The sequence below is a fragment of the Streptomyces spororaveus genome, from assembly GCF_016755875.1.
Classification (GTDB): Bacteria; Actinomycetota; Actinomycetes; order Streptomycetales; family Streptomycetaceae; genus Streptomyces; species Streptomyces spororaveus.
Map to the genome: position 1 here is coordinate 4,372,411 of NZ_BNED01000005.1, position 57,188 is coordinate 4,429,598.

At 71.5% G+C, this 57,188-nt stretch carries 48 protein-coding genes and 2 tRNA genes (1 of these 50 running past the window's edge); 16 read left to right on the forward strand and 34 right to left on the reverse strand.

Translation table 11 applies throughout. The annotated features are described in order from the left end of the window. Positions 1-2,993, reverse strand: the 5' portion of a protein-coding gene (locus Sspor_RS22035; RefSeq protein WP_266817282.1) for an AfsR/SARP family transcriptional regulator. Its footprint begins 172 nt before the window's first position; 2,993 of the gene's 3,165 nt are visible here — the first part of the coding sequence; it begins with the start codon at positions 2,991-2,993; the stop codon falls past the left edge of the window. 212 nt (positions 2,994-3,205) lie between these two features. Here Sspor_RS22035 and Sspor_RS22040 point away from each other — a divergent pair, with 212 nt between their 5' ends. Further along, entirely contained in the window at positions 3,206-4,702 is a 1,497-nt protein-coding gene (locus Sspor_RS22040) for an NB-ARC domain-containing protein (RefSeq protein ID WP_202200678.1), read from the forward strand. 4 nt (positions 4,703-4,706) lie between these two features. Here Sspor_RS22040 and Sspor_RS22045 read toward each other — a convergent pair whose 3' ends face one another. Genes Sspor_RS22045 through Sspor_RS22100 form a run of 12 tightly spaced genes read right to left on the reverse strand, consistent with a single transcriptional unit; the run spans position 4,707 to position 17,514 of the window. Then, positions 4,707-5,684, reverse strand: coding sequence for an MmcQ/YjbR family DNA-binding protein (locus Sspor_RS22045; RefSeq protein WP_202200679.1), 978 nt, complete (start codon positions 5,682-5,684; stop codon positions 4,707-4,709). A gap of 29 nt (positions 5,685-5,713) precedes the next feature. Then, on the reverse strand, positions 5,714-6,859 hold the full coding sequence (locus Sspor_RS22050; RefSeq protein WP_202200680.1) for an NAD(P)/FAD-dependent oxidoreductase: 1,146 nt from the start codon (positions 6,857-6,859) through the stop codon (positions 5,714-5,716). A 37-nt stretch (positions 6,860-6,896) separates the two neighbouring features. Beyond that, positions 6,897-8,159 (reverse strand): ATP-grasp domain-containing protein, encoded by a 1,263-nt coding sequence (locus Sspor_RS22055; protein ID WP_202200681.1) that lies wholly within the window; start codon positions 8,157-8,159, stop codon positions 6,897-6,899. 5 nt (positions 8,160-8,164) lie between these two features. Next, entirely contained in the window at positions 8,165-8,668 is a 504-nt protein-coding gene (locus tag Sspor_RS22060; RefSeq protein WP_202200682.1) for a YbaK/EbsC family protein, read from the reverse strand. Beyond that, complete coding sequence (locus Sspor_RS22065; protein WP_202200683.1) at positions 8,668-10,446, reverse strand: ABC transporter substrate-binding protein; 1,779 nt, start codon at positions 10,444-10,446, stop codon at positions 8,668-8,670. Before Sspor_RS22065 ends, Sspor_RS22060 begins: the two co-directional genes overlap by 1 nt. Then, on the reverse strand, positions 10,443-10,778 hold the full coding sequence (locus tag Sspor_RS22070) for an avidin-fold protein (RefSeq protein WP_202200684.1): 336 nt from the start codon (positions 10,776-10,778) through the stop codon (positions 10,443-10,445). The genes Sspor_RS22065 and Sspor_RS22070 overlap by 4 nt, the downstream gene beginning before the upstream one ends. Further along, complete coding sequence (gene ddaH, locus Sspor_RS22075; RefSeq protein ID WP_202200685.1) at positions 10,775-11,599, reverse strand: dimethylargininase; 825 nt, start codon at positions 11,597-11,599, stop codon at positions 10,775-10,777. The genes Sspor_RS22070 and ddaH (Sspor_RS22075) overlap by 4 nt, the downstream gene beginning before the upstream one ends. Continuing rightward, a complete protein-coding gene (locus Sspor_RS22080; protein WP_202200686.1) occupies positions 11,592-12,845 on the reverse strand; it encodes an ATP-grasp domain-containing protein in 1,254 nt (417 codons plus the stop codon). The genes ddaH (Sspor_RS22075) and Sspor_RS22080 overlap by 8 nt, the downstream gene beginning before the upstream one ends. Before the next feature lie 14 nt (positions 12,846-12,859). Continuing rightward, entirely contained in the window at positions 12,860-14,149 is a 1,290-nt protein-coding gene (locus tag Sspor_RS22085) for an MFS transporter (RefSeq protein ID WP_202200687.1), read from the reverse strand. 15 nt (positions 14,150-14,164) lie between these two features. Continuing rightward, positions 14,165-15,784, reverse strand: coding sequence for a class I tRNA ligase family protein (locus Sspor_RS22090; protein WP_202200688.1), 1,620 nt, complete (start codon positions 15,782-15,784; stop codon positions 14,165-14,167). Beyond that, positions 15,781-16,149: a cupin domain-containing protein gene (locus Sspor_RS22095; protein WP_202200689.1), complete on the reverse strand. Its 369-nt coding sequence runs from the start codon at positions 16,147-16,149 to the stop codon at positions 15,781-15,783. Before Sspor_RS22095 ends, Sspor_RS22090 begins: the two co-directional genes overlap by 4 nt. A 54-nt stretch (positions 16,150-16,203) precedes the next feature. Next, positions 16,204-17,514 carry a lysine N(6)-hydroxylase/L-ornithine N(5)-oxygenase family protein gene (locus Sspor_RS22100; RefSeq protein WP_202200690.1) on the reverse strand — a complete coding sequence of 437 codons (1,311 nt, stop codon included), beginning with the start codon at positions 17,512-17,514 and terminating at the stop codon, positions 16,204-16,206. 318 nt (positions 17,515-17,832) lie between these two features. Between Sspor_RS22100 and ddaH (Sspor_RS22105) the strand changes: the two genes are divergently transcribed. After that, entirely contained in the window at positions 17,833-18,699 is an 867-nt protein-coding gene (ddaH, locus tag Sspor_RS22105) for a dimethylargininase (protein WP_030008802.1), read from the forward strand. Between the two features lie 82 nt (positions 18,700-18,781). Here ddaH (Sspor_RS22105) and Sspor_RS22110 read toward each other — a convergent pair whose 3' ends face one another. Beyond that, entirely contained in the window at positions 18,782-19,093 is a 312-nt protein-coding gene (locus tag Sspor_RS22110) for an ArsR/SmtB family transcription factor (protein WP_202200691.1), read from the reverse strand. A 117-nt stretch (positions 19,094-19,210) separates the two neighbouring features. Between Sspor_RS22110 and Sspor_RS22115 the strand changes: the two genes are divergently transcribed. Then, complete coding sequence (locus tag Sspor_RS22115) at positions 19,211-20,779, forward strand: MFS transporter (RefSeq protein ID WP_202200692.1); 1,569 nt, start codon at positions 19,211-19,213, stop codon at positions 20,777-20,779. A gap of 41 nt (positions 20,780-20,820) precedes the next feature. Here the strand turns inward: Sspor_RS22115 and aroC are convergent, their stop codons facing one another. The 6 genes from aroC to Sspor_RS22145 all read right to left on the reverse strand — a co-directional run bounded on the left by aroC (position 20,821) and on the right by Sspor_RS22145 (position 28,368). Next, complete coding sequence (gene aroC / locus Sspor_RS22120; protein WP_202200693.1) at positions 20,821-22,023, reverse strand: chorismate synthase; 1,203 nt, start codon at positions 22,021-22,023, stop codon at positions 20,821-20,823. Continuing rightward, a complete protein-coding gene (locus Sspor_RS22125; RefSeq protein ID WP_202200694.1) occupies positions 22,020-23,261 on the reverse strand; it encodes an FAD-dependent monooxygenase in 1,242 nt (413 codons plus the stop codon). Before Sspor_RS22125 ends, aroC begins: the two co-directional genes overlap by 4 nt. After that, positions 23,258-24,541, reverse strand: a complete 1,284-nt coding sequence (aroA, locus tag Sspor_RS22130) for a 3-phosphoshikimate 1-carboxyvinyltransferase (RefSeq protein WP_202200695.1) — start codon at positions 24,539-24,541, stop codon at positions 23,258-23,260. The genes Sspor_RS22125 and aroA overlap by 4 nt, the downstream gene beginning before the upstream one ends. Before the next feature lie 10 nt (positions 24,542-24,551). Then, positions 24,552-26,447, reverse strand: coding sequence for an anthranilate synthase family protein (locus tag Sspor_RS22135; RefSeq protein WP_202200696.1), 1,896 nt, complete (start codon positions 26,445-26,447; stop codon positions 24,552-24,554). Next, on the reverse strand, positions 26,444-27,112 hold the full coding sequence (locus Sspor_RS22140; RefSeq protein ID WP_202200697.1) for an isochorismatase family protein: 669 nt from the start codon (positions 27,110-27,112) through the stop codon (positions 26,444-26,446). The genes Sspor_RS22135 and Sspor_RS22140 overlap by 4 nt, the downstream gene beginning before the upstream one ends. Before the next feature lie 83 nt (positions 27,113-27,195). After that, entirely contained in the window at positions 27,196-28,368 is a 1,173-nt protein-coding gene (locus Sspor_RS22145; protein ID WP_202200698.1) for a 3-deoxy-7-phosphoheptulonate synthase, read from the reverse strand. A gap of 230 nt (positions 28,369-28,598) precedes the next feature. Here Sspor_RS22145 and Sspor_RS22150 point away from each other — a divergent pair, with 230 nt between their 5' ends. The 7 genes from Sspor_RS22150 to Sspor_RS22180 all read left to right on the forward strand — a co-directional run bounded on the left by Sspor_RS22150 (position 28,599) and on the right by Sspor_RS22180 (position 33,960). Beyond that, complete coding sequence (locus Sspor_RS22150) at positions 28,599-29,102, forward strand: PhzA/PhzB family protein (RefSeq protein ID WP_272934842.1); 504 nt, start codon at positions 28,599-28,601, stop codon at positions 29,100-29,102. Position 29,103: 1 nt separating this feature from the next. Further along, positions 29,104-29,439 carry a hypothetical protein gene (locus tag Sspor_RS22155; RefSeq protein WP_202200699.1) on the forward strand — a complete coding sequence of 112 codons (336 nt, stop codon included), beginning with the start codon at positions 29,104-29,106 and terminating at the stop codon, positions 29,437-29,439. A 44-nt stretch (positions 29,440-29,483) separates the two neighbouring features. After that, on the forward strand, positions 29,484-30,317 hold the full coding sequence (locus tag Sspor_RS22160; protein WP_202200700.1) for a PhzF family phenazine biosynthesis protein: 834 nt from the start codon (positions 29,484-29,486) through the stop codon (positions 30,315-30,317). A gap of 10 nt (positions 30,318-30,327) precedes the next feature. Next, positions 30,328-30,999 (forward strand): phenazine biosynthesis FMN-dependent oxidase PhzG, encoded by a 672-nt coding sequence (phzG, locus tag Sspor_RS22165; protein ID WP_237403968.1) that lies wholly within the window; start codon positions 30,328-30,330, stop codon positions 30,997-30,999. Between the two features lie 14 nt (positions 31,000-31,013). After that, positions 31,014-32,288, forward strand: a complete 1,275-nt coding sequence (locus Sspor_RS22170; protein ID WP_202200702.1) for a flavin-dependent oxidoreductase — start codon at positions 31,014-31,016, stop codon at positions 32,286-32,288. Further along, on the forward strand, positions 32,285-32,635 hold the full coding sequence (locus Sspor_RS22175; protein ID WP_202200703.1) for a nuclear transport factor 2 family protein: 351 nt from the start codon (positions 32,285-32,287) through the stop codon (positions 32,633-32,635). The genes Sspor_RS22170 and Sspor_RS22175 overlap by 4 nt, the downstream gene beginning before the upstream one ends. 179 nt (positions 32,636-32,814) lie before the next feature. After that, complete coding sequence (locus Sspor_RS22180; RefSeq protein ID WP_202200704.1) at positions 32,815-33,960, forward strand: IS701 family transposase; 1,146 nt, start codon at positions 32,815-32,817, stop codon at positions 33,958-33,960. On the opposite strand, the gene Sspor_RS40675 is transcribed toward Sspor_RS22180, so the two are convergent. Both Sspor_RS40675 and Sspor_RS40680 read right to left on the reverse strand, forming a co-directional pair. Continuing rightward, entirely contained in the window at positions 33,936-34,745 is an 810-nt protein-coding gene (locus Sspor_RS40675; RefSeq protein WP_237403969.1) for a PucR family transcriptional regulator, read from the reverse strand. The genes Sspor_RS22180 and Sspor_RS40675 overlap by 25 nt on opposite strands. After that, positions 34,705-35,907: a GAF domain-containing protein gene (locus Sspor_RS40680; RefSeq protein WP_237403970.1), complete on the reverse strand. Its 1,203-nt coding sequence runs from the start codon at positions 35,905-35,907 to the stop codon at positions 34,705-34,707. The genes Sspor_RS40675 and Sspor_RS40680 overlap by 41 nt, the downstream gene beginning before the upstream one ends. 234 nt (positions 35,908-36,141) lie before the next feature. Between Sspor_RS40680 and Sspor_RS22190 the strand changes: the two genes are divergently transcribed. Further along, positions 36,142-36,870, forward strand: a complete 729-nt coding sequence (locus tag Sspor_RS22190) for a methyltransferase domain-containing protein (RefSeq protein WP_202200705.1) — start codon at positions 36,142-36,144, stop codon at positions 36,868-36,870. A 32-nt stretch (positions 36,871-36,902) separates the two neighbouring features. After that, positions 36,903-39,059 (forward strand): aminodeoxychorismate synthase component I, encoded by a 2,157-nt coding sequence (gene pabB / locus Sspor_RS22195; protein WP_202203791.1) that lies wholly within the window; start codon positions 36,903-36,905, stop codon positions 39,057-39,059. Positions 39,060-39,114: 55 nt separating this feature from the next. On the opposite strand, the gene Sspor_RS22200 is transcribed toward pabB, so the two are convergent. Further along, on the reverse strand, positions 39,115-40,173 hold the full coding sequence (locus tag Sspor_RS22200; protein ID WP_237403971.1) for a helix-turn-helix transcriptional regulator: 1,059 nt from the start codon (positions 40,171-40,173) through the stop codon (positions 39,115-39,117). Here Sspor_RS22200 and Sspor_RS22205 point away from each other — a divergent pair. Together Sspor_RS22205 and aroB are read left to right on the forward strand one after the other, a co-directional pair. Then, entirely contained in the window at positions 40,172-41,641 is a 1,470-nt protein-coding gene (locus Sspor_RS22205; RefSeq protein ID WP_202200706.1) for an MFS transporter, read from the forward strand. The genes Sspor_RS22200 and Sspor_RS22205 overlap by 2 nt on opposite strands. A gap of 61 nt (positions 41,642-41,702) precedes the next feature. Continuing rightward, on the forward strand, positions 41,703-42,803 hold the full coding sequence (gene aroB / locus Sspor_RS22210; RefSeq protein WP_202200707.1) for a 3-dehydroquinate synthase: 1,101 nt from the start codon (positions 41,703-41,705) through the stop codon (positions 42,801-42,803). Between the two features lie 116 nt (positions 42,804-42,919). Here aroB and Sspor_RS22215 read toward each other — a convergent pair. Continuing rightward, positions 42,920-42,992, reverse strand: a tRNA-Ala gene (locus Sspor_RS22215). 162 nt (positions 42,993-43,154) lie between these two features. Between Sspor_RS22215 and Sspor_RS22220 the strand changes: the two genes are divergently transcribed. Then, positions 43,155-43,703: a helix-turn-helix domain-containing protein gene (locus Sspor_RS22220; RefSeq protein WP_202200708.1), complete on the forward strand. Its 549-nt coding sequence runs from the start codon at positions 43,155-43,157 to the stop codon at positions 43,701-43,703. 44 nt (positions 43,704-43,747) lie between these two features. Beyond that, the gene (locus Sspor_RS22225) at positions 43,748-45,130 is read left to right on the forward strand and encodes a serine/threonine-protein kinase (RefSeq protein ID WP_202200709.1); all 1,383 of its coding nucleotides are present in this window, start codon (positions 43,748-43,750) and stop codon (positions 45,128-45,130) included. Here the strand turns inward: Sspor_RS22225 and Sspor_RS22230 are convergent. The 10 genes from Sspor_RS22230 to dnaN all read right to left on the reverse strand — a co-directional run bounded on the left by Sspor_RS22230 (position 45,117) and on the right by dnaN (position 56,765). After that, positions 45,117-46,427: a hypothetical protein gene (locus Sspor_RS22230; protein WP_237403972.1), complete on the reverse strand. Its 1,311-nt coding sequence runs from the start codon at positions 46,425-46,427 to the stop codon at positions 45,117-45,119. The genes Sspor_RS22225 and Sspor_RS22230 overlap by 14 nt on opposite strands. A gap of 122 nt (positions 46,428-46,549) precedes the next feature. Next, entirely contained in the window at positions 46,550-46,684 is a 135-nt protein-coding gene (locus Sspor_RS40685; protein WP_208809277.1) for a DLW-39 family protein, read from the reverse strand. A gap of 144 nt (positions 46,685-46,828) precedes the next feature. Next, a tRNA-Ile gene (locus Sspor_RS22240) sits at positions 46,829-46,902 on the reverse strand. A 117-nt stretch (positions 46,903-47,019) separates the two neighbouring features. Then, entirely contained in the window at positions 47,020-47,568 is a 549-nt protein-coding gene (locus tag Sspor_RS22245; protein WP_372499695.1) for a DUF3566 domain-containing protein, read from the reverse strand. 87 nt (positions 47,569-47,655) lie between these two features. Continuing rightward, positions 47,656-50,280 (reverse strand): DNA gyrase subunit A, encoded by a 2,625-nt coding sequence (gene gyrA / locus Sspor_RS22250; RefSeq protein WP_202200712.1) that lies wholly within the window; start codon positions 50,278-50,280, stop codon positions 47,656-47,658. Between the two features lie 43 nt (positions 50,281-50,323). Further along, positions 50,324-52,345 carry a DNA topoisomerase (ATP-hydrolyzing) subunit B gene (gene gyrB, locus Sspor_RS22255; protein ID WP_030383918.1) on the reverse strand — a complete coding sequence of 674 codons (2,022 nt, stop codon included), beginning with the start codon at positions 52,343-52,345 and terminating at the stop codon, positions 50,324-50,326. 409 nt (positions 52,346-52,754) lie between these two features. Next, positions 52,755-53,288: a DciA family protein gene (locus Sspor_RS22260; RefSeq protein ID WP_202200713.1), complete on the reverse strand. Its 534-nt coding sequence runs from the start codon at positions 53,286-53,288 to the stop codon at positions 52,755-52,757. Further along, positions 53,285-54,421: a DNA replication/repair protein RecF gene (recF, locus tag Sspor_RS22265; RefSeq protein ID WP_202200714.1), complete on the reverse strand. Its 1,137-nt coding sequence runs from the start codon at positions 54,419-54,421 to the stop codon at positions 53,285-53,287. The genes Sspor_RS22260 and recF overlap by 4 nt, the downstream gene beginning before the upstream one ends. A 73-nt stretch (positions 54,422-54,494) precedes the next feature. Then, entirely contained in the window at positions 54,495-55,370 is an 876-nt protein-coding gene (gene gnd, locus Sspor_RS22270; RefSeq protein WP_033214929.1) for a phosphogluconate dehydrogenase (NAD(+)-dependent, decarboxylating), read from the reverse strand. A gap of 264 nt (positions 55,371-55,634) precedes the next feature. Further along, a complete protein-coding gene (gene dnaN / locus Sspor_RS22275; protein WP_030956769.1) occupies positions 55,635-56,765 on the reverse strand; it encodes a DNA polymerase III subunit beta in 1,131 nt (376 codons plus the stop codon). Positions 56,766-57,188: the final 423 nt, after the last annotated feature.

Sequence of the window (57,188 nt, forward strand, 5' to 3'; positions counted from 1 at the left end):
GCGTGGGCGTGCAGGGCCAGCGCCACCTCGTGCTCCCCCCACAGCAGGTGGAGCCGGCCGAGGACGTTCTCGACCTTGGCGAGCCGGATCGGCGCACCACTGGTGCGGCCGAGGGCCAGGGAGCGCTCGGCGAAGGCGCGCGCCTGCGGGCCGTCGCCCCGCTCGTGCGCGACCCGGGCGGACAGCGCGAGCACCAGGGCGACGTCGCCGGGCGACCGGGCCTCGTCGCACAGGTCGCGGGCGCGCTTGAGGGCGGCGTCCGCGTCCGGGTACGCACCGAGGCCCACCAGCGCGAAGGCCAGGTCGGTCAGAGCCACGATCTCGTTGCCGCGGTATCCGAGGTCGCGGTCGATCTCGATCGCCCGGCGGGCGGCCGCGGCCGCCTCCGGATAGCGGCCCCACCGCTCGAACAGCGTGCTGAGGGTGGTCAGGCTCTCCGACTCCGCACGCAGATTGCCCAGTTCCCGGGCCACGGCCACGGAACGCTCCAGGAGGGGAAGGGCCTCCTCGTACCGCCCGAGCATCGACAGCAGCAGCCCCAGCGTCGATTCGCTGTGCGCCTCGGTGTGCCGGTCCCCGGCCCGGACGGCCGTGTCGCGTGCCTCCGTGGCCACCTCCAGCCCTTCCTCGAAGCGGCCCAGCTTCCAGCAGGCCGCACCCAGATTGGCCAGGCTGATGCCGAGGAGCGCCGGATCGTCGAGCCGGCGGGCGGCCGCGACCGCGATGTGCCCGACGCTCCAGAACTCGTCGAGCTTTCCGTGGGTGTGCAGGTGGAAGCCCACATTGCGGCTCAGGCAGGCCGTGTACCGGTCGTGGCCGCACCGCTCGGCGAGCGACACGGCCGCCAGCAGTCCCGCCTGCTCGCGGTCGAACCACCGTACGGCCTGCTCGGCGTCCCTGAGGGACGGCAGCTCGCCCCGGTAGGGCGCGATGCCGTTGGGTCTGCGCTCCCGTCCGGGGAACAGCACCTCGCAGGCCGTGTCCGACGCCGTCAGGTAGTAGCCGAGCAGCCGCTCGACGGCCGCGGCGTCGTCGTCCGCCGTGGCCGGTCCCCGCAGGCTCTGGGCGAAACTGCGCACCAGGTCGTGGAAGGTGTAGAGGCCGATGTCGGGCTGCTGGACCAGATGGACGTCGAGCAGGAACTCCAGGGCGTCCTCGGCGTCCTGGACGGTCGTACCGAGGAGCGCGGCCGCCGAATGCACGTCGGTACCGGCGCACGGGTACAGACTGAGGATGCGGAACGCGGTGCGGTACTCCTCGTCCATCGCCAGGTAGGACAGGCGAAGGGTCGCCGCGACGCTGCGCTCGCCCGAACTCAGCTCGTCCATCCGGCGCTTCTCGTCACGCAGCCGCTCGACCAGGTAACGCACCGTCCAGCGCGGCCTGTTGCGCAGCCGGGCCGTCGCGATGCGCAGCGCCAGCGGCAGGTGCCCGCACAGCTCGGCCAGTTCGGCGGAGGCCGCCGGCTCGGCGGCCACCCGGGTCGTACCGAGGGTCTCCGCCATCAGGCTGGTGCTGTCCTCGGGCTCCATCATCCCGATGGACACCCACTCGACTCCGTCGAGGTCCAGCAGCCGTCCACGGCTGGTGATCAGGGCCAGACAGCCGGGCGAGGCCGGCAGCAGCGGCTTGATCTGCGCCGCGTCGACCGCGTTGTCGAACAGGAGCAGCATCCGCCGGCCGTCCAGCTTCGACCGCCACAGGGCGGTGCGTCCCTCCAGGTCCTCGGGAATCCGGTCGCCCGGGGTCCCGAGGGTCCGCAGCAGGCCGTCGAGCGCGGCGGCGGGCGTCACCGGCTCGCGGCCCGGGGTGAATCCGTGCAGGTCGATGTGGAGCTGCCCGTCGGGATACCGGCCGGCCAGCCGGTGCGCGGCACGCACCGCCAGGGTGGTCTTGCCCATGCCGCCCATGCCGTCGACGGCCACGATCCGGGCGAACCGTTCGCCGCCCCGGCCCTCGTCCTGCACGTAGTCGAAGAGCTCGGCCAGCTCCTTGGCGCGGCCGGTGAAGTCGGGCAGGTCGTACGGCAGGGTGCACGGGGCGACGGCGGTCGCGGCGCGCGTTCCCGGTTCCCCCTCCCGGTCCGCCTCCGTGCCGGCCGGCTCCTCGGGGGCCGCGGCCTCGGACACCGCGGCCACGGCAGCGGCCGGTTCGGGAACCGGCTCCACGGGCACCGCCTCGGGCACCGGACGTACGGGCGCCACGGCCGCCGGCGCCGGCCGCTCGGGCGCGGCCAGCTCCGGGCTGTCCCGCAGGATCGCCTCGTACAGCCTGGCCAGCCGGGGTCCCGGGTCGATCCCGAGCTCGTCCACGAGCAGCTCGCGGACCTCGCCGTACTCCTTGAGCGCCTCGGCCTGCCGCCCGGAGCGGTACAGGGCGAGCATCAGCTGGCCGCGCAGCGTCTCCCGCAGCGGGTGCTGCGTGATCAGGGCACGCAGGCCCGAGATGAGCTCGCCGCTCTCGCCGAGCGCGAGGCACAGGTCGAAGAACTGCTCGGCGGCGGCCAGCCGGCGCTCGTCCAGCGCGGTCGCCGCGGCCTCGATCACCGGTCCGCCGGTGCCGGACAGGACCGGCCCCCGCCACAGCGCGAGAGCGGCCCGCAGTGCCTCGGCGGCCGCGGACCGTCCGCCTTCCCGCAGGGCCCGGCCCGCCGCCCTGGTCAGGGCGTCGAACTCCAGGAGGTCGACCTGGCCGTCCGCCACCACCACGCGGTATCCCGGCCCGTCGGTGGCGATCACCTCGGTGCCGGTGGGGATGCGCCGCCGCAGGTCGGCGACGGCCTTGCGGACCTGGTGCGCCGCGGTCACCGGCGGGTCCTTCTCCCAGGTCGCCTCGACCAGCCGGGCCACGGGCACCACCCGGCCGGCTTCGAGCAGCAACATGCACAGGACCCGTTCCTGGATCGCTCCCCCCAGCCTCAGCCGTACCTCGCCGATCCATCCCTCAAGCGATCCGAGCACGTTGAAGCGCAGCCTGCCCCCCGCAGGATCCACGCTTCGTCTCTCCCCGGATTCCGCATCCGCCCCCGGCATCGGACATCCACCCCCAAAGAACAAGGCCCCTGGCCAGGCCATGTCAACCGGATCATAGGGGTTACCCCTTGCACGCGGTAAGCATCCGGTAGCAGATCAGGAAGGGCGACACGGACAGTTCATGGGCGGCCCGGAGCAGGCGGCACACCGAGCGAGTACCGAAGGAGCACGCTGTGGGAAGACTGGAGAGACCCCTGGCCCCCGATGCCGGACCAGTCACCGCGTTCGCCCGGGAGTTGCGCAGGCTGCGGACCGCGGCCGGCAGTCCCGGCTACCGCGACATGGCCACCCGTGCCATGTTCTCCGCGTCCGTGCTCTCCGACGCGGCCGCCGGCTACCGCCTCCCGACGCTTCAGGTGGCCCTCGCCTTCGCCGAGGCCTGCGGCGGTGACCGCGCCACCTGGGAGCGCCGCTGGCACGAGGCGGCGCGCGCCGACGGAGACGACGGAGCGGCCCGCCCGGCGGTCAAAGCCGTGCAGCAGCACCAGGAGAACGAGCTGCGCGCGGCCGAGGTGCGCGCCGTGCTGCCGCCGCCCTCACAGCTGCCGATGGAGGCTCACCCCCTGGTGGGACGGCGTGAGCTGCTCCAGCGCGCCCGGGCCCTGACGGCCCCCTCGTACGGCGGACAGCGCCCCGCGGCGCCCTTGGTGATCAGCGGTCAGGTGGGTGTGGGCAAGACGGCCTTCGCCCTGCGGCTGGCCCACGAACTGGCCGTGAACCTGCCCGACGGGCAGCTCTACGCGAACCTCGACCCGGCCGCGGACGGACGCAAGGACGCCGCCGGAATCGCGGGCGGTTTCCTGGAGGCGCTCGGCATCCCCGCCGACCGGATCCCGAACGATCCCGGTCAGAGAATTGGCCTGTACCGTTCGCTCCTCAACCGGCGGCGGCTGCTCGTGGTGCTCGACGGCGTCCAGCACGAGCGCCAGATCCGGGAACTTCTCATCGCGGCGCCCGAGAGCCGCATCATCATCACCAGTCGATCGCGTCTACTGGGCCTCGACGGAATTGGCCGGATCCGGCTCCCCGCACTGGACCGCGACGAGTCGATGGAGCTGCTCGCCCAGCTGCTCGGCGGCGACCGGGTCGGTACCGAGCCGCGCGCCTGCCTGCGTCTCGCCGACGCCTGCGGGGACCTGCCGCTGGCGCTCAACCTGGCCGGCCGGCGCCTCGCGGCCCGCCCCGAGTGGATGCTCCAGGACTCCGTGTCCGAGCTGCTCGGCGATGTCCCCGGCGGACCGGGCGCACCCGGCGGACCCGGCGGGCGCGAAGGGCAGCGGGCACCCGGCCGCTTCCTGGCCCGGCTGCAGATCGGTGACGACGCGCTGAGCAACCGCCTCGACAGCGCCTACCGGCTGCTCACCCCGTGGGCCCGCCTGATGCTGCGCCAGTTCGCCGGCTCCGACAACCCGCCCTCCGTGGACAACGTGGTGTACGAGTCCGCCGACGCGCTCGCCATGCTGGTCGAGCGGTCCGCGCAGCCCGTGGAGGACCTCCTCGAACGGCTCCTCGACGCGGGGCTGCTCGACCACTCCGACCTGCCGGGGCAGTACGGGCTGACGCCGATGGCCCGGGCGTACGCGCTGACGCAGCCGGACCCCACGGAGGAGGACCCGGCCCCCGCCCCGGCCTCGCCGCGCGGCCAGGCGCACGCACCGCGGCCGAGGTAGCCCCCTAGGAAGCGGCCCGGTAGGTGAGGGTGACGTAGAGGTGCTCGTCGAGGACCTTGGCGAGCGACACCCCGGGCCGGCCGATCTCGGCGCACAGCGCGGCCTCGTCCAGGCCTCCGCCCTCCTCCAGCGCCGCACGCGCCCAGCTCCGGCCGAGCACCAGGTGACGGGCGAAGGCGGCCCCGTCCCGTACCCCGTGCAGCCGCTGCGCGATGGCCGCGTCCCACGGCATGACCGAGTCGGGCCGCAGTGCGTACAGGGCCTTGGCCGCGGCGGTCGGGCCGAGGCTGCGCCGGCCGACCGGCAGCGCCGCCAGCTCCTCGTAGGCGGCGGCGAACCGGGAGATCTCCCGCGGGGTGAGCCGGGCCAGCGGGGCGTGCGCCAGGGCGTGCCGCTCCCACCAGGCCGCCAGTCCCGCGTCCAGGGTGTCGGGCTCGCCCTCGCGCGGGTAACGGATGCGGCAGCCCCAGGAGTTCAGCCAGCGGTGCAGGGCCGTGCGGTGGGCTGCGAGCGAGAGGTCGAGGGCGCCGCCGGTCTCCTCGCGCAGCGCCCACCAGCTCCGGTCCACGCCCGCGAAGCCGTTGAACACCTCGGCCGAGGCGCGCAGTTCGGCCAGGGACGGCGCGGGCGGCGGCGCGGCCGGCGGATCCAGATGGGCGCGGGCGACCTTGGCGGGCACCACCATCCGCCACGCCTCGGTGACCAGCTCCGTCAGCTCGTCCGTCTCCAGGGCCGCCAGGCGGGCCTCCACCCAGTGGAAACGCAGATCGGATGCGCGGGGCAGGAAGAACTTCTCCGGCTCGGCGGCGACGAGCGCCGCCCGCTCCTCCTTGGGGAAGGCGAAGCCCAGTTCGCTCTCGTCCCGGGACAGGGCGAGATAGACGATCCTGCCGATCCGGAACTTCACCCGGTCCCGGATCAGGTGCTCCTCGGTCCTCGGCAGGCTCAGCGCGAGCCGCCGTACGTCGTCCACCGTTGCCACTGCCCGCTCCCTGCGCTTCCGGCCGCCGCTCACAGACCCGCGAGCTGCGGGGTGTGGACGTCCAGCGGTGGCCCGTCGAGGGCACCGAGGCCGATCAGCGACGGAGTCCTGCCGATCAGCCGGTCGGCCAGCGACCGCGCGATGAGCGGCGCGAACTTGAAGGATGTGCCACCGCAGGCCGCGTACGCGAATCCCGCGCCGCCGAGGGCGACCAGCAGTGGGCCGCCGGTCGGCGCGAACGCCGAGTAGTAGGCGTCCTTGGCCGCGGTCACCCAGGCCGGGCCGAAGCCGGGGAGGATGTCCCCGAACTCCTTCTCCAGCTTGCGCTGCCAGTACGGGTCGGTCGCGTAGTCGGTGATCGCGTCCGCCACCCGGCAGGCGGTGGCCGAGGTGAGTTTGAGCGCCGTGCCCGCCACCGGCGGGATCAGCCACGCTCCGCCCGCGGTGCCGAGGGCCGGTACGGCCGGGGTGGCCGCCCACGCCTGCGACTGGTGCCGGGGCACCCGGCAGTAGAGGAGGGACTGGCGGTACAGGGTCAGCCGCTCGGAGACGCTTCGCGGCAGCAGGTCCCGCGACCAGGGCCCGACGGCCACCAGGACCGCGTCGCTGCGCAGTACCCGTCCGTCCACCAGCCGTACGCTGCCGCTCTCGCCGTCGACGGCGGTCACGGCCCGGTGCTCGATCAGCTCGATGCCCCGCTGCCACTTCAGCCAGCCGACACAGGCGGCGAGGACCCGTTCGGCGAGCAGTACGCCCGCCTCGTCCTCCAGTACCGCGCCGAGGCCGCCGCCCACGTGCAGGTGCGGATAGCGGTCGGCCAGGCCGGCCGCCGTCAGTTCCCTGGCGTGGCCGCCGGCGTCGGCGAGCATCGCCGCCGCGTCGGCCGCGGCCGCGGGCGGCAGGACGGTGAGGGAGCCGACCTGCTCGTAGAACCGCGTCAGGAACAGCTCTTCCAGTTCGACCCAGCGGCGGTGCGCGCGCAGCGCGGCCGCCGTGGCCGGCGGGTCCGCCGGATGCAGGGCCCGCAGGATCCGGTGCTGGTCGAAAGAGGTGGCTCTGCTGTGCGGGATGGGGCCTTGGTCCACCACCGTGACCTTGTGTCCGTCGAGCACGCACTCGACCGCCGTGAGCAGGGCGATCACTCCGCCGCCCACGACCGTCACCCTTGTCGACATCACACACCTCCCTTCAGTTCTCGTTGAGCCGGCGGGGTCAGCCGGCGAGGACGATCGTGGTCAGTGCGGCCGCTTTGGCGAGGGACTCCTCGCAGCCCGGGAAGGACTCGCCGGCGCAGATCAGGTTGGCGTAGCGGCTGAGGTAGCCCTCGGGCGGCAGCAGCAGCGTCGCCCCGGGCGCGACCATCACGTTGGTCTCCAGCAGGCCCGGTACGTCCGCGGGGGCGGGTACGTCGACCGAGCGGACCGTGCCGTTCTCCGGCGGGTACAGGAAGCGGATCCCCACGGTGCGGGACTCGGCCGGGGTCCACTCGGGGCGGACGCCCGCCGCCAGGTCCGCGGCGATCTCCCCGGGCTGCACGCCGGTGGCGAGGCTGCCGAGGTAGGGGATGAGGTCGCCGCCGAGGCGGGCGTTCACCTCGATGATCACCGGGCCGCGGCCGGTCAGCTTCACCTCGGTGTGCGTGATCCCGTAGCCGATGCCCAGTTCGCGGTGGGCGTCCCGCAGGACGCCCAGCAGTTCCTCGTCGGCGAGGAGCGGGTCGGTGGCGCTGACCACGTGGCCGGTCTCCTCGAAGTAGGGCGCGAGGCCCACTTCCTTGTGCGCGAGGAAGAGCGGGGTCCAGGCGCCGTCGAAGACCGCCCCGTCGATGCTGATCTCGGGGCCCATGACGCACTCCTCGACCAGCACCCCGCCCTCGTAGTCGCTGTTGCCGCCGCGGCCGGCGGCGTCGGCGACCTCGAAGGCCTCGCGGATGCCCTCCGGGCCGTCGACCCGGATGACACCGATGCTCGCGCCCATGCCGCGGGGCTTGAGGACGACCGGGTAGCCGAAGGAGTCGGCGGTGGCGAGGGCCGTCCCGGCGTCGGTCACGTAGGCGAAGCGCGGCTGGGGCAGTCCGGCGGCGGTCAGCAGCTGCCGGGTGTTGTGCTTGTTGCGGCAGTTGTCGGCGCCACGTGAGGTGAGCCCGGGCAGTCCGAGCCGCTCGGCGATGAGGGCGGTGGTCACCACGAGCGTCTCGTCGTAGCTGAACACGCCCACCACGCGGTGCTCGGCGGCCACCGCCTCGGCGGCCTTGATCAGGCCCTCCGTGTCGGGGACCAGGCGGGCGCGGTCGAGCAGTTCCACCGTGGTGGAACCGAGTACGTACTCCTGCTGCCAGGTCGGCTCGGCGGCGTCCAGGATCCAGATCGGGCGGCGCCGGGCGGCGCCGGCGAGCAGGTACTCGCGGTAGGCGCGCTGTCCGCTGCCGACCAGGATCACCACGCCGTCATCGGTCGGGTTGGAGTCGTCGGTCATCGTCGTCACCTCGCGGAGTGGGTCAGGACCCGGTCGCCGGCCGTCGCGATCGCCGCGAGCTGCGGCTGGGCGAGGGCCAGGTAGTCGGGGGTGGAAAGGGCCACGGAACGGTCCAGGCGGGCCGCGTTGAAGTAGATCTCTTCGGTGAGGATCAGGCCCTCGTCGACGACGAGGTGCAGATCGGGGTGGAAGCTGAGCGGCATCACCGTGCCGCAGACGCTGCCGGCCAGGCGCTCGGCGATCTCGGGCGTGGCGAAGGCCGTCCGCCCGCCGCCGAACAGGGCGCCGACCGCCTCCAGGTCGACCTGCCGGTCGCCGGGAACCACCGCGAGCACGTACTTGCCGACCCGCTTGGTGATGCTCACGCGGACGACGATGCACTTGGCGGCCTGCTCCAGCGGGTGGCCGCGCAGGACGCTCGCCAGGTCGGTCCGGCCCTCGGCCGGGTGGTCGATCAGCCGGTAGCGGGCCCGGCTGCTGTCGAGGAGGCCGATCAGGCGCTGGTACATCAGAGCACCTCGCCGACGTAGTGCCAGTCCTCGGGGTTGATCAGTCCGAAGGGGTTGATCGGAGTCACGCCCTTCAGGTTTTCGGCCACTTCCAGCAGGCGGAAGGGGAAGTTGGGCATCCAGATGACCGGGACCTGCTGCGCGATGTAGTCCTGGTAGGCGTACAGGTCCGCCAGGTCGTCGCTGACCACGGTGCGGGCGATCAGCTCGTCCGCCTTCGGGTCGCTGTAGCTGCCGAAGTTCACCGACGAGCCGGTCGAGTAGAGCGCCTCGCCGGTCGGGTAGAAGCCGGGGCCGTAACCCCAGCCGCCGTTCCAGTCGCTGAACTCCCACAGGCAGGGGCTGTCGGGGCCCGGGGTGCAGGTGGTGTCCTCCAGGACCAGGACGCTCGCCTCGACCTCGGTCAGCACGATCTCGATGCCGGCCTTCGCGGCGTCGGCGGCGAACTTGCGCATGACCGCGGTCAGGGTCTCGTGGCCCTGGGCGTAGCGCATCGAGAACCGCAGCGGGGTGCCGGCCGGGATGCCCTCGCCCGCCTCTCCGGGGCCGGTGCCCTCGCGGACGCAAGTGCCCGGGGTGGTGCTGGTGTCCCAGCCGTTCTCGGTCAGGAAGGCGCGGGCCGCCCCGACGTCGAAGGGGTACGGGTCCCCGTGCGCGGCGGGAGAGAGCAGCGGGCTGTCCGGCAGGGCCGGGATGGGCCCGGTGGTCGGGTAGCCGTAGCCCTTGTAGACGTCGCGGATGGCGCCGCGGGAGTCGAGGCAGGACTGCAGGGCCTGGCGGAAGTAGAGCTGCTTGAAGATCTTTCCGGAGACGGTGGGGTTGTTGAAGTTGATCGGGAAGTAATGGATCTTGTAAGTGAGCTGGGGGACGAGGTCGTAGTGCTCGCCGAGCGGGTTGGGCCCGCCGGCCAGCGGGTCCTCGGCCGGCTCGGTGACCTCGTCGAAGGGCAGGAAGCCGATCTGCACGCCGTCCAGGGCCTTGGGGCCGCGGCGGAGCATTTCGTACTGCTCGGTGTCCGAGCCCGTGGGCACCAGCCGGAACTCGTCCAGGTAGGGCTTGTCGGTGCCGCTGTAGCTCTCGTTCGGCACGAGGACGGCGTCGCCCGACACCCCGTCGATGGTGTAACTGCTGAGCTTCCAGGGGCCGTTGACCACACTCCAGACGGGGCTGGTGTCCCAGCTCTTGCGCTCGTCGTTGCAGGCCCGCAGGTAGGCGTAGACCGCGGAGGCCTGCGCCGGGTCGTGGGTGGCGTCGGCCGGCCGGTCGTCGGCGGTGCGGTCCCAGGCCTTCGGCAGCGGGGTGATGGTGCTGAACTGGTTCATCAGCACCCAGTTGTGCGAGTAGGCGCGGTCGAAGGTGAAGCTGACCCGGTCCTCGGCGACCTTCTCGTAGCCGGTGAGGTTGTCCGGGAAGAAGCCCGGCGTGTACCCGCCGAAGCTGTCCTTCTCGGCCTCCAGGAGGTGCATCCACAGCATCACGTTGTCGGCGTTGACGCTCTCGCCGTTCGACCACTGGTAGGGCTTGACCGTGATCGTCGCGGTGCGGCCGTCCTCGCTCCACACCGGGGGCTCGGCGAGGCTGCGCTCGTAGTCGACGGTCGGCTGGCCGCCGGTGCCGTACCAGTACAGCGGGCGGTACATCAGGGTCTGGAACTCGTGCAGGTTGGCCACCCCGTAGTACTCGCCCGGGGTGAAGGGGAAGATGAAGACCGGGCTGAAGCCGCTGGTGCAGGCCCAGGTCACGCTGCCCCCGCGGAGCGGGGTGGTGGGCGGGGTCATCTCGGTACCTCCTCCAGTGCGGATTCACCGCTGTCCGCGTGGGCTCCGTAGCGCTCCCAGCGCTCGTTGAGCCGGATCCGTCCGTCGTTCAGGAACTCGGGGGTGCTCCAGCACCGCCCGGCGACCACCTCGCCGTCCGCGAGGACCATCGTGTAGGCGAACTCCAGGTTCCCGTCGGGCTCCACGCGCCCGTTCAGCGAGCCCCGGCGGACGGGCCCCCCGTCGAAGTCGGCCCAGAGCAGGTCGCCTTCCTGGCGGTAGTGGCCGACGGGGGCGTCCTCGTCCGCCGGGTAACCGGTGTTGCGGAAACTTCTGCCGTCGTAATCGATCACGGGCGTCGTATCTCCTGGGTGATGCACTTGACCGCGCCGCCGGCCTTCAGCAGTTCCGACATGTCCACGCCGTGCGGCTCGAAGCCGCGCTCGCGCAGCTCGTCGATCAGGTGCGTGGCGGTCTCCGTCACCACGACGTTCAGGCCGTCGCTCACCGCGTTCAGTCCGAAGGCGTCGGCGTCCTCGCGGGTGGCGATGATCGCGTCCGGGTACAGCCGGCGCAGCTCCTCCCGGCTCTCCTCGGAGAAGGCGGCGGGGTAGTACGCCACCAGGTCGTCGTCGAGGACGAACAGGGCGGTGTCGAGGTGGTAGAAGCGGGGGTCGGTCAGGGTCAGACCGACCACGGGCAGGCCGAAGAACGCACGGAGCTCCTCGAACGCGCCCGGGTCGCTGCGGAATCCCGCACCGGCCAGGATCCGCCGGCCGGCCGGGGCGAAGTCGCCCTCGCCCTCGTTGACGTACTCCGGGACGCGGAGGCCGGTGTACCCGCGCTCCTCGAACCAGGCCCGGTAGGCGTCGGCCTCGGCCGCGCGCTCCTCGTGGCGGAACCTGGCGATCAGCACCTTGCCGTCGACCACGGTGGCGCCGTTGGCGGAGAACACCATGTCCGGCAGGCCCGGGACCGGGTCGATGAAGGAGACCTCGTGTCCGAACCCGAGGTAGAGGTCGCGGACCCGCTCCCACTGGGCCAGCGCCAGCTCGGCGTCCATCGGCTTCCCGGGGTCCATCCACGGGTTGATCGCGTAGGTCACCTCGAAGTGGGTCGGCCGGCACATCAGGTAGTGCCGCTTGGTGGCCGTGCGCCGCGGGGCCTCAGCCATGCTCCGGCCTCATCTCGGTACGGATGCGGCCGGCCGCGACGTGCGCGGTGGTCAGCGCCTCCGTCAGGGAGGTGCCGGTGGCGCCGATGAAACCGAGGATGTTGTTGCCCGCCGGCGGGCGCTTGATGACGGTGCCCGCCGTGGCCGTGATCTTGAGGAAGAACAGGTCGGGGTCCTCGGCGACCTCGGCCGGCACCTCGATGGACTCGACCGTGCCCGCCCCGCTGATCAGGCACATCCCGGCCGTGTGCACGCCGGTCGGCGCGTAGTGCGAGACGTCCGGCCGGATGCCGCGCGCCACGTCCGACACGCACCGGATGGGGTCGTGGCCGGCGCTGATGCGCGCCATGTGGTCGAGACCGCCGCCGCCGGGCCGGATCGCGATCTCCAGGATGAAGGGCGCGCCCTGGTGGAACCTCACCTCGGCGTGCAGCACGGACCGGCGCAGTCCCTGGGCGTGGGCCGCGTCCCGGACCACCTCGTGGACCGCGGCGACCTGCTCGGGGGTCAGGGAGCTCGGCGCGTGGTGGACGTCGTCGTCGAAGGTGCCGCTCTCGACGGTGATCCGGTCCACGATGGAGCCGAGGTACACCTCGTCGTCCCAGGCCAGCGCCTCGATGAGGTGCTCGTGGCCGTCAAGGTAGCCCTCGACGATGATCCCGTTGGGGCCGAGGTCCAGTCCGTCGGCCTCCATCAGGGCCCAGGTCATGGTCTCGATGCCCGAGGTGGCGTCCGCGAAGCGGGCCCGCATCTCCTCGGGGTCGTCGACCTTGAACACGAAGTTGCTGGCGGCGCCCAGGGTCGGCTTGAGGATCAGCGGGTAGCCGAGCTCCGCACCGGCCGCCAGGGCGGCCTCGACGTCGGGGGCGTACCGGAAGCCGGGGTGCGCCGCGCCGCCGCGCTCGTGGGCCTGGCGCATCAGCAGCTTGTTACGGCTGGTCCGGGCGGCTTCGAAGCCGATGCTCGGCAGGCCGAGCGCCTCGGCGACGACCGCCACCGTGACGACCCCGGACTCCGAGAAGGTCAGGACCCCCTCGAACTCCTCCTCCGCGTGCCAGACCTTGGCGGCGGTGACGATGTCCTCGATCTGCTGGGAGCCGGCGATCCGGTAGCGCTCGGCGTCCCAGAAGTCCTCGGTGCCTATGCCGTTGAGGACGTGGACCTCGGCCCCGAGGGCCTCGATCTGCCGGTAGCGGGAGATGTAGTAGGTGGCGTTCTGGCTGGCCTCGATGGCGAGCAGCTTCATCGGTGCCTCTCCCCTCAGACCTTGGCCGGGACAGGCTCGGCGGCTTCGGTGACCTCGGCGGCCGGCTCGGACACGATCTCGGCGGCGGCGGACTCGGCGGCGGCGACCTCACGGTCGTGCTTGCGGAGCGAGACGACGGTGAGGGTGGCGATGACGACGACCAGGGCGGAGAGGGCGTAGAAGCCGTTCTTCACGTTGGTGGAGTCGACCAGCAGCGAGATCAGGACGACGGCGGTGGTGCCGGCCGCGAGTCCGAAGGCGTTGGTGGCGCCGAAGACGAAGCCCGTCTTCTCCTCGGGGGCCGCGCTCATCAGGGCGGTGCGGGCCGAGATGCGGGCCACGCAGAAGGCGATGGCGGCGAAGGGGATGACGGCCATCATCGCGTAGAGGTGGACGGACTCCAGGGACAGGAGCACCGCGAAGGCGAGGTAGCCGATCAGGGCCGTCTTCAGCACGGTGGCCTTGGAGCTGATCTTCTTGAAGGCCCAGGCCGCGAAGAGCGCACCGATGCCGAACAGGGCGTCGACGATGCCGAGGTAGCCGGCGTTGGACTTGAAGCCCTCGATGACCAGGACCAGCATGATGCTGTTGCCGACGATGATGACGATGTTGCCGATGATGTAGAGCAGCGCGAGCCGGGCGAGCGGCGGGCGGGAACCGGACGCGGCGACCGTCGCGGCGGCCTTGGCCGCGGCCTCCGGGGCGCTGGTGCCCTGGCCGGCCGGGCGGCGGCCGATGAAGAACAGCAGGGCGGCGGAGAGCAGGAACGTGATCGCGTTGAAGTAGAAGAGCGACGTGGTGCCGACCCAGACGATCACCCAGCCGCCGAGGGCCGCCGAGGCGAGCGTGCCGCCCTGGATGGCGATCTCGGCGTTGCCGTTGAACTGGGCGAGCCGGGACTCCGGGATGCGCTCCTTGATCAGGGCGTTGCTGGCCGGGAAGAAGAGGGCCGCGGAGATCGACAGGACGAAGCTGGCCACGTAGCTGACGGTCGAGGGGTTGCCTCCGAGGGCCAGCCAGACCGGCAGGCCGATCGCGGCGGCCGCGCTGGCCAGGTCGGACACCATCGCCAGGGTGCGGCGGTCGAAGCGGTCGGCGAGCTTGCCGAAGAACAGGGACAGCGCCACCTGCGGGATGGTGACGGCGATCATCAGCCAGCTGACCGCGAGCATGGTGTTGGCCTCGGTGAAGACCAGGTACGAGGCGGCGGTGAGCTGGATGCCGTTGCCCAGGTTGGTGATGAAGGTCGCGGGGATGAGCAGTCGTTCTGCCCGATTGGGACGGGGCGGGGCGATCGTGGACACAGTGCTCCTCGGAGGTCAGGCTCGGATGTCGGCCGGCTCGGCCACGGGCGCGAACGCCCCGACCACGGTGGACAGGAGGGGGAGTCGCAGCGGGGCGACGGGGTCGGCGGGGAAGGCGCCGGCCGGCAGGCTCAGATCGGCGCCGGCCCGCTCGGCCCGGGCCGCGAGGTCCACGAGCAGCGGAGCCGCGCACGCGGTCAGCGTCCGCACGGCGAGGACCAGGTCGCCCAGGTCGGCCGGGGCGTCCGCCGCCACCCGGTCCGCCTGCTTCAGCAAGCGGTCGAGGTGCACGACGATCAGGTCCGCGGCCCGGTGCAGGCTGAAGCTCTCCAGCTCGTAGTGGGAGCGGAACCGCTCGACGACGATCCCCGCTTCCCGGGCACCGGTGTCGGAGACGGGCAGCAGCGCGCCGGCCGGAGTCGTGGCGAGCAGCTCCTGGAGCCGGCCCGCGAGGTGGTTCCACGGATCGACCAGCCGGGAGCTCGACAGGCTGTCGAGCGCCTCACGGCTGAAGTTCGTACGGGAGTGCTCCGGCGCGGTGAGCGCCAGGTAGAAGCGCACCAGGTCGCGCGGTACCTCGGCCACCAGATCGGCGGCCCACACCACGTGGCCTTTGCTTGTGGAGAACTTCTGGTTCTCCAGTTCGTAGAACTCGTTCGACACGATGGCGTGCGGCTCGACGTACCGGTCGCCGTGCGCCATCAGCAGGGCCAGGTGCGTCATGCCCCAGAAGTAGACGTTGTCGAAGCCGAGGAAGTACACGAGGTCGATGCCGTGCTCGGACAGCCAGTGCTCGTCGAAGCGGTCGGCGTGCTCGCCGAGCTGCTCGGCCGCGTACCAGGTGCAGTACATCGAGGCGGCCATGCCCTCGGCCCAGGCGTTGAGGACCTGGCCCGGGGTCTCGGTGAACGGCGCCGGGATGCCCCACGCGGTGGGGTAGGTGATCGGGAAGTCCGGCAGCGGCCGGTCCAGCGCCTCCCGGACCAGCTGCGCGGTGTGCGGGCGCAGCACGTCGCGGTGCCGGACGTAGTAGTCGGCGAGGCGGTCCCGGTACTCCTCCATCGGCAGGACGAGGATCTGCGCCTCGCGGTGGGTGACCACGGCGTCCGGATCGACGGTGGAGCGGGGGCGCAGCAGCTCGTCGAAGTTGTTGGGGTGGCCGCAGGACTCGCAGAGTCCGCCGCGGCTCTCCACGAGGCACACCGGGCAGTCGCCGGCGACCAGGCCCTCCATCAGGTACTCGCCGGTGGCCTCGACGTACGGCAGCAGCACCGTCCTGAGCCGGAAGGCCCCCTCGCTGTGGAGGTCGGTGACGAAGTCGATGACGGTCTGGCGGTAGCCCTTGTCGAAGGGGGCGAAGCCGTCGACGGAGACGCCGGCCGCCTCCAGGGTGGCGCGGATCTGCGTGGCGGAGCGCAGGGCCAGTTCCTCCGGGGTCAGACCGGCCCGGGCGGCGCTGGCCACCACGTAGGTCTGGCTGTCGTCGGTGCCGCTGGTGAAGATCACCGGCCGGTCCGAGGCCCGCAGGTAGCGCGCGTACACGTCGCCCGCCAGGTACGGGCCCGCCAGGTGGCCGGTGTGCAGGTCCCCGTTCGGGGTCGGCGGCGGCGCGATGATGACCGTACGGCGTGTCATGCCTGGGCTCCTTCGTGGCGGGCTGCGAACCGCTGCGTCATGTCGAGGTCCCACCAGACGCTGTACATCTCGAAGTCCTCGTCAGACTCGTTGATCACCCGGTGGTCGATGCCCGGGGTGAAGTGCACGATGTCCCCGGTCGTGAAGGGCTTGCGGACGCCCTGCGACTCCAGGACGGCGGAGCCGGCGACGGCGATGAAGATCTCGTACTCGTGGTGGGCGTGGGCCGTCGATGCGGTGCCGGGCCGGATCACGCACCAGGACCCCTCGAAGGGGGCGTTGAGCTCGGGCCAGGGCAGCAGCCGCTGCGCGTCGAGCCCGTTCTCGTGCGTCAGTCCTTCACGGTCGAGTGGCTGGGTGAGCATGTGCTTCGGTCTCTCCTCGTCGGACGGGTACGGCTCGTGAGGGGTGCGCGGGTCTCAGACCGCGCCGGCGAAGGCGAACTCCCGCGGGGCCGGGACCTCCGCGGAGCGGGCCAGGCGGTGCGCCAGGATGTCCTGGGTGATCTCGGCGGAGCGGCCCGCGAGCACGCTGAGCAGCGAGTCGGCGATGCCGTGGGTGGCCTCGTTGACGCCCTGCAGGTAGCAGGCGGCGGTCGCCGGGCGGCCCAGGTCGAGCCGGTAGTGACGGCTCACGTTGATCTCGTCGAGACCGATCGACTGCGCGAGGGCCTTGACCGCCCACGGCATCTCGCGGACGAAGCCGGTGCCCAGGAGCACCAGGTCCGTGCGCATCTCCCGCTCGGCTCCCGACTTGCGGTCGACGAGGGTCAGGACCACCTCGTCGCCGTCCATGCGGGCGCCGGTCACGTCCGTCATGGGGTGCAGTGCCAGGCGCTCCTGGCCGGAGCGGCGGTCCTGGTAGAACTGCCGGTACAGGCCGTCCAGGGTGGCGGGGGAGAGACCGCCGTAGTTGGAGCGGTACATCTCGCCGAGGAGCTGCCGGCGGGCCTCGGGCGAGGAGTCGTAGAACTCGTCGATGAAGGACGTGTAGTAGAGCTCGTTGGTGAACTTGCTGCTCTCGTAGCCGTTCAGACCGATGGAACGCATGATCATCGTCGGCTTGCACTCGGGCAGGTCCCGCAACGCGGCGCCGAACAGCTCGGCCGCGCTCTGCGCGCCGCCGATCACCGCGACGCGGTGCGGCAGGTCGGCCCGGACGTCGGCGATGCGCTGCGTGTACTGGGTGCTGTGGATGACGCGCTCGGCCGGCAGACCGTCGAACACGGCGGGGACGTGGGCGTCACGGCCCGCGCCGATCACGAGGTAGCGGCAGCCGATGGTGTCGCCGTCGGCCAGGGTGACCAGCCAGCCGTCCAGCTCTCCGCCGTCGCCCGTCACCGCCTCGACGCCGGCGCATTCGCGGCCGTATTCGACCTGCACCGTCTCCAGTTCATCGGCGACCCACTGCAGGTATTCGGATATCTCGCTGCGGTAGGGGACGAAACTCGCGAGGTTGACGAAAGCGTCGAGGCGTTTCTGGGCGTGCAGGAAATTGACGAAGGAGAATCTGCTGGTCGGATTGCGCATGGTGACCAGGTCCTTGAGGAAGGACACCTGGCTGAGCGCGTCGGGCAGCAGCATGCCCCGCTGCCACACGATGTCCTGCTCGCGCTCGATCAGCAGGGTGTCACCGGCCAGCTCGGGTGCGAGCTCCTCGACGGCGACCGCCAGCGCCAGGTTCGCCGGGCCTGCACCGACCGCGAGCAGTTCGACATTGCGATGCGCCATGGAAGTACCTCCAGATGGAACAGGTGGACAGGTTCGTACGGTCAGGCAGGACGGTTCGCGTCCTTGCATTGCCTCCCGGGTGATGTCCACATCCCACGGCGCCGCCCGATTGCCCGGAAGGAATCTCGGCCACGGACAATCAACTCGGCGGCGGCCCTCGCGGGCGCGTTGATTGGCCGGTGTCAGCGATTACTTCCGGTCAATGCGGGGCCCCGATTCCATGGGGTCACGTGATCAGTTGCGTCACACGCATCCGGCTGGCCGAACCATCCCTCGGGCAGCCGGGCTTCCATCGAAACCCCATGAGAAGGAGCCCTCGTGCCGCTCACCGAGCCCATCACCCCCGCCGGCGCCCTCTACCGTTCCGAGAGCCCCACCCGGGTCGCCACGCGCCGACGTCTGCTGATGTGCCGACCCCGGCACTACGACGTCACGTACTCGATCAACCCGTGGATGAACCCGCAGCACGCCACGGACAACGCGCTCGCCGTCAGCCAGTGGGAGGGCCTGCGTGACCTGTACCTCGAACTCGGCCACGTGGTCGAGGAGATAGACCCGATCGAGGGCCTGCCCGACATGGTGTTCGCGGCCAACGGGGCCACCGTCGTCGACGGCAAGGTCTACGGGGCCCGGTTCCGGCACGCGGAGCGCACCGCCGAAGGGCCCGCGTACCTGCGGTGGCTGGAAGGCCGCGGCTACACGGACACGCTGTGGCCCGAGTTCGTCAACGAGGGCGAGGGGGACATCCTCACCGTCGGCCGCCGGCTGCTGGCCGGTACCGGCTTCCGCACGGACCCGCGGTCCCACGCGGAGGCGCAGGAGTTCTTCGGTCTCCCGGTCACCTCACTGACCCTGGTGAACCCGGAGTACTACCACCTGGACACGGCGCTCTCCGTGCTGTCCGAGGACGAGGTCATGTACTACCCGGCCGCCTTCTCCCAGGGCAGCCAGGCCGTGCTGCGCGCCATGTTCCCGACCGCGATCCTGGCCACCGCCGAGGACGCGGCCGTCTTCGGCCTCAACGCCTTCTCCGACGGCCGCCACGTGCTGCTGCCCGCCGCGGCCACCGGCCTGCACGCCAAGCTGCGGGCGCGCGGCTTCGAGCCGATCGGGGTCGAGCTCTCCGAGCTGCTCAAGGCCGGCGGCAGCGTCAAGTGCTGCACGCTGGAACTGCGCGACCGCTGACCGCGCCACGACCGCGCGGCTGCTCCGGCGGTGACGGGGACGGTTCCGGCCGAGATCCGGACCGGTCCCGTCCGCCGCCCGCTCAGCGGTCGGCGTCGATCAGGCCGAGCAGGCCGGGGAAGCGCAGGTCCAGGTCCGTGCGGCGCAGCGTGGCCGCCCGGCTGTTGCCCCGGTCCACCTGCCGTACCAGGCCGGCTTCGCGCAGGATCCGGAAGTGATGGGTGGTCGTCGACTTCGAGACCGGGAGGTTGAAGGAGGCGCAGGTGCGCGCCGTGCCCGCCGGTTCCCGCAGCAGCTCGCTCACGACGGCGTAGCGCAGGGGATCGGAGAGCGCGTTCAGCACGGTCAACAGGCTCATCTCGTCCGGCGAGGGGTGGCCGTCGTCATCGGGCATCGTGCCCTCCTCCCATAGGTACGGTTTGCATCATACCTCTCTCCTGTGTCAGCTTAAGGTTCGATCAAAACCGAACCTGGCCGTCAGCCGGCCGGGCCGAGCCTGGAGTTGTGCCCCATGAGTACGCAGACCACGTCGCCGACCGCGCCACCGTTACGGACGAAAGGGCGGCGGGACCGCACGGTGACCCTGGCCGCCGTGCTCCTCGCGGTGTTCGTCGTCCCGATGTCGATCTCCGGCACGGCCGTCGCCCTCCCCGGGATCGGCGCCGACACCCACGCCGGCCTCGCGCCGCTGCAATGGGTGGTGAACGCCTTCAACGTGGCCTTCGCCTGCTTCACCCTCGTCTGGGGTTCCGTCGCCGACATCGTCGGCCGGGCCAGGGCCTTCGCCGCCGGCGCCGGCGTCTACGCCGTGGCCTCGCTGGGCGGCGCGCTCGCCACCGACGTGCTGTGGCTGGACGCCACCCGCGCGCTCGCCGGGACCGGCGGCGCCGCGATCTTCTCCTGCGGCGCGGCGATCGTCGCCACCGTGTTCGACGGTCCGGGGCGCGCCAAGGCGTTCGCCCTGTTCGGCACCGTCGCGGGCGTCGGGGTGGCGGCCGGTCCCTCGCTGGCAGGCGCGCTCGTCCAAGGCCTCGGCTGGCGCTGGATGTTCGCGGCGCACGCGGTCGCCCTGCTCCTCGTGCTGCTGGCGGTGCCCGCCACTGCCAGGGCCGTACCGGACGACGGCGGCAGCGGGGCCCGCGTCGACGTACCGGGCAGCGCGCTGTTCGTCGTCGCCATGGTGCTGCTGACCACCGCCATCGTGCAGGGCTCGCAGTGGGGCTGGGCCGCGCCGGGCGTCCTCGGGCTGTTCGCGGGCGCGGTCGTGGTCCTCGCGGTCTTCGCCGCCGTCGAGAACCGCCGCGAACACCCCATGCTCGACCTGGGCCTGCTGCGCGACCGGCGCTTCGTCGGGCTCTGCCTGGTACCGGTCGCCGCGTCCTTCGGGTTCGTCACCATGCTCACGTACCTGCCGACCTACCTGACCGCGGCCACCGGCCGCGACAGCGGCGCCGCCGGCCTGATCATGCTGCTGCTCACCGCGCCCGTGCTGGTCTGCCCGCTGCTCGCCGCGAAGCTGGTCGCCCGCGGGGTCCCCGCGCTCACCCTCGTCCACGTGAGCCTCGCCTGCCTGGTCGTCGGCGACCTGACGCTCACCCTGTTCTCGCCCGGCGTGACCATCCTCGTCGTCGCCCTGCCGATGCTCGTCACCGGCGCCGGCATGGGCCTCTGCGCGGGACTCGTCGACGGCCAGGCGCTGGAGCTGATCGACCCCGCCCGGGCGGGTATGGCGGCCGGCTTCCTCAACACCCTGCGGCTCGGCAGCGAGGCCATCGCCGTGGCGGTCTACGGATCGGTCCTCGCGACCGTGCTCCGCACCCGCGTCGAGGACGGCATCGGCGGATACGCCGGCGCCGCGCGGGCTGACCGGGTCGCGGACCGGGCGGCGGGCGGGGACGTCGCCGGGGCCACCGAACTGGCCGGTGCGGTCGACACCGACGGCTTCGCCCGCTTCCTCGCCCAGTCCTACGACCACGCCTTCCACAGCGTCCTGTGCGCGATGGCGGCGGTCTGCGCCGTGCTGTGCGCCGTGATCGCCACCCTGCTGCGCGACGGCTCCGCCAGGAACGCCGCCGCCTGACCGGCGGGCCGGGCACCGGCGGGCCGGGCACCGGCGGGCGCCTACGGCCGCGGCGCGCCCAGCAGGGGGCGGACTGCGGCCTGGTAGGACCGGACGTTGCGGCGGGTCTCGGTGACGCTGTCGCCGCCGAACTTCTCCGCCACGGCGTCCGCCAGCACGAGGGCGACCATCGTCTCGGCGACGATGCCGGCCGCCGGGACCGCGCAGACGTCGGAGCGCTGGTGGTGCGCCCGGGCCGCCTCGCCCGTGGTGACGTCGACGGTCGCCAGGGCGCGCGGCACCGTCGCGATCGGCTTCATCGCCGCCCGTACGCGCAGCACCTCGCCCGTGGTGATCCCGCCCTCGGTGCCGCCGGAGCGGCCGGACGAACGGCGGATGCCGTCCCCGGACGGCACGATCTCGTCGTGCGCCTTCGAACCGGGCGTGCGGGCCAGCTCGAAGCCGTCGCCGACCTCGACCCCCTTGATGGCCTGGATGCCCATCAGCGCGCCCGCGAGCCGGGCGTCGAGACGGCGGTCCCAGTGGACGTGGGACCCGAGGCCGACCGGCACTCCGTAGGCGAGCACCTCCACCACGCCGCCCAGGGTGTCGCCGTCGCGGTGGGCCCGGTCGATCTCGGCGACCATCGCCTTCGACGCCTCCGCGTCCAGGCAGCGCACCGGGTCCGCGTCCAGCCTCGCCTCGTCGGCGGGGGTCGGCCGGACGCCGTACGGAGCTTTGGCGCAGGCGAGCTCGACGACGTGCGAGACGATCTCAATGCCGGCCGTCTCCCTGAGGTACGACCGCGCCACCGCTCCCAGCGCCACACGGGCCGCCGTCTCGCGGGCGCTCGCCCGCTCCAGGACGGGGCGCGCCTCGTCGAGTCCGTACTTCTGCATGCCCGCCAGGTCGGCGTGTCCGGGGCGGGGACGGGTCAGCGGGGCGTTGCGCGCCAGCTTCGCCAGTTCGGCGGGGTCGACCGGATCGGCCGCCATGACCTGCTCCCACTTCGGCCACTCGGTGTTGCCCACCAGTACGGCGACCGGTGAGCCCATCGTGAGGCCGTGCCGTACGCCCCCGAGGAAGGTGACCTCGTCCCGCTCGAACTTCATCCGCGCGCCGCGTCCGTGGCCCAGCCGCCGCCGGGCCAGCTGGTCCGCCACCATCTCCGTCGTGACCGGCACTCCGGCGGGCAGCCCCTCCAGCGTCGCCACCAGTGCGGGTCCGTGCGATTCCCCCGCGGTCAGCCAGCGCAGCCTGCTCAATTTCCTTCTCCTTCGACGGTGCCGGTGAAGTCGCGTGTGCCGTGCAGCCAGGCGACCTTGTCGTACAGCTCGTCCGCCGTCAGCGCCGCCAGCATCGCGTCGCGTGCCGCGGCCGCCTCGCCCGCCGGGTGGAAGAGCCGCGTGCCCAGTTCGCGGGCCACCAGCTGGGTCCTCGCCGTGCGATCGCGCCGCGTCGCCTCGTACCGCGCCAGGCGCCGGGGTGCTTCCCGTCCGTCGCAGTCGAGCAGTTCACCGAGCGCCGCGGCGTCCTCCAGCGTCATCGACACGCCTTGGACCGCGTACGGCAGCATCGGGTGGGCGGCGTTGCCGAGCAGCGCGACCCGGCCGTCGGTCCAGCGCTCGACGGGGTCGCGGTCGCAGAGCACCCACGTCCGCCACTCCTCGCCCAGCTCCAGCAGCGCGCGGGCCGAGCCGGCCAGCTCCGGGAATTCGTCCAGCACATGGGACTTGTCCAGCGGCAGCCCGACGGCGGCATCCGGCGCGCCGTGGTCGTGGGTGGCGCCCAGGTTCAGGTACGCCGCGCCGTCGGCCGTGCGGTGGACGAAGTGGACGACGTGCCAGCCGGGGCCCGCCCAGGCCGTCACGGCGGCGGGTGACAGCTCGGCCGGGAGGCGCTCCCGCGCGATGCCCGCGAGGGGGACGACCGAGTGGTAGATCGTGTGGCCGGAGACCCTGGGGTCGCCGTCGCCCACGAGCTGGCGGCGGACGGCGGAACGTATGCCGTCGGCGGCGATCAGCGCGGAACCGGTGAAGCGGCGGCCCGAGTCGGTGACGGCGGTGACCCGGTCCGGGGTCTGCTCGTACCAGGCGACCGGCTCGGCGGCGAGCAGCTCGACGCCGTCGGTCGCGCGGCACGCGTCCAGCAGCACCGCGTGGAGTTCACCGCGGTGCAGTACCGCGTACGGGTTGCCGAAGCGCTCCTGGTAGCGGCCGGTCAGGGGCATGCCGGCGATCCGGTCACCGGTCGTGGCGTCCATGAAACGCAGCTCGTCGACGAGGGCGGCCCGCCGGCGGACCGCCCGGACCAGCCGGTCCGACCCGATCCGGTCGAGTGCGTGGAAGGCGTTCGGTGACAGCTGCGTGCCCACGCCGGGCTCGGTGACTTCGGCCCGGCGCTCCAGGACGGTCACGCGATGCCCCCTGGCGGCGACGCCGAGCGCCGTCGCCAGGCCGCCGATGCCCGCGCCGACGACCAGTACGCGATCGGCGTCGCTCATGTCAGGGTCTCCTTGGGGAAGAGCCGGTTCAACTCGGCATGGAATCCGGGGAACGTCTTGCCCACGCACGCCGGATCGTCGAGGGTGAGGCGGCCCGGAGCGCGCAGCCCCAGCACCGAGAACGCCATCGCGATCCGGTGGTCCCGGTGGCAGGCGATCCGCGCCGGCCGGACCACCCCCGTCCCCGCGCCGGTTCCCGCTTCCGCTCCCGGGTGCACCGTGAGCCAGTCCCGGCCCGACTCCGTGGTCACCCCGCACGCGGCCAGGTTCCCCGCGACGGCGGCGATCCGGTCCGACTCCTTCAGCCGGGCGTGCCCGATGCCGCGGATGGTGACGGGCGCGTCGGCGAGCGGGGCGATCGCGGCCAGGGTCATGAACGTGTCCGAGATCGTGCCCATGTCGACCTCGAAGCCGCCGCGCAGGGGACCCGTTCCGGTGACCGTCGTCGAGTCCGCGCGGATCTCCACCCGCGCACCCGCCGTGCGCAGCGTCTCGACGAAACCGAGGTCCCCCTGAAGGCTGTCGTGGCCGAGCCCCGGGACGGTGACGCTGCGCCCGGTGACGGCCGCGGCCGCGAAGAAGTACGAGGCCGTGGAGGCGTCCGGCTCGATCACCAGGTCGGTGGCCGTGTAGCCGCCGCCCGCGGTCGTGATCACACCGGGCGCGTCTTCGTCGACGCGCGCGCCGAAGCGGCGCATCAGGGCGAGGGTCATGTCGATGTACGGCCGGCTGACCAGGTCCCGTACGGTCACGGTCAGCGGGTCGGACAGGAGGGGCGCCGCCATCAGCAGGCCGCTCAGGAACTGGCTGCTCAGCCCGCCGTCCACGGCCAGTTCGCCGCCGCGCAGGCCGTCGGCGTCCACCCGCAGCGGCAGCCCGCCGACCCCCTCGGTACGCACCTTCGCCCCGAGGCGGCCCAGCGCGTCGGCCAGCGGACGCAGCGGGCGGGCCCGCAGCTGTCCGGATCCGTCGAAGACGTAGGTGCCCCGGCCCGTCGCGGCGAACGGGGGCAGGAAACGGGCCGCCGTCCCGGCGTCGGCGCACCAGACACGGGCTCCGCCCGTCGGGCCGTGCCCCGCTCCGCTCACCTCCCAGGACGTCGCGTGCTCCGACACGCGGACGCCCAGGGCCGTCAGCGCGTCCCGGAAGGCCACCGTGTCCTCGCTGACCAGCGGGTCCTGGAGGGTACTGGTGCCGGGCGCCGCCGCGGCCAGCAGCAGGGCCCGGTTCGTGATGCTCTTGGACCCCGGAATCCGGGCCGTGAGCGGGGCGGCGCTCATCGGGCCCCGCTCAGGACGGCTGCAGGTCGCACGAGCGCACCACCCCTGTCAGCAGATCTGCGACGATCCGTACACCGTCCTCGGTGAGCACCGACTCGGCGTGGAACTGCATCGACGCGAAGCCGCGGCCGCGCAGCGCGTGGACCTCGCCGGTCGCCGTGTCCCGGCTGACCTCGACGGCGCCCAGGTCCGCGTGGCTGAATTCGTCCTCGTGGCACCGGGCGGCGAACGTGTTGTAGAAGCCCACCCGTTCACGCGCTCCGAAGAGGTCGATCTCCTTCGCCACGCCCTGGTTGGGCACCTCCCGGCGGCCGAGATCGAGACCGATCAGCGTGGACAGGACCTGATGACTCAGGCAGACGGCCAGGAACGGCCGCCGCTCGTCGAGCAGTTGGGAGATCGCCGCCCGGAGATGGGCGATCTTCGGGCTGCCGGTGTCGCGCGGATCTCCGGGCCCCGGTCCCATGACGACCAGATCGTGCTGGTCGAAGTCGTACGGCTCGTCGAAGCGGCTGACCGTGACCCGCAGCCCCATGGCCATCAGCTGGTGGCCGATCATCGAGGTGAAGGTGTCCTCGGCGTCGACGATCAGCACGCTGCGCCCGGCGAGTTCGGTCACCGTGTCGGACCGCTCCCCGGACTCCCTCAGCCAGAAGCCGGCGATGCTGTCGTTGCGCCGCTCCAGCGCCTCGCGGACCTGGGCGTGCCCGCCGAACCGGCCGGTGCCGCCCGCCTCCAGCGCGGACAGGAGCCCCGCCGCCTTCACCCGGGTCTCGGCGACCTCGCTCATCGGGTCGGAGTGGCGGACCAGCGTCGCGCCGACGCCGATGCTCAGCCGGCCGGCGTCGCTGATGTCGGTGGTGCGGATGAGGATGGCGGAGTCCATGGTGCGGCCGCCGTTCTCGTCCCGGCCGATCAGCGCCATGACGCCGCTGTAGTAGCCGCGGCCCTCCGGCTCGTACCGGTTGATCACCTTGCAGGCGCTCTCCAGCGGGCTGCCCGTGACGGTCGGCGCGAACATCGTCTCGCGCAGGATCTCCCGTACGTCGTGGGACGTCCTGCCCTCGATGAAGTACTCGGTGTGCGCGAGCCGGGCCATCTCCTTGAGGAAGGGGCCGACGACCCGCCCGCCCGTCTCGCAGATCCGGGCCATCATCTTGAGCTCTTCGTCCACCACCATGTAGAGCTCGTCCGCCTCCTTCCGGTCCGCCAGGAAGGCCATCACGCCCGGCAGGTCGGGTCCGGCGGCGGGGTAGCGGTACGTACCGCTGATGGGGTTCATCACGGCCGTGCCGCCGTGCACACTGACGTGCCGCTCGGGGCTGGCACCGACGAAGGTGCGGCCCGCGACGCGGACGAGGAAGGTCCAGTACGCGCCCGACTCGCGCTCGAGCAGCCGGCGGAAGAACGACAGGGCGCTGCGCGGTGTGTAGTCGCTGATGTCCGCGACGAACGAACGCTTGATGACGAAGTTCGCCCCCTCGCCGTTGCCGATCTCCCGCTCGATGACGTCCCGCACGATCGCGGCGTACGCGTCGTCGTCCACGTCGAAACGGCCACCGGACAGGGTGACCGGCTCGTCGGGCAGCCGCCGCAGGGCGTCGCCGAGCAGCACGGTGCCCTGCTCGGCGACGGTCATGGTGATCAGCGGTTCGCCGTCGTCCGTATGGGCGAAGCCCCGTTCGGAGATCTGGCGGTACGGAATCACGGCGAGCACCTCGTGGCGCCCGGCGGCGCCTTCGGCGGGCGGCGCGTCCGCGACCGGGATGTCGGCGAGCGTCGCCACCGTGGAGACCTCCCCGAGCAGGACTTCGAGCACCTCCCGGCCGGTGGTCTCGGGCCGGTGGAGCAAGGCGTACGCGGCGGACGGTGCTGCGAGCACCCGGCCCAGCAGGTCCTCGGTCATCGGCCGCCGTCCGTGGCCGGGGTGGACGAGGTGAGGCCGGCCAGCACCGACTTGGCGGTGGTGACCACCGCGCAGCGCTGCGCCGCGTAGTCGAGCGCCATGTGGTGGTACTCCTGCGAGAAGTCGGCCACCGCGTCCGCGACCAGGAACGGCTGGATGTCGTTGGTGAAGGCCTCGACCGCCGACATCAGGATGCCCACGTGGGCGTACACGCCACAGACGATCAGCTGGTCACGGCCGTGCGCGCGCATCCGCTCCAGCAGGTCCGACTTGAAGAAGGCGCTGTACCGCCATTTGGTGAACACCCAGTCGGACGGCCCCGGTTCGAGCTCGTCGACCACCTTGCGGTCCTCGGCGGACACCTTCATCCCCGGACCCCAGAAGTCCTTCAGCAGACCGCGCTCGGCGTCGGTCATACCGCCGGGCTGGGCGGTGTAGGCGATCGGGACACCGAGCGCGGAACACTGCTCGCGCAGCAGTGCGGCGTTGCGCACCAGCTCGTTGCCGGGGGACTGGTCCTGCGGGAACGGCCGCAGGAAGTAGCGCTGCATGTCGTGGACGAGCAGCACCGCTCGGTCCGGGTCGACCGTCCACTGTGCCGTGTTGGCCGGAAGGTCGCCCTCGGAAGGCATCGGGTAAGGGTCGATGGGCGGGATTCCCCCCATGGCTGTCCTTTCGCTCGGTGTCCGCCGGATGGGTGCGGACGTACGGGACGGCTGTGCGGTGCGGCGTACGGGTACCGGACCCGTCAGCCGAGCCAGGCCGAGGCCACCGACATCGCCTGGCCCGGGTTCAGACGCGGGTCGCAGAAGCTCGTGTACTTGTCGCCGAGGCGGTGCATCCGGTCCACGTCGGTGACGCACTCGGTGACCTCGTCGGGAGTGGTCTCCAGGTGGATGCCGCCGGCCACGCCGCCCGCCGCGGTGACCGCGCGCTGGAATTCGACGACCTCCCGCACGACGGTCTTCACGAGCCGCGTCTTGAGCCCTTCGGGGCCGGTGACGGTGTTGCCGTGCATGGGGTCGGTCAGCCAGACGACCGGGTGGCCGGCCGCGCGGACCACCTCGACCAGGGCGGGCAGACGCTCGCCCACCAGGTCGGCGCCCATGCGGGCGATCAGGGTGAGACGGCCGGGCGTACGCTCCGGGTCGAGCTTCTCGCACAGTGCCAGCAGCTCACCCGCCGTCATCCCGGGGCCGACCTTGCAGGCCACCGGGTTGGCCACGGAGGCGAGCAGCGCGACGTGCGCGCCGTCCACCTGGCGGGTGCGCTCGCCGATCCACGGCCAGTGGGTGGAGGTGAGCAGCAGCCGTCCGTCGGGCTGCGGGCGCGTCATCGCCAGTTCGTAGTCCAGCAGCAGCGCCTCGTGGCTGGTCCACACCGGGGTGTCGGGCCGGGTGCGCCGGTCCTCGCGTCCCCAGCCGAGGAAGTCGAGCACGCGGCGGGAGGAGGCGTAGCCCGTCAGCATCCGGGTCGGGTCGGGCCTGCGCAGCTCGGGGTCGGGCTCGGGGGCGTTGACCATGTGGCCGCGGTAGACCGGGAGTTCCACGCCGCCGACGGTCTCGGTGGGGTTGGATCTCGGCTTGCCGTACTGCCCGGCCATCCGGCCGACCCGCAGGACCGGCTTGTGCGAGCTCATCTTCATGATGCCCGCCAGCGCCTCCAGCAGGCCCGCCTTGCGGGCGACGTCGCTCTGGTTGCTCTCGGCCCAGTCCTCGGCGCAGTCGCCGGACTGGATGATCTGTACCCGGCCGGCGGCGGCCTCGGCGAGGCGCGCGCGGAGCGCGTCGGTGTCGGCGGCGTCGACGAGCGGGGGTGCGGAAGCGAGTTCCTCCCTTACCCGGGCGAGTTCCGCGTGGCCTTCCCAGTCCGGCTGCTGAACCGCGGGCAACGAGCGGAGGGATGCGTGGACATTGTTCACCTGATACCTCCCGTGGTGGATTGATGCCGTGATCGCGCCCCGACTCTTACGGACCCGGTGGAGGGTCCGGAAACCTCACCCGCGTACTCCGTCAAATGCCGCCGCATTCTCGTCCCGACTTGACGGAGTTCTGCTTTCGGCGTTGCGGAACGCGGGCGTCCCGAAGAGAGTCCAGCCGTGCGGCGGCCCCCCGGGACATGCCGCGGATCAGTCCCCAGAGGTGTCCAGACATGTGGAGGTCAGTGATGTTCGAGGCCGCGCGACCGCAGGCATTCGCCGACGATGCGGAACTCCGGCGCAACAACCGGGCGATCGTCGAGCAGTACATGAACACTCGTGGTCAGGACCGCCTTGAGCGCCACCTGCTGTTCACCGAGGACGGCAGCGGCGGGCTGTGGACCACCGACACCGGGGAGCCGATCGTCATCCGCGGCCGGGACACCCTCGCGCAGCACGCGGTGTGGTCGCTGAAGTGCTTCCCCGACTGGGTCTGGACGAACATCGAGATCTACGAGACGCAGGACCCGAACCGTTTCTGGGTGGAATGCGACGGCGAAGGGAAGATCCTCTTCCCCGGCTACCCCGAGGGCCACTACAAGAACCACTTCATCCACGCCTTCGAGTTCGAGAACGGGAAGATCAAGCAGGAGCGGGAGTTCATGAATCCCAATCAGCAGCTGCGCGCTCTCGGAATTCCCGTACCGTCGGTGAAGCGCGAGGGAATTCCGACCTGACATGAAGGCCGACATTGCCTGGTGGGACCTGGGGGAATCCCCGGAGACGATCGAGTCCCTGCGCGAGCACCTGCGGGACGGCGGCGTGGACCCCTGGTCGGACGTACCCGGGCTGCGCCTGAAGTTCTGGATGGCCGACGCGGACAACAACCGCTGGGGAGCCGTCATGGTGTGGGAGACCGGTCCCCCCACGGACCGGCCGCTGCCGCCCAATCGCGCGGCCGAGCTGATCGGCTTTCCGCCCACGCACCGGACGCGCTTCGACATCGAGGCCACCGTCGAGGGCATTCACTCCCTTCCGGTACTGAACCGCCTCGGCCCGGCATTCACCCAGTGACGCCGGCCCGGCAGACCCGTCGCACGACCTCTTCAGGAGAACCCATGCACGACTACATGGTGGTCGACGCCTTCGCCCGAAAGCCGCTCGAAGGAAATCCGGTGGCCGTCTTCTTCGACACCGCCGACCTCACGGGCGAGCGGATGCAGCAGATGGCCCGCGAGATGAACCTCTCCGAGTGCACCTTCGTCCTCCCGGCGGAGCAGGGCGGCGACGCGCGCATCCGGATCTTCACCCCGGTCAACGAGCTGCCGTTCGCCGGTCATCCCATGCTCGGCACCGCGGTCGCCCTCGGCGTGACCATGAAGCGGAACGAGCTGCGCCTGGAGACCGCCATGGGCGTCATCCCCTTCGAGCTGTCCGACGAGGGCGGGGCCACCGCCGTACGGATGCAGCAGCCCGTTCCCACCTGGGAGCCGTACGAGCACAGCGAGGAGCTGCTGTCCGCGCTCGGCGTCGAGGAGACCGTCACCCCGGTCGTCGCCTACCGCAACGGCCCCCGCCACGTCTTCGTCGGCCTGGAGAGCGTCGAGGCGCTCTCCGCCCTGCACCCGGACCACCGCGCTCTGTCCGCGTTCCCGGACATGGCCGCCAACTGCTTCGCCGGGGCGGGTACGCACTGGCGCACCCGGATGTTCTCGCCGGCGTACGGCGTGGTCGAGGACGCGGCGACCGGTTCGGCGGCGGGCCCGCTCGCGATCCACCTGGCCCGGCACGGGCTCGCCTCGTACGGCCAGGAACTGGAGATCCTCCAGGGGGTCGAGATGGGCCGCCCCTCCCTGATGCGCGCGATCGCGGAGGGCGAGGGCGAGACCGTCACCTCGGCGCACGTCGGCGGCCATGGCGCCGTCGTCGCCCGCGGCACCATCTACGTTTAGAGAGGCTCCCGTGAGCACGATCACCAGCACCAGCACCCCTGGCAACAGCAGCAAGTTCGAGTCCCTCAGCGGCGAGACCGACCTCGACTTCCCCGAGTACGACAACCCGGCGGCCGACCCGGTCGAGCTGCTGCGGACCTGGCTCACCCAGGCCGGCGACCGCGGCGTCCGCGAACCGCGGGCCCTCGCGCTGGCCACCGCCGACGCCCGGGGCCGCGCCTCCACCCGCATCATCGCGATCACCGCGGTGACCGACCGCGGCCTGGTCTTCATGAGCCACACCAGCAGCCAGAAGGGCCGCGAGATAGCCGAGACGGGCTGGGCCTCGGGCCTGCTCTACTGGCGGGAGACCGCCCAGCAGATCAGCATCAGCGGCGAGGTCGAGCAGCTCGGCGACGCCGAGTCCGACGCCCTCTGGTACGGGCGCCCGGTTCCCATGCACGCGATGTCGACGGCCGCCCACCAGAGTGAGCCGCTGGACGACGTGGCGGCGCTGCGGGAGGCGGCCACCCGCCTCGAAGCGGCCGGTACGCCGCTGCCGCGCCCGGAACGCTTCGTCGGCTACCTGCTGGTTCCCTCGGCCATCGAGTTCTGGGCGGCGAGCTCCGACCGGCTGCACCGCAGGCTCCGCTACGACCGGCTCGCCGATCGGAGCTGGAGCCCGAGCCGGCTCCAGCCGTGAAGGGGACGGGCCCCATGCACGTGCTGGTCAGCGGGGGCGGGATAGGTGGTCTCACCACCGCCCTGGCCCTCCACGCAGCGGGCATCCGCGCGACGGTACTGGAGCGGACCCGCGAGATCCGGCCACTCGGCGTGGGAATCAACCTCCAGCCGCACGCGGTCCGCGAGCTCACGGAACTGGGCTTCGCCGACGAACTCGCCGCCATCGGCGTGGCCACCGCGGAGATGGTCTGGGTCGACCGCTCCGGCAACCGCCTGCACCACGAGGACCGCGGCACCGCCCGCGGCTACCACTGGCCGCAGTACTCGGTCCACCGCGGTGAGCTGCAGATGATGCTGCTCGCCGCGGTACGCGAGCGGCTCGGCCCCGAAGCGGTCCGCACCGGAACGGTCTTCGAGGGCGTACGGCAGAGCTCCGACGGGGTACGGGTGCGCGCCACCGTCCGGGAGACCGGTGAGGCGGTGGACATCGCCGGGGACCTGCTCGTCGGTGCGGACGGCCTGCACTCGGCGGTGCGCGCCGGGCTCCACCCGGACGAAGGACCGCTGCGCTGGTCGGGGACCATGATGTGGCGCGGGGTCACCGAGACCGACGCGTTCCTGACCGGCCGCACCATGATCCACGCCGATGCCGGCCGGGGCGCCCGGCTGATCGCCTACCCGATCCGCCCGCACGCGGCGGGGCAGGGGCGCTCGCTGACCAACTGGGTCTGCATGGTCTCCGTCGCCGACCCCGGCCCGCTCGACGAGGCCGCCGGCTGGAACCGGGCCGGCCGGCTCGACGACGTACTGCCCCACTTCGCCGACTGGGAGATCGACTGGCTCGACGTGCCCGGGATGCTGACCGGCGGCGGGGACGTCCTGGAGTACCCGATGGTCGACCGCGACCCGCTGCCGAGCTGGGGCGACGGGCGGGTAACCCTCCTCGGCGACGCCGCGCACCCGATGTACCCGGTCGGTGCGAACGGCGCCTCGCAGGCGATCGTCGACGCACGCGTCCTGGCGTACGAACTGGCGGCACAGGAGGATCCGGTCGCCGCGCTGCGTACCTACGAGGACAAGCGCCGGGCCGCCACCAGCGCCGTCGTGCTCGCGAACCGGCGGATGGACCGGTCGAAACCCAAGAACGCCAAGAACCCCGACGACCCGGCCGGCCGGAACGACGCGCCGGCCGAGGGGATCTACACCAAGATCGCCAACACGTACCGGAACTCCGCCGGGGACGATGTGGCCGAACTCAACGCGCGTGCCTCGCTGCACCCGCCGATCCGCAAGGGAGCACCGGCATGACATTCGGGACCGAGCCCACGGACGTGACCGCGACGTACTACGCGGCCTGGAAGGTCAAGGACTTCGACACCCTGCGCTCGGTGCTCGCCGAGACCGTGGATTTCGTCGGCCCGTACGGCAGCGCCACCAGCGCCGACGAATTCCGCGCGAAGATCGAGGTGGCCTCGGAGATCAACACCGACATCGTCGTCAAGAAGGTCTTCAGCGACGGACCCGACGTGCTCACCTGGTTCGAGATGCACACCAGCGTCGCCGAGCCGGTCCAGGTGGCCACGTGGAGCCATGTCGTGGACGGCAAGATCGCCCGCCAGCGGGTGGCCTTCGATCCGCGCCCGATCACCGGCTAGGCCGGCTCTTCCGGGCCGCGGTCCCGTGTGACCGGACAATCACCGGGTGCCGGAAGCTAGTGGCCGGTGCACCTCGTCCCCGATGCCCCGGTGCCGTCAGGCTTCTGAGGACAGCTCAGAAGAGCTGCCGGGACAGTGCATGGAGGGGGAGTTCTGTGAGCGTCCACGCTGACGGAATCATGTCTGTACGAGAACTGCGGCGCGGAGCGGTGGCGGTCGGATCCGAACGGGAACAGGTGCTCCAGGAGCTGAGCACCGCCCTGTTCGCCTCGCTCCCCCGCAGGGATCAGCGGCGCAAAGGGGAGCAGTACGTGCGCGGCCTGCTGGCCGCACAGGGCCGCAGGTCCATCAGGAACGTCGCGGTCTGCCTCGGCGACCCGACGCTGGAGCAGAGTCTGCACCACTTCATCTGCAACTCGACCTGGGACTGGATGCCGGTGCGCGAGGCGCTCGCGGACTGGCTCCGCCAGGCGATCGGACCGCAGGCCTGGGTGGTGCGGCAGATGTCGATACCGAAGTCCGGCCGGCATTCGGTGGGCGTCGGCCGCGGCCTCGACCTCCATCGGGACCAGCCCTTCCACGGGCAGCAGGCGTTCGGGGTGTGGGCCGCCTCCGAGCAGGCCAGTTCACCGGTGAACTGGCGGCTGCTGCTGGAGGAGGCGCAGGGCGAGACGCAGGAGGAGTGCGCGGCCGCCGCGGCCCTCGACTTCTCCCGCCTCTACGACGCCTCCCGCCGGCCCGTCGTGCTCGACACACCCACCCGGGACCCGGAGTCCGTGATCCGGCGCTTCAACGACGCCGGAGTGCCCGTGCTCGTACGCGTCCAGGGCACCGCGCAGCTCACGGTCCGTGAAGCGGCCCTGCCCGGGTACGGCCAGGGTGCGCACTCGGCCCAGCGGATCGCCGACTCGGTCAGGGGATTGCGCAGGCCCACCGGATGGCTCGACCCGACGGCGCCCTCCGGCGTACGGCACGTACCCGCCGCGAAGGTGCGCGTGGGACTGCCGGGAAGGGAAGAGGGCCTGGCGCGCGGGCTCGTACTCGTCGGGGAGTGGGAGAGCCCCAGGCGTCCCGCCACCCGGCTGTGGCTCACCAACATGGCCGAGGTGCCCGCGTCGGCGCTGCTGCGTCTGGCGAAGCTCACCGACCGGGTGGGGCAGGACCTGTCGGGTTTCGGGGACCGGGCCGGGCTGCGGGACTTCGAGGGGAGGTCCCTGCGGGGGTGGCACTGCCACATCACTCTGGCGTCCGCCGCGCACGCCGTGGAGGTGCTGACGGCGAGCCGCCGTGACGGCGAGCGCTACTTCCCCGGAATCCCGGCCTGAGCGTGTGACTGGCGCTGGCGCCGCAGGATGTCCCGGGCCCGCAGCAGCCGCAGCGCGAGCTGCACCTCGACCGCACGGCCGGGCTTCTGCCAGCCCGCGCCGAGGAGTTCGTCGATCCGCTTCAGCCGGCGCGCGACCGTGTTGGGGTGGACGTGCAGTTCCTTGGCCGCTCCGGTCGGGCTGCTGCCGGAGGCGAAGTAGGCCTCGACGGTCCGGACGAGGCCGGTCGTGCCCCCGGCGTCGTGGTCGAGCACGGGGCCGATGGCCGAGGAGACGAATCCGTCGACGTCGTGGTCGTTGGAGAGCAGCAGACCGAGGAATCCGAGGTCGCCCATCGACGCGGCGCTGCCCGCGCCGTCCAGGGCGATCAGGGCGTCGAGGCAGCGCAGTGACTCCTGGTACACCTTGGCGACCGAGGCGAGCCCGAGGGCGGGGCCGGACGCGCCGACCGTGACGGGCCGCCCCAGCAGGGGCGCCAGTTCCTCGGAGACGGCCCTGGCGGCGGCCGAGGCGTCCGAGCCCGGCAGCAGCAGCACGACGCAGCCGCCCTGGACCGTCTTGAGCCCGGAGTGCCGGTAGGCGTAGGAAGAGGCCCACAGGACGGCCCTGCCGTGCTCGCCGCCTTCCGGGCGGGCCAGTACGACGACGTACGAACCCTCCGGATCGATGCCCAACTGCGAGGCCCTGCGCATGAGTTGGCGCGGGGCTCGCAGCGGGGCGACGAGCAGGTCGTCGAAGAGCTCGTCACGGACCGGACCCGCGGCCACCGCCGCACTGCGCTGCACCACCAGCAGCAGCGCGACGGCCTGCCCGACGAAGCCGAAGAACCGCTCGGCCTCGGGGCCCGGCGGCTGCGTGACCTTGAGCAGGACGACCCCGAGGTATTCGGCGCCGGCCGTGACGGGAGTCGCCCACAGGTTCTCGGAGAGCGCGCTCGGACCGCGGAAGGCACGCGCCTCCAGCGCCGCCCGGCCGGTCAGCGCCTCCTTGAAGAGAGCCTCCGTCCCGGCGGGATCCGCGGCGTCCGAGCCCGTGGACGCCAGGATCTGCCCCTTGCGGGTCGCCCACCGCGAGCGCCCCGCCCAGCGCGTCGGCCGCCGCCTTCACGATGTCGTACAGGTCGCCGCCGTCGAGGACCTGGGCGATCAGCCGGGACTGGACCTCGTTGAGGTAGGCCATCCGCGCGATGGTGCCGCGCGCCTCGAAACCCGCCGACTCCAGTTCGGCGATCTCGGTCCGCGTACGGTCGAGGAGCCTGGCCTTCTCCAGCGCGACCGACGCGAAGTCCGCCAGGGAGCGCATCACGCTGATCTCGTCGGGCGTGAAATGGCGTACGACCCGGTCCGCGCCGTACAACGCGCCGATGGGTGCGCTGCCCTGGAAGATCGGCACCGCCATGATGGCGTGCAGACCCTCCGCGCGGACGACCTCGTCCACCCCCTCGCCGTGCGGTATCCGGTCGTCGTTGAGGTAGTCCGAAGTCCAGAAGGGCGCACCCTTGTCCTGCGCCATCTCGCCGAGCCCGCGGCGCTCCTCCACGACGAGGCCGACGTTGAGCGCGGTCGTGTCACCGTCCGAGCTGTGGATGTACGAGCCGCCCGCGGACCTGCGCAGGCTGATGTAGGCCATGTCGAAGCCGAGCAGCCGGCGGGCCCTGCTGGTGATGACCTTCAGCAGGGTGTCGGGGTCGTACCGCGTGGTCATGTCGTGGACCGTGTCCACCAGGGCGGCCATGACCACCTCCCGCTGCCGGCGCTGGTTCGCGGAGGCGTGGATGCCCATCGCCAGCTGGGTCGCCCGCTCCAGCTCGGCGAGCTGATCCGGTGGCAGGTTCTGCCGGCGGCCGCGTTGCAGCAGGTCCTGGAAATGGCCTGGTGGCGACTCCTGCGCGAGCAGTTCCAGCACTGCCAGCGCCGGGGCGTCGGTCAGCGCCTCGTCCTTAGCCATGATGCTCCCCCGTGCTCTCGGCCTCGCTCGCCACGGTCATCGAACGTACGTTTCTCCCTAAGGCGGGTCAAGTTGCTGACCTGCGGATTGCCACGGCGAGTGTGGCCTCGGCATCACTTTCATGGTGGCCGGTGTTGTCATGCCACCTTCCGTGTACCGACGGACTCGGGTAACGATTTACGGAGGGCGTCGGTGGTGACCGGCGCCCATCAGTGTGTAACGGGGGCGGGCACGATGACCGAAATCACAAAAATCAAGGACTACATGCGGTCACTGGAGCGGAGCCGGGCAGCGCTTTCGCGCACGGACCGGCCACGCACCTTTCCCATGGCGGGCCGCGAGTGGGATCTGCTGGACGGCGTGTTCGCGCCGCCGTTCTCGGCGTCGACCGGGGCGGCCATGGAGCTGCTCGGCCTCACCGGGCCGACGGCGAAACCCTGGAGCGGCTCGTTCCTGGAGATCGGGTGCGGCACCGGCATCGTCGCCGTGTCCGCCGCGCTGGCGGGCAGCGACCGCGTGACCGCCGCCGACATCAGCGAAGCGGCCGTACGGAACACCGCGATGAACGCGGCGCGGCACGGGGTGGCCGACCGTCTGAGGACGGTGCACAGCGACCTGTTCGACGAACTCGGAGCAGGTCAGGCGGCAGGTGAGCGCTTCGACACCATCTTCTGGCACTCCAATTTCGTACTGGCTCCGCCCGGCTACCGCTACACGACGGTCCACGAGCGCGCCTATGTGGACCCGGGCTACCGCGCTCACCGCCGCTTCCTCGCCGAAGCCCCCGCGCACGTGGCCGACGGGGGCGCGGTCCTGCTGCACTTCAGCGACCGCGGGGACATCCCGGCGCTGCACGCGATCGCCGAGGAGTGCGGTCGGGAGCTGCGGGTGCTGCGCAGCCGCCGCGTCCGTGAGGGCGAGGAGACCGTCGAGCACATTCTCTTCGAAATCACCGTCCGCTGATTACCCGAGAACCCGTGATGGCGAAAGAACCCGTGCGAACCCTGCTGATAGACAACTACGACTCTTTCACGTTCAACCTTTTCCACTACCTCGCCGAGGTGAGCGGGTCCGAGCCGGTGGTGATACGGAACGACGATCCCGCCTGGGACCCGTCCCGGCTCGCGGAATTCGACAATGTGGTGCTGTCTCCCGGGCCCGGAAATCCGGCCCGCCCCGCCGATTTCGGAATCTGTGCGGAAATCATCGAAAGAACGGACATACCCCTGCTGGGCGTGTGCCTCGGGCACCAGGGAGTGGCACTGCTGCACGGCGGCACGGTCGCACGCGCCCCGGAGCCGCGGCACGGCCGCACCTCACCCGTACTCCACGACGGCACCGGTCTGTTCCTGGACGTCCCCTCGCCCTTCGAGGTGGTGCGCTACCACTCGCTGACGGTGACGGACCTGCCCGACGAGCTGGAAGCCACCGCGTGGACGCCCGACGGCGTGCTGATGGGGCTGCGGCACCGGCACCGGCCGGTCTGGGGGCTCCAGTTCCACCCCGAGTCGATCCTCACGCAGCACGGACACACGCTCCTCGCCAACTTCACCGACCTGAGCCGACGCTGGCATGCGGAACGGGGCTCGGGCACGTCGCGTACGCCCCTGCCCGCCACCGTGACGCGTACGCAGGACGTCCCGCAGGACGTCCCCCCTCAGCTGCCCGCGGAGCACGGGATGCGGCAGCTGCGCGTCCTGGTGGAGAGCACGCCGACCGGCTGGGCGGACGAGGCCGCGTTCCACCGGCTCTTCGGGGCGAGCGAGAACGCGTTCTGGCTGGACAGCAGCAAGACCGACACCGACCGGGGCCGGTTCTCCTTCATGGGCGACGCGGCGGGCCCGCTCGCGCGGGTGGCCAAGGCCGATGTGTGGAGTCACACCGTCACCGTGCGCTCGGCCACCGGGTCGGAGATCATCACCGGTGACTTCCTCGACTGGCTCGACCGCGACCTGAAGGAGATGCGCACCGAACTGCCCGTCCTGCCCTTCGACTTCACACTGGGCTGGGTCGGCTACCTCGGATACGAACTGAAGGCGCAGTGCGGCGCCGACGCGGCCCATCAGGCGGAAGACGCCGACGCCACCATGGTGTTCGCCGACCGCGCGGTGGTCCTGGACCACGCCACGGGCACCACCTGTCTGCTGGCCCTGGCCGAGGACGGCGACGAGGCCCCGGCCCGTGCCTGGCTCCGTACCGCCGCACAGGCCCTGGAGTCGATCGCGGGCGAGCCCGCCACCGAACCGCGGGGCGTGCCCGCTTCACCCGCCGGAATCCGGCTGCGGCACGACCGCGACGCCTATCTGCGGCTGATCGCCGCCTGCCAGGAGGAGATCGCCGCGGGCGAGTCGTACGAGATCTGCCTCACCAACCTCGCCGAGGCCGAAACGGACCTGGACCCCTGGGACGCGTACCGCGCGCTGCGCCGCTTCAGCCCGGCTCCGTATGCCGCTCTGCTGCGCTTCGGGGAGCTGTCCGTCCTCAGCACCTCGCCCGAGCGCTTCCTGCACGTCTCCGCCGGCGGCACCGCCTCGTCCAAGCCCATCAAGGGCACCCGGCCGCGCGGCGCGACCCCGCAGCAGGACGCGCGGATCGTCGCGGACCTGCGCGCGGACGAGAAGGACCGGGCGGAGAACCTGATGATCGTCGACCTGGTGCGCAACGACCTCGGCCGCCATGCCGAGCCCGGGTCGGTCGAGGTCACGGGCCTGTTCGACGTCGAGACGTACGCGACCGTGCACCAGCTGGTCAGTACGGTACGGGCCAGGCTGCGCCCGGACCGCAGCGCCGTGGACTGTGTGCGGGCCGCGTTCCCCGCGGGTTCGATGACGGGCGCCCCGAAGCTCCGCACCCTGCAGATCATCGACCGCCTGGAGGCCGGACCGCGCGGGGTCTACTCGGGTGCCGTCGGGTACTTCTCGCTGTCCGGCTCCGCGGACCTGAGCGTCGCGATCCGTACGACGGTGCTCACCCCCGGCCGGGTCCGCTACGGGGTCGGTGGAGCGATCGTCGCGCTGTCGGACGCGGCGGCGGAGTTCGAGGAGACGGCGGTCAAGTCGGCTCCGCTGCTGATGCTCACCGGCGCCGGATTCCCCGGCCGCTACGAGACGCCGCAGCGCAGCCGGAGCGGCGGGGCCGCGCGCGGGCAGTGAGCCGGCGGTGAGCGCGCGGTAGGCGGGCCCCCGGGCAGGTCGCCGGGCGGGCCGGTCAGTGAGCGGAGCTCCGGCCGGCCCCACCGGTGCGGGCACCCCGCCGCAGCAGCTCGGCGGGGCCCAGCTCCTGGTAGCGGCCGACGAGCAGACCGAGCAGCCGCTGCGACCGCGCGTCGTCGGGTGTGTAGATCCACATCTTGGTGTCCGGGGTGGAGGCCATCGCGAACCCGGTCGCGATCACGCTGATCTCGTCCCCGTCGACGGTCCAGAACGACTTGCGCCGGGTGACGGACGAGGCGACCTCGTGCCTGGCCCAGATCTCGGCGAAACGCCCGTTCGTCTCGGAGAACTGCCGGATGAACCCGGTCCAGTGCGGGTCCCCCAGGCGACGGCCGGACTCGGCCCGCAACTGGGCCACCATGAAGGAGACTTCGCGCTCCCACTCGACGAGCGGCTGCAGATGCTCCTCGGCGGTGAACAGATGCCACAGCACATTGCGGTCGGCCGCCGGCAGCAGCGCGAGGCCCGGGTCGAGCGCCGCGTACGCGTCGTTGAAGGCGAGCACGTCGTAGCGGGCGGTCACGATGGTCGCCGGAAGCGGGATCAGGGCGTCGAGGATGGTCTGGTGCTCCGGCGGCTGGGGCTGCGTCGCCGACACGTCGAGGGGTACGCCGGGGATGTCCGCGAGCCGGTAGAGGTGGTCCCGCTCGGTCCGGTCGAGCCGCAGCGTCCGGGCGATCGCGTCGAGCACCTGGACGCTGGGGTTGATACGGCGCCCCTGCTCCAGCCAGGTGTACCAGGCGACCCCGACGCCGGAGAGCTGGGCGACCTCCTCACGGCGCAGCCCGGGCGTACGCCGCCTGGTGCCGCGCGAGATGCCCGCGTCCTCCGGGGTGGTGCGCTCCCGGCGCAGCCGGAGGAAGGCGCCCAGTTCCGTGCGCCGTTGGGCCTCGCTGCTCGCGGAACCGCTGGTGGGACCGTTCGCGGGGTCGGTGTCGTCGGGCATCACCACCCCAGTGTGCGGGACGGCCGCACGGCGCAGCCAGATACCCCCGGTACCGGGATAACTGGATATCTGGTACCCCCATGCGGCTGCCGGGATCATCGCCGTCATGAGTGAGACGACACAGAACCGGGCTGACACACCCCCGTCTCAGGGGAGCGCACCACCGGCCCCCGACCCCGCCGCACAGAAGCGCCGGAACAACCGCATGCTGGTCGTCATGCTGGGCGCGGTCTTCATGGCCCTGCTCGACTCGACCATCGTCAACGTCGCGACACCGACCATCCGGACCGACCTCGGTACCACCGGCTCGTCGCTGCAGCTCATCGTCTCCGGCTACACCATCGCCTACGCCACGCTGCTGGTGACCGGCTCCCGGCTCGGCGCCCGCAACGGCTTCCGGACCGTGTTCCTGTTCGGACTCGTCACCTTCACCGTGGCCTCCCTCGCCTGTGGTCTGGCACCCGGCTCCGTGACCCTGATCGGCGCACGCGTGGTGCAGGGCGTCGGCGCGGCGGCGATGATGCCGCAGATCTACAGCCTGATCCAGCTGAACTTCGAAGGGGCGGCGCGGGCCCGGGCCCTGAGCCTGTACGCGGCGGTCATCGGCCTCGGCGTCGTGATCGGGCAGGTCGCCGGTGGCCTGCTGGTCAGCGCGGACCTCTTCGGCACCGGCTGGCGTCCGGTGTTCCTGATCAACGTGCCGGTGGGTGTGGTGCTGGTGATCGCCGGACTGCGCCTGCTGCCGCAGGGCAAGCCCCCCAAGCCCAAGGGCCTGGACATCCCCGGTCTGATCACGCTGACCGCGGCGCTGCTGCTCCTGGTCGTGCCGCTCGTCATGGGCCACGAGCAGAACTGGCCGCTGTGGATGCAGGTCTCCCTGGTCGCCTCGGTTCCCGCGCTCGTGGTGTTCGCCCTCGTCGAGCGTGCGGTCGCGCGCCGCGGCGGAGCGCCGCTGGTGCCCGGCCGGGTGCTGAAGACGCCCGGTCTGGTGTCGGGCGCGTCCGCGAACTTCTTCGCGATGGCCGGGTACGCGGGCTTCCTCTTCGCCTTCTCGCAGCACATGCAGTCGGGGCTCGGCGAGTCAGCGACCCGTACCGGCCTGACGTTCGCACCGCTCGCCATCGGCGTCGCCACCGGCAGTCTCACCTGGCAGAAGGTGCCCGAGCGGCTGCACCGGCCGATGATCGCCACCGCGTGCGTGGTCACCGCCGTCGGCTACGTGGCCATCGGCTTCGACATGCGCTCGGGCGGCCACGGAGGCCTCGCGCTCCCGGCCCTGCAGCTGGTCGTCGGCATCGGGATGGGCTACATCACCAGCCCCTTGCTCACCGTGGCACTGGCCCAGGTCAAGCCCGCCGACGCGGCGGACGCGAGTGGCGTGATGACCACCGCGGCGCAGATCGCGCAGGTCCTCGGCGTCGCGGCGTACGGCAGCGTGTACCTCGGCACGGCCGACGGCCAGGGGGCCGACTCCTCGGCGCACGCCATCTTCGTGACCGCGCTGCTCGTCACGGCCGGCGCCCTGCTCAGCGCCCTGGCGGCCCTGCGGCTGCCCCGCAAGCGGCAGACGGCCTGAGCCCGAGCCCGTCGCGCCCGACCACCCACCACCGGACCAACCACCGCGGAACGAGGTCTCCATGGCAGTCGCCGGTCTTGTGACCGCACGCGTCCAGGTCGGCGGTTCACCCGCCACCGATCCCTACGAAGTGCTGATCGGACGCCAGCTCCTGACCGAGATCCCCGGGCTGCTGGGCCCGGCGGCCCGCCGGGTGGCGGTGATCCACCCGGCTCCGCTCGTCGGTACCGCCGAGCGGATCCGGGCGGATCTGGCCGGCCTGGGGTACGAGGTCATCACCGTCCAGGTGCCCGACGCCGAGGCGGCCAAGAGCGCCGAGGTCGCGGCGTACTGCTGGCAGCGGCTGGGGCAGAGCGGCTTCACCCGTACCGATGTCATCGTCGGCGTGGGCGGCGGCGCCACGACCGATGTCGCCGGTTTCGTCGCGGCGACATGGCTGCGCGGAGTGCGGTGGATCGCGGTGCCGACCACCGTACTGGCGATGGTGGACGCGGCGGTGGGCGGCAAGACCGGCATCAACACCGCCGAGGGCAAGAACCTGGTCGGGGCCTTCCACCCGCCCGCCGGGGTGCTGTGCGACCTCAGCGCGCTGGACTCCCTGCCCGTCGACGACTACGTGAGCGGCGTGGCGGAGATCATCAAGGCCGGTTTCATCTCCGACCCGGTGATCCTCGACCGGGTGGAGGACTGTCCGGCCGGTGCCCGCTCGCCGGCCGGTCCGCACACCGCGGAGCTGATCGAGCGCTCGATCCGGGTCAAGGCGCGGGTCGTCTCCGACGACCTGAGGGAATCCGGTCCGCGCGAGATGCTCAACTACGGCCACACCCTCGCCCACGCCATCGAGAAGAACGAGCGCTACACGTGGCGGCACGGGGCCGCGGTGTCGGTGGGCATGGTCTTCGCCTCCGAACTCGGCCGCCTGAGCGGGCGGCTGGACCATGCCACCGCCGACCGCCACCGCTCGGTCCTGGAATCGGTCGGGCTGCCGCTGACCTACCCCGGCGACCAGTGGGCCGAGCTCCTGCGGTGCATGTGGGTCGACAAGAAGGCGCGCGGCAAGATCCTGCGCTTCATCGTCCTCGACGGACCGGGCCGGCCGGCCGTGCTGGAGGGCCCCGGCCTCTCGCTGCTGTCCGCCGCGTACACGAGGGTGGCGGCCTGACGCCGTGCACCCCCAGGGACCAGCAGCTCCGCACATCCCCCGGCGGAGCTGCTCCTTTTAGGAAGAAAACAGCCCCTCTGAACTGCGTTTCCGCAGTTCAGAGGGGCTGTCGATTGTGGAGCCTAGGAGATTCGAACTCCTGACATCTGCCTTGCAAAGGCAGCGCTCTACCAACTGAGCTAAGGCCCCATGGAAGTGGACGCACCGGTCCCGCGCGGGAGGTGTGGTCGTTCCGCAGAACAGAGTACCGGGTCTACCCCCTCATCTCGCAAAATGATAGGGACTCCCGCCGTGCGACCACTCTCCGTAAGATGCTCGCGAGGTTCGCACCAGCGAAGGGGAGTAGTAAGAGTGGACGCAGTACAGCAAGAGGCGACTGCCAGAGCCAGAGAGCTTCAGCGCAGTTGGTACGGGGAGCCGCTGGGAGCGCTCTTCCGCAGGCTCATAGATGACCTCGGCCTGAACCAGGCCCGCCTCGCTGCCGTCCTCGGACTGTCGGCGCCCATGTTGTCCCAGCTGATGAGCGGCCAGCGCGCAAAGATCGGCAACCCGGCCGTGGTCCAGCGGGTCCAGGCCCTCCAGGATCTCGCCGGCCAGGTGGCCGACGGAAGCGTCAGCGCGGGGGAGGCCACCGACCGGATGGACGAGATCAAGAAGACCCAGGGGGGATCCGTCCTCAGCAACAGCGGCCAGACCACCACCAGCTCCGGCGCACCGACGGTCAAGCGGGTCGTCCGCGAGATCCAGTCGCTGCTGCGCTCGGTGTCCGCGGCCGGGGACATCATCGACGCGGCGAACACCCTCGCCGCCAGCCATCCGGAACTGGCAGAGTTCCTCCGGGTGTACGGCGCGGGCCGCACCGCCGACGCGGTCGCCCACTACGAGGCCCACCAGAACTGACACGCACGAGGGCGGACAACGGGTGACGGGGGACGGGCACAGCGATGGGTGAGGTCTTCGCCGGTCGGTACGAGCTGATCGACCCGATCGGACGCGGTGGCGCGGGTGCCGTATGGCGGGCCTGGGACCACCGCCGGCGCCGCTACGTCGCCGCGAAGGTCCTCCTGCAGAGCGACGCCCACACGCTCCTGCGGTTCGTACGGGAACAGGCACTGCGGATCGACCATCCGCACGTACTGGCTCCCGCCAGCTGGGCGGCCGACGACGACAAGGTCCTCTTCACCATGGACCTGGTCGGTGGCGGCTCGCTCGGCCATGTGATCGGGGACTACGGACCCCTGCCGCCCCGTTTCGTGTGCACCCTGCTCGACCAGCTCCTGTCGGGGCTCGCGGCGGTGCACGCGGAAGGCGTGGTGCACCGCGACATCAAACCGGCCAACATCCTGATGGAGGCCACCGGAACCGGGCGGCCGCACCTGCGGCTGTCCGACTTCGGCATCTCCATGCGCAAGGGCGAGCCCCGGCTGACCGAGACCGACTACGTGGTCGGCACGCCGGGCTATTTCGCCCCCGAGCAACTCCTGGGCGCCGAGCCCGACTTCCCCGCCGACCTCTTCGCCGTGGGGCTGGTCGCCCTGTACCTCCTCCAGGGCCGCAAGCCCGATTCCCGGGCCCTGGTGGAGCACTTCCTCGCCCATGGCACCCCGGACGCCCCCGAAGGCGTCCCCGCCCCGCTGTGGGGCGTCATCGCCGGCCTCCTGCAGCCCGACCCCCAGAACCGCTTCCGGACGGCCACAGGGGCACGCAAGGCCCTTGCCGAGGCCGTGGAGCTGCTGCCGCCGCCCGCCCCGGACGAGGATCCGGTGGAGGTGTTCGACCAACTCGGCCCGCTGCCGCCCGGATTCGGCCCTCAGGGCCCGCCCGGCCCGCCGGCCGCGGCCCCGCGGGGACCCGCCGCCGAGGCCCCGGCGCCGCAGGCCCCCGGCTCGGTGACGGTGCCCGCGGAGGCGGTCCGGACCGACCCGCGCGGTACGGCCCGGACGGCCTCGCAGGAGCCGGTGACCCCGGTGACCCCGGTGACCCCGGTGACCCCGGTGACCCCGGTGACCCCGGTGACCCCGGTGGCCACCGTGACCCCGGTGGCCGCCCCGCCCACGCCTGCGGCCCCGTACCCGGCCGGCTCCGCCTCCCCCGCCATCCCGGCGCAGGGGCCTGCGTACGGACCCGCGTACGGGCCCTCGGAGACGGGCAGCTTCCACCTGCCGCCGCCGACCGCGCCCACCGCGCCGGTCCCCGCGGCGCCCGTCGGCCCGCCGGTCCGGGCGGGCGGCCGGATCGCCCCGCCCCCGGCGAAGGCGGTGGCCTCGCTGCTCGCCGCGGCGCTGCTCTGCTTCGCGGTGGGCGTCTGGGCCCTCACACAGCTGTAGGACCGCGTCCCCGCCGCCGCCCGAGCAGCGTCCAGCAGCCCAGCACCAGCAGCAGCACCGTCCCGGTGCCGAACCCGGCGCCCGCCACGACCCGCATCGCGGAGTGCCGCCCGGCGGCCTCCGCCGCCTCCGGGGCGGTGAGCCCTTCCCGGGCCGCGGCCCGGTCCTCGTCGCCCACCCCGAAGCCTCCCGGGGCCGGACTCTCCTTGTACGCGGGCCCCTTGGCCGGCGTGCCCGCGACGTCCAGGCGCAGGGTCAGCGGCACGGGCGTCGCGTCCTCGGTGAAGTCGGCGACCTTCGCGCCCATGGTCACCGCCACGTAGTACCAGCCCGCGAGCGAGACGGGCCGCACGTCCCGGTCCCGCGCGAAACGGTTCTCGTAGGCGACCGGCGGGGTCTTCTCCAGGGTGATCCCGGCCTGCTTGCCGTCGTACGAGGTGTCCTTGTCGGAGATCAGGCTCCGGTACGGGTTGTAGAGGGCGACGGTGAGCCCGCCCGAGGCCGAGCCGTAGGTCTTGGTCATCCTGGCGGCGGCCAGTTCGGCCCCCAGGCCCAGCTGCTGTCCCCAGTCCACCGGGACCCGGTAGAAGCGGGTCTGGCCGGGCCGCATCTCGTCGCGCCACACCCCGGCGCCCAGGGCGCGGGCGTCGTTGAAGCCGGTGCCGCCGCTGCGGGGCGCCGCCTCGGTGCCGGGGAGCGCCGGGGCCCCCGAGGGCCAGGCACTGGGCGCCGTCGTGGGGGCTCCCGCGCCGCGTCCGGGCTCGCGCTGGACCGTGATCTCAAGCGGCCAGGGGCTCTGGTCGTAGCCCTTGGCCGAGGTGCGCGTGACCTTGGCGTAGTACACGCCCGCGGGCGCGCAGTTCGCGTCCTCCCTGCCCCACCGGACGCCGGCCGCGCCGATCGGGTAGGCGTCGTAACCGAAGTTCGCCCGGCCGGCGCTGTCCTCGCAGGAGGACCCGGCGGTGGTCATGATCTCCACCTCGATGCCGTCGCCGCCGGAGACCTTCGCGCCGGCCGCGGGCCGGACCACGGCGGAGACGTAGACATCGGAGTCGTCCTTGCCGAGGACGAGCCGGTACACGCGTTCCCCCGGCCCGAGCGTGTCCTGGTAGGCGTTCCCGGCCTCGATCTTCGGGGCGTCCGCCGTGGAGGACGTGCCCTCGACCGCCTTGGCGCCGTCCGCAGCCCGGTAGGTCGGCAGGGGCCCGGGCGCGGCCCCCTCGGCGTACGCGGCCCCCGGCGCTCCCGCCACCAGGCACAGGGCCGCCGCCCACGCTGTCGTCCGTCCCCGAACCATCACGCCCACCCCGAGTTTGCTCGCGCAAGCCAAATCTTTACATAACGGAAGTTTTCGTCACAGAGCAGCACAAAGCCCCGGCCGCAGCGGCAGCCGGGGCTTCATGAGATCAGCCTTGGGTCTCACACACCGGAACCAGAGGGCACGGAGTCAGTTGCCTCCGTCCACAGGTCCTGCTCGGCGCGGTCCGCCTGGATCTGGCGGTACACGAGGAGCCCGCCGATGGCGGCCAGTGCGACCAGGAGCAGCTTCTTCACCGCGCGACCTCGTCTTTCGTTGACGTAGGGGACTTCTGGCGCCCAACAATACACACCGACCGATACCGATCGGTGACCTGGCGGTCGACCAACTGGCCCAACGACAAAGACCCCCAGGCCTTGGCCTGGGGGTCTTCGACACTGTGGGGCTAACAGGATTTGAACCTGTGGCCTCATCCTTATCAGGGATGCGCTCTAACCAACTGAGCTATAGCCCCATCCGCGCTGCGCGCTGACTCCTGAAGATTAGCGCACAGACCCGGTCAGGCCAAAATCCGTTGCCTGGGGGCGTCTGCGCAGGTCATCCGACCGGCGCGGGCGCCCGGGCGGAGGGCCTACTCGTCCTCGGCGAGGGTGAGCTCCACACCGCCGACGAAGCCCGCCGACAGGTTGTAGATGAACGCGCCCAGCGTCGCCAGTGCCGTCGCCAGCACCACGTCGATCACCGCGATGACCGACGTGAAGATCAGAACGCGCGGCAGCGACAGGAACGACTGGAGGTCGAACCCGTTGCCCTCGTTCGAACCGGTCGCCTCGCTGATCGTGCCGCCGACGGTCGAGAAGACGCCCATCGCGTCCATGACCATCCACAGCACGGCCGCCGCCACGATCGTGCAGATGCCGAGCGCGATCGACAGCAGGAAGCTGACCTTCATGACCGACCACGGGTCGGCCTTGGCCACCCGCAGCCGCGCCTTGCGCGTGCGGGGGGCCGTACGGACGCCCGTGCGCGGCTTGCGCTGCGCGCCCGCTCCCTTGCCGCCCTGCGCCGTCCCCGGGCCCGAGGGCGCCGGGTAGGCCTGCGGCGGGTGGTACGGCTGTGCGGGCTTGTCCTGGCCGGCGTCCGTGCCGACCGCAGCCTTCGGTCCTCGGGTGTCCGTCACGGTTCCCCCCTGGGAGTCCGCGGCAGGGCCACGGGCACCGTTCGCTCCAGTCTTGGCCGGTCCGGCGCCCGTGGCTCCACTCACGACTTACTCCTCGTGCTCCCCGGCCGAGGGCTGCGTGCCCTCGGCTGCCTCGGCGGCCGGTCCGTCGGCCACCTCGGTGTCGTTCTCGTCGGCCTCGACCTCGTCAGCTTCCTGACCGGCCTCGGCGTTGCGGGCGATGCCGACCACGGCATCGCGCTTGCCCAGGTTGATCAGCTGGACGCCCATGGTGTCACGGCCGGTCTCCCTGACTTCGTTGACGCGCGTACGAATCACACCACCGCCGAGCGTGATGGCGAGAATCTCGTCGCTCTCGTCGACCACGAGCGCCCCGACGAGCGAGCCGCGGTCCTCCACGATCTTGGCGGCCTTGATACCCAGGCCGCCACGGCCCTGGACGCGGTACTCGTCGACCGGCGTCCGCTTGGCGTAGCCGCCGTCGGTCGCGGTGAAGACGAACGTACCCGGCCTGACAACGCTCATGGAGAGCAGTTCGTCACCTTCACGGAAACTCATGCCCTTCACGCCCGAGGTGGCGCGGCCCATCGGGCGCAGCGCGTCGTCGGTCGCCGTGAAGCGGATCGACTGCGCCTTCTTGCTGATCAGCAGCAGGTCGTCCTCGGCGGACACCAGCTCGGCGCCGATCAGCTCGTCGTCGCTGCCGTCGCCGGTCTCCCGGAGGTTGATCGCGATGACGCCGCCCGAGCGGGGCGAGTCGTAGTCCTTGAGCGCCGTCTTCTTCACGAGGCCGCCCTTGGTGGCCAGGATCAGGTACGGAGCCGCCTCGTAGTCGCGGATCGCGAGGATCTGGGCGATCTTCTCGTCCGGCTGGAAGGCCAGCAGGTTCGCCACGTGCTGCCCGCGGGCGTCACGGCCGGCGTCCGGCAGCTCGTACGCCTTGGACCGGTAGACGCGGCCCTTGTTCGTGAAGAACAGCAGCCAGTGGTGCGTGGTGGAGACGAAGAAGTGGTCGACCAGGTCGTCCTGCTTCAGCTTCGTGCCGCGCACGCCCTTGCCGCCGCGCTTCTGCGAGCGGTAGTCCTCGGTCTTGGTGCGCTTGACGTAGCCGCCGTGCGTGATCGTGACGACGATGTCCTCTTCGGCGATCAGGTCCTCGATGGACATGTCACCGTCGAAGGGCACCAGCTTCGAGCGCCGGTCGTCGCCGAACTTCTCGACGATCGCCGCCAGTTCCTCGCTGACGATGGAGCGCTGGCGCTCCTCCGAGGCCAGGATGGCGTTGTACTCGTTGATCTTGGCCTGGAGCTCGTCGTGCTCGGCGACGATCTTCTGCCGCTCCAGGGCCGCGAGGCGGCGGAGCTGCATCTCCAGGATCGCGTTCGCCTGGATCTCGTCGATCTCCAGGAGGCCCATCAGGCCCTCGCGCGCGATCTCGACCGTGTTGCTGCGCCGGATCAGCGCGATGACCTCGTCGATCGCGTCCAGCGCCTTGAGCAGACCGCGCAGGATGTGCGCGCGCTCCTCCGCCTTGCGCAGGCGGAACTTCGTACGCCGGACGATGACCTCGATCTGGTGCGTCACCCAGTGGCGGATGAAGGCGTCGATCGACAGCGTGCGCGGCACGCCGTCCACCAGCGCCAGCATGTTCGCGCCGAAGTTCGTCTGCAGGTCGGTGTGCTTGTAGAGGTTGTTCAGCACGACCTTCGCGACGGCGTCCCGCTTGAGGACGATCACCAGGCGCTGGCCGGTCCGCGAGGAGGTCTCGTCGCGGACGTCGGCGATGCCGCCGACCTTGCCGTCCTTGACCAGATCCGCGATCTTCTGCGCGAGGTTGTCGGGGTTGGTCTGGTAGGGGAGCTCCGTGACCACCAGGCACTGGCGGTTCTGGATCTCCTCGACCTCCACCACCGCGCGCATCGTGATGGAGCCGCGACCGGTCCGGTACGCCTCCTCGATGCCCTTGCGGCCCACGACCAGGGCGCCCGACGGGAAGTCCGGGCCCTTGATCCGCTCGATCAGCGCGTCCTGGAGCTCCTCGTGCGTGGCCTCCGGGTGCTCCAGCGCCCACTGGGCACCGGCCGCGACCTCGCGCAGGTTGTGCGGCGGGATGTTGGTCGCCATGCCGACCGCGATGCCGGCGCTGCCGTTGACCAGCAGGTTCGGGAAGCGGGCCGGCAGGACCGTGGGCTCCTGGTTGCGGCCGTCGTAGTTGTCCTGGAAGTCGACGGTCTCCTCGTCGATGTCCCGGAGCATCTCCATGGCCTGCGGCATGAGCTTGCACTCGGTGTAGCGCATCGCGGCCGCCGGGTCGTTGCCCGGGGAGCCGAAGTTGCCGTTGGAGTCCACCAGCGGCATGCGCATCGACCACGGCTGGGCCAGGCGGACCAGGGCGTCGTAGATCGAGCTGTCACCGTGCGGGTGGTAGGTACCCATGACGTCGCCGACGACGCGGGCGCACTTGTAGAAGCCCTTCTCGGGCCGGTAGCCGCCGTCGTACATCGCGTACAGCACGCGGCGGTGCACCGGCTTGAGGCCGTCGCGCACGTCCGGCAGGGCGCGCGAGACGATGACGGACATCGCGTAGTCGAGGTAGGAGCGCTGCATCTCCGTCTCGAGCCCGACGGGCTCGATGCGCAGCACGGGCTGCTCCTCCGCAGTGTTCTCGCCGTTCTCAGCGTTCTTTGCGGGTTGGGTGGTTTCGTCGGCCATTGCTGGTCAGAAGTCCTTTCAGGCGGCGGTCAGCGGAGCCGACTCAGATGTCGAGGAAGCGGACGTCCTTGGCGTTGCGCTGGATGAAGGAGCGCCGCGCCTCGACGTCCTCACCCATCAGCACCGAGAACAGGTCGTCGGCCTGCGCCGCGTCGTCGAGGGTGACCTGGCCGAGGACACGGTGGTCCACGTCCATGGTGGTGACGCGCAGCTCCTCGGCGTTCATCTCGCCCAGACCCTTGAAGCGCTGGATCGAGTCTTCCTTGATCCGCTTGCCGTTCTGCTTGCCGAGCTCCACCAGCGCGTCGCGCTCGCGGTCCGAGTACGCGTACTCGAAGTCGTCCCGGCCCCACTTGATCTTGTAGAGCGGCGGACGGGACAGGTACACGTGACCGGCCTCGACCAGCGGCCGCATGAAGCGGAAGAGGAAGGTCAGCAGCAGGGTGTTGATGTGCTGGCCGTCGACGTCGGCGTCCGCCATCAGGATGATCTTGTGATAGCGGAGCTTCTCGATGTCGAAGTCCTCGTGCACACCGGTGCCGAAGGCGCTGATCAGCGCCTGGACCTCGGTGTTCTGGAGGATCTTGTCGATACGGGCCTTCTCGACGTTCAGGATCTTGCCGCGGATCGGCAGGATGGCCTGGTACATCGGGTTGCGGCCGGACTTCGCGGAGCCACCGGCCGAGTCACCCTCGACGATGAAGATCTCGCACTTGGTCGGGTCGTTCGATTGGCAGTCGGACAGCTTGCCCGGCAGCGAGGCGCTCTCCAGCAGGCCCTTGCGGCGGGTGAGGTCCCGGGCCTTGCGGGCCGCGACGCGCGCCGTGGCCGCCTGGATCGACTTGCGGATGATGTCCGCGGCCTCGACCGGGTTGCGGTCGAACCAGTCGTTGAGGTGCTCGTGGACCACCTTCTGCACGAAGGTCTTGGCCTCCGTGTTGCCCAGCTTGGTCTTCGTCTGGCCCTCGAACTGGGGCTCGCCCAGCTTGACCGAGATGATCGCCGTCAGACCCTCGCGGATGTCCTCGCCGGCGAGGTTGTCGTCCTTCTCGCGCAGCAGCTTCTTGTCGCGCGCGTAACGGTTCACCAGACCCGTCAGGGCCGCGCGGAAGCCCTCCTCGTGCGTACCGCCCTCGTGGGTGTGGATCGTGTTCGCGAAGGAGTAGACCCCCTCCGTGTACTGCGAGTTCCACTGCATCGCGATCTCGACCGAGAGCATGCGCTCCTTGTCCTCGGCCTCGACGTCGATGACGGTCGGGTGGATCAGCTCGCCCTTGCGCGAGTTGAGGTACTTCACGAAGTCGACGATGCCGCCCTCGTAGTAGTACTTCACCGTGCGCGCCGTGGGCTCTGCGGTGTCCGCGTCGGGGTCGTCCGCGCCGACCGTGGCCTTCGCCGACTCGCGCTCGTCGGTCAGCGACAGGGTGAGGCCCTTGTTGAGGAAGGCCATCTCCTGGAAGCGCCGCGACAGCGTCTCGAAGGAGTACTCGGTCGTCTCGAAGATGTCGCCGTCGGCCCAGAAGGTGACCGTGGTGCCGGTCTCGGCGGTCTCCTCGTTCTTGGCCAGCGGGGCCGTCGGGACGCCCAGCTTGTAGTCCTGGGTCCAGCGGTGGCCGTCCGTCTTGACCTCGACCGCGACCTTGGTCGACAGGGCGTTCACGACGGACACGCCGACGCCGTGCAGACCGCCGGACACGGCGTAGCCGCCGCCGCCGAACTTGCCGCCCGCGTGCAGGACGGTCAGGACGACCTCGACGGCCGGCTTCCCCTCGGACGGAACGATGCCGACCGGGATACCGCGACCGTTGTCCACGACGCGCACCCCGCCGTCGGCGAGGATCGTCACGTCGATGGTGTCCGCGTGCCCGGCCAGCGCCTCGTCGACCGAGTTGTCGACGACCTCGTAGACGAGGTGGTGCAGACCACGCTCACCCGTCGAGCCGATGTACATACCCGGCCGCTTGCGGACCGCGTCCAGGCCCTCAAGGACCTGGATCGCACTGGCGTCGTAATTCTTCTCGTTGGAGTCGCCGGAATCGGCCACGAAGCGCCCTTTCTGGCACAGCGCAGCCCGTACTCCGGACCAGCAAGTGCGCCGGCGGGAGCGGCCGCGTCGATCTGCGTTGTCTGCGTGATCCCGCGAACGGGCGGGATTTCCTCCAGTCTACCGGTACCACTGACATGAATGGGGGTTTGCCGGTACCTGAGTCCGCATGTGCCGCCCTGAACCTCCTCTCTCCGACTCCCCACATCCGGGGAGGGGCTCAAAGAGGCTCACGCGGGCATCCAGCCCTTCGGGCTGTCAACCTCCGACTACCGTGAGGGACACCACCACGAACACCCCCGCCGGCCCCTCCGGCCCGGCCGCTCTTCCAGCCCCGGCGGCGTGTGAGGCGCGGGGTCCGGGGCGGCGCCCAGGGGTCCCGCGGAGCGGGCAGCGTGCAACCGCGGGAGGGGCGGCCCGCAGGGAACCGTCAGCCGTAGGTGTCCCCGGGACCCTTGCTGCCCGGCGCGCGCCACGGCCCGTACCCCTTCGGCCGCCCGCCCGGCCCCTGCACCTTGATCATCCGCACCGTCCCCTGCCCCAGGTCCGCGTTCAGCCGCGCGACCAGCTGCGGAGCCAGCAGCTTCAGCTGCGCCGCCCACGCCGAGGAGTCGCACCGCACGACAAGCTCACGGTCCTCGTAGCGTTCCGGTTCACAGTGGGCCGCGATCTCGGGGCCGACGATCTCCGGCCAGCGCTCCATCACGCCCGCGACCGCCATCGGCATCTCCCAGCCGCGTTCGGTGCGCAGCCGGTCCAGCGCCGCCATGAGCGGCATCGGGTCCCGGCCGTCCGCCCGGGCCCCCGAGCGCAGTCCCGGCCCCGGGCGCTTCTTCCCGCCGGCCGCGTTGCCCCGGGCCCGCGCCTGCTCCCGCGCCGCCGCGAGGGCCTGGCGCGCGAGGTCCACCCCGGAGACCTCCGGGGACCTGCGACCCTCCTGCGGGTCCTTGGCGTGCTCGTTCACAGCCGGGTCACCTCACCGCCGGACACCCCGAACCGCGTTCCCACCAGCACCCCCGGGACGTCGTCGTCCACCGCCGCCGTCACCAGTACCTGCTCGCCCGGGGCCACCAGCTCCGCCAGCCGCTCCCGGCGCCGCGTGTCCAGCTCCGCGAACACGTCGTCCAGGATCAGCACCGGCTCGCTGCCCTCCGAGCGCAGCAGCTCGTAGGAGGCCAGCCGCAGCGCCAGTGCGTACGACCACGACTCGCCGTGGCTCGCGTACCCCTTCGCGGGCAGCTCCCCGAGCCGCAGCACCAGGTCGTCGCGGTGCGGTCCCACCAGGGTCACACCGCGCTCGATCTCCTGCTTGCGCACCTCGGCCAGGGCCGCCAGCAGCACCTCGTACAGGGCTTCGCGGGTGCGCGCCGCGCCGCTGTCCACCGGCTCGCCGGCCGAGGACTTGTACGCCAGCCCCAGCGGGCCGCCGCCGGGCGCGAGCTGCTCGTAGGACTTGTCCGCCAGCGGCAGCAGGGTCGCGATCAGGTCCAGCCGCTGCGCGAGCAGTTCCGCGCCGACGCGCGCGAGGTGCTGGTCCCACACGTCGAGGGTGGACAGGTCCAGGGAGCGGCCGCCGTGCCGGCGGGCCATCGCCGCCGACTTCAGCAGGGTGTTGCGCTGCTTGAGCACCCGCTCGTAGTCGGAGCGGACCGCGGCCATCCGCGGCGAGCGCGCCGTGACCAGCTCGTCCAGGAACCGCCGCCGCTCGCCCGGGTCGCCCTTGACCAGGGCCAGGTCCTCCGGCGCGAACAGCACCGTCCGTATGATCCCCAGCACGTCCCGCGGCCTGACCTGCGAGGAGCGGTTGATCCGGGCCCGGTTCGCCCGGCCGGGATTGAGCTCCAGCTCCACCAGCTGCTGGCGCTCGCCCTGGGTGACGGCGGCCCGGACGATCGCCCGGTCCGCGCCCATCCGTACGAGCGGGGCGTCCGAGGAGACCCGGTGGCTGCCGAGGGTCGCGAGGTAGCCGATCGCCTCGACGAGGTTGGTCTTCCCCTGGCCGTTGGGGCCCACGAAAGCGGTGACGCCCGGGTCGAGGGGAACCTCGGCCCGGGCGTACGAGCGGAAGTCGGCCAGTGAGAGATGCGAAACGTGCATACGGCGCCGACCTCCCCCGGCTTCCAACTTCTCGCTGTGGTGCTGTGCGGCTGGGCCGCCCTGCTGCGGAGTGCTACTTCTTCTCGACCGCGTGGCCGCCGAACTGGTTGCGCAGCGCGGCGATCATCTTCATCTGCGGGGAGTCGTCCTGCCGCGAGGCGAAGCGGGCGAACAGCGACGCGGTGATCGCGGGCAGCGGTACGGCGTTGTCGATCGCCGCCTCCACCGTCCAGCGTCCCTCGCCGGAGTCCTGGGCGAAGCCGCGCAGCTGCTCCAGGTGCTCGTCCTCGTCGAGGGCGTTCACGGCCAGGTCCAGCAGCCAGGAGCGGATGACGGTGCCCTCCTGCCAGGAGCGGAAGACCTCGCGGACGTCGGTGACCGAGTCCACCTTCTCCAGGAGCTCCCAGCCCTCGGCGTAGGCCTGCATCATGGCGTACTCGATGCCGTTGTGGACCATCTTGGCGAAGTGGCCCGCGCCGACCTTGCCCGCGTGCACGGCGCCGAACTCGCCCTCGGGCTTGAGGGCGTCGAAGACCGGCTGCACACGGGCCACGTCCTCGGCGGCACCGCCGTACATGAGCGCGTAGCCGTTCTCCAGGCCCCACACGCCGCCGGAGACACCGCAGTCGACGAAGCCGATGCCCTTGGCCTTCAGCTCCTCGGCGTGCTTCTCGTCGTCGGTCCAGCGGGAGTTGCCGCCGTCGACGACGATGTCACCGGGCGACAGCAGCTCGGCGAGCTCGTCGACCGTGGACTGGGTGGCCGCACCGGCCGGGACCATGACCCACACGACGCGGGGGGCCTGCAGGCTGTCCACAAGTTCCTGCAGGCTGTGGACATCCGCGAGGTCCGGGTTGCGGTCGTATCCGATGACGGTGTGGCCTGCGCGGCGGATGCGCTCGCGCATGTTGCCGCCCATCTTGCCGAGACCGACGAGACCAAGCTCCATCAGGTGGTTCCTTAAGCGTTGTGGCCGTCTTTGCCGGGGCTCCCCCGGCCGTGTCCTCGCCGGACGTGCGGGGGGTCGCCCACCGGATCCGAGCCTACGCCGGGCCGTGGCGGCGGGCCCTGCGGGCGCTCCATGGCGGCCGGTCCGGGTTTACGGGATCCGGCCGGGGACGGCCCCGTCCCCAGCGCCCCGCCCGGCCTGTGGACGGCGTCGGGCCCGGTCCCGCCGCGTGCGAGACCGGGCCCGACGCCGACGGGTGGAGCGTCAGCCGGACAGGCGCACCGGCATGATCAGGTACTTGTAGGCCTCGTCCGCCTCCGCGTCGATCGCCGGGCGGCCGCTGAGCAGCGCGGGCTTGGTCGACGTGGTGAAGCTGAGCTGGGCCACCGGGGAGGCGATCGCGCTCAGACCGTCCAGCAGGAAGGTCGGGTTGAAGGCGATCGAGATGTCGTCGCCGTCCAGCTGGGCGTCGACCCTTTCCACAGCCTGTGCGTCGTCGGAGGAACCGGCCTCCAGGATCAGCACGCCCTTCTCGAAGCTGAGGCGGACCGGGGTGTTGCGCTCGGCCACCAGGGCCACGCGCTTGACGGCCTCGACGAAGGGCGCGGTCTCGATCACGGCGATCGAGTTGAACTCCGTCGGGAACAGCGTCCGGTACTTGGGCAGGTCGCCTTCGAGCAGCCGGGTGGTGGTGCGGCGGCCGGCGCCCTCGAAACCGATCAGGCCTTCGCCCGCACCGGAGCCGGACAGCGCCAGGGTGACCGTGTCACCGCTGGTCAGCGAGTTGGCGATCTCCTGGAGCGTCTTGGCGGGCACCAGGGCCACGGCCGACGCGTCCGGGTTCTCCGGCTTCCACAGGAACTCGCGGACCGCGAAGCGGTAGCGGTCGGTGGAGGCCAGGGTGACGCGGTCGCCCTCGATCTCGATGCGGACACCGGTCAGCACCGGCAGCGTGTCGTCGCGGCCGGCGGCGGTGGCCACCTGCTTGGCGGCGGAGGCGAAGACCTCGCCGGCGACGGTCCCGGTCGCGGTCGGCATCTGCGGCAGCGCCGGGTACTCCTCCACAGGCAGGGTGTGGAGTGTGAACCGGGAGGAGCCGCAGACCACGGTCGCCCGTACACCGTCTGTGGAAATCTCCACCGGGCGGTTGGGGAGCGCGCGGCAGATGTCGGCGAGCAGCCGGCCGGAGACCAGGACGGTGCCGTCCTCCTCGACGTCCGCCTCGACCGAGACCCGGGCCGAGACCTCGTAGTCGAAGCCGGAGAGGCTCAGAGTGCCCTCTTCGGCCTTCAGCAGCAGGCCCGCGAGAACGGGCACCGGCGGCCGGGCCGGGAGGCTACGGGCCGCCCAGGCCACCGCCTCCGCGAGTACGTCGCGCTCCACCCGGATCTTCACCGGAACCGCCTCCTGCTGTTGCTCGCTCGTCTGCCGGCCTTCGTCGTCGGCTCGTCGATGCCTCGACCGATGCCGGGGACCAGTCTGACGTACGGCGCCGACACTCGGTGCGGCTGGCGGTCAAGTCGGGAGCGAGGCGTCGGGGCGGGCGATCGACGAGTTGTGCACAGGACCCGCTTGAAAACCGAAACCGGGCTAACTCTCTATGGGGGTAGTAGTAGGGCCTGTGGAAACGGTGGATAACCCCGTTTTCCCAGGTCAACCCCCGTTTTTTATCCACCGACCCTGTGGGTGGCACCGGTGGACAACCCCGTGTCCCTGTGGAGAACGAAAAGTTCTGCACAGGCTGTCCCCAGGTGACCCCGATTACTCCACAGGTGCGTCCCCAGCTTTCCCCCGGTACTCCACAACCCAAACGTCTAC

What these genes read in the sequence shown, in the direction of transcription:
- Sspor_RS22175 (WP_202200703.1), top strand. Translation starts at nt 32,285, where the DNA reads ATGACATTCGGGACCGAGCCCACGGACGTGACCGCGACGTACTACGCG.
- Sspor_RS22100 (WP_202200690.1), bottom strand. Translation starts at nt 17,514, where the DNA reads ATGGCGCATCGCAATGTCGAACTGCTCGCGGTCGGTGCAGGCCCGGCG.
- Sspor_RS22135 (WP_202200696.1), bottom strand. Translation starts at nt 26,447, where the DNA reads ATGACCGAGGACCTGCTGGGCCGGGTGCTCGCAGCACCGTCCGCCGCG.
- Sspor_RS22155 (WP_202200699.1), top strand. Translation starts at nt 29,104, where the DNA reads ATGAAGGCCGACATTGCCTGGTGGGACCTGGGGGAATCCCCGGAGACG.
- Sspor_RS22050 (WP_202200680.1), bottom strand. Translation starts at nt 6,859, where the DNA reads ATGTCGACAAGGGTGACGGTCGTGGGCGGCGGAGTGATCGCCCTGCTC.
- Sspor_RS22080 (WP_202200686.1), bottom strand. Translation starts at nt 12,845, where the DNA reads ATGAAGCTGCTCGCCATCGAGGCCAGCCAGAACGCCACCTACTACATC.
- Sspor_RS22095 (WP_202200689.1), bottom strand. Translation starts at nt 16,149, where the DNA reads ATGCTCACCCAGCCACTCGACCGTGAAGGACTGACGCACGAGAACGGG.
- gyrA (WP_202200712.1), bottom strand. Translation starts at nt 50,280, where the DNA reads ATGGCCGACGAAACCACCCAACCCGCAAAGAACGCTGAGAACGGCGAG.
- Sspor_RS22055 (WP_202200681.1), bottom strand. Translation starts at nt 8,159, where the DNA reads ATGACCGACGACTCCAACCCGACCGATGACGGCGTGGTGATCCTGGTC.
- Sspor_RS22115 (WP_202200692.1), top strand. Translation starts at nt 19,211, where the DNA reads ATGAGTACGCAGACCACGTCGCCGACCGCGCCACCGTTACGGACGAAA.
- Sspor_RS22090 (WP_202200688.1), bottom strand. Translation starts at nt 15,784, where the DNA reads ATGACACGCCGTACGGTCATCATCGCGCCGCCGCCGACCCCGAACGGG.
- gnd (WP_033214929.1), bottom strand. Translation starts at nt 55,370, where the DNA reads ATGGAGCTTGGTCTCGTCGGTCTCGGCAAGATGGGCGGCAACATGCGC.
- recF (WP_202200714.1), bottom strand. Translation starts at nt 54,421, where the DNA reads ATGCACGTTTCGCATCTCTCACTGGCCGACTTCCGCTCGTACGCCCGG.
- aroB (WP_202200707.1), top strand. Translation starts at nt 41,703, where the DNA reads ATGGCAGTCGCCGGTCTTGTGACCGCACGCGTCCAGGTCGGCGGTTCA.
- Sspor_RS22170 (WP_202200702.1), top strand. Translation starts at nt 31,014, where the DNA reads ATGCACGTGCTGGTCAGCGGGGGCGGGATAGGTGGTCTCACCACCGCC.
- aroA (WP_202200695.1), bottom strand. Translation starts at nt 24,541, where the DNA reads ATGAGCGCCGCCCCGCTCACGGCCCGGATTCCGGGGTCCAAGAGCATC.
- Sspor_RS22140 (WP_202200697.1), bottom strand. Translation starts at nt 27,112, where the DNA reads ATGGGGGGAATCCCGCCCATCGACCCTTACCCGATGCCTTCCGAGGGC.
- Sspor_RS22110 (WP_202200691.1), bottom strand. Translation starts at nt 19,093, where the DNA reads ATGCCCGATGACGACGGCCACCCCTCGCCGGACGAGATGAGCCTGTTG.
- Sspor_RS22200 (WP_237403971.1), bottom strand. Translation starts at nt 40,173, where the DNA reads ATGACGGCGATGATCCCGGCAGCCGCATGGGGGTACCAGATATCCAGT.
- Sspor_RS22065 (WP_202200683.1), bottom strand. Translation starts at nt 10,446, where the DNA reads ATGACCCCGCCCACCACCCCGCTCCGCGGGGGCAGCGTGACCTGGGCC.
- Sspor_RS22060 (WP_202200682.1), bottom strand. Translation starts at nt 8,668, where the DNA reads ATGTACCAGCGCCTGATCGGCCTCCTCGACAGCAGCCGGGCCCGCTAC.
- Sspor_RS22230 (WP_237403972.1), bottom strand. Translation starts at nt 46,427, where the DNA reads ATGGTTCGGGGACGGACGACAGCGTGGGCGGCGGCCCTGTGCCTGGTG.
- Sspor_RS22125 (WP_202200694.1), bottom strand. Translation starts at nt 23,261, where the DNA reads ATGAGCGACGCCGATCGCGTACTGGTCGTCGGCGCGGGCATCGGCGGC.
- Sspor_RS22180 (WP_202200704.1), top strand. Translation starts at nt 32,815, where the DNA reads ATGTCTGTACGAGAACTGCGGCGCGGAGCGGTGGCGGTCGGATCCGAA.
- Sspor_RS22150 (WP_272934842.1), top strand. Translation starts at nt 28,599, where the DNA reads ATGTGGAGGTCAGTGATGTTCGAGGCCGCGCGACCGCAGGCATTCGCC.
- ddaH (WP_202200685.1), bottom strand. Translation starts at nt 11,599, where the DNA reads ATGGCTGAGGCCCCGCGGCGCACGGCCACCAAGCGGCACTACCTGATG.
- Sspor_RS22205 (WP_202200706.1), top strand. Translation starts at nt 40,172, where the DNA reads ATGAGTGAGACGACACAGAACCGGGCTGACACACCCCCGTCTCAGGGG.
- Sspor_RS22160 (WP_202200700.1), top strand. Translation starts at nt 29,484, where the DNA reads ATGCACGACTACATGGTGGTCGACGCCTTCGCCCGAAAGCCGCTCGAA.
- Sspor_RS22225 (WP_202200709.1), top strand. Translation starts at nt 43,748, where the DNA reads ATGGGTGAGGTCTTCGCCGGTCGGTACGAGCTGATCGACCCGATCGGA.
- Sspor_RS22190 (WP_202200705.1), top strand. Translation starts at nt 36,142, where the DNA reads ATGACCGAAATCACAAAAATCAAGGACTACATGCGGTCACTGGAGCGG.
- Sspor_RS40680 (WP_237403970.1), bottom strand. Translation starts at nt 35,907, where the DNA reads ATGGCTAAGGACGAGGCGCTGACCGACGCCCCGGCGCTGGCAGTGCTG.